General features: G+C 45.5%; 47 protein-coding genes and 1 pseudogene. 26 read left to right on the top strand and 22 right to left on the bottom strand.

Annotated features, from left to right (window positions below; translation table 11 throughout):
• Positions 1-28: 28 nt before the first annotated feature.
• The gene (locus RXX31_RS12120; RefSeq protein WP_317589654.1) at positions 29-958 is read left to right on the top strand and encodes a LysR family transcriptional regulator; all 930 of its coding nucleotides are present in this window, start codon (positions 29-31) and stop codon (positions 956-958) included.
• Positions 951-1,334 carry a VOC family protein gene (locus RXX31_RS12115; RefSeq protein WP_317589652.1) on the top strand — a complete coding sequence of 128 codons (384 nt, stop codon included), beginning with the start codon at positions 951-953 and terminating at the stop codon, positions 1,332-1,334. Before RXX31_RS12120 ends, RXX31_RS12115 begins: the two co-directional genes overlap by 8 nt.
• 81 nt (positions 1,335-1,415) lie before the next feature.
• Here RXX31_RS12115 and RXX31_RS12110 read toward each other — a convergent pair whose 3' ends face one another.
• The 3 genes from RXX31_RS12110 to RXX31_RS12100 form a co-directional block, all read right to left on the bottom strand.
• Positions 1,416-1,769, bottom strand: coding sequence for a hypothetical protein (locus tag RXX31_RS12110; protein ID WP_317589650.1), 354 nt, complete (start codon positions 1,767-1,769; stop codon positions 1,416-1,418).
• Between the two features lie 144 nt (positions 1,770-1,913).
• Entirely contained in the window at positions 1,914-2,303 is a 390-nt protein-coding gene (locus RXX31_RS12105) for a cytochrome b562 (protein ID WP_317589648.1), read from the bottom strand.
• A gap of 141 nt (positions 2,304-2,444) precedes the next feature.
• Positions 2,445-3,197, bottom strand: a complete 753-nt coding sequence (locus RXX31_RS12100; protein ID WP_317589818.1) for a phosphatase — start codon at positions 3,195-3,197, stop codon at positions 2,445-2,447.
• A 214-nt stretch (positions 3,198-3,411) separates the two neighbouring features.
• Here RXX31_RS12100 and RXX31_RS12095 point away from each other — a divergent pair, with 214 nt between their 5' ends.
• Positions 3,412-4,470, top strand: a complete 1,059-nt coding sequence (locus RXX31_RS12095) for a serine protease (RefSeq protein ID WP_317589646.1) — start codon at positions 3,412-3,414, stop codon at positions 4,468-4,470.
• Positions 4,471-4,557: 87 nt separating this feature from the next.
• Here the strand turns inward: RXX31_RS12095 and RXX31_RS12090 are convergent, their stop codons facing one another.
• On the bottom strand, positions 4,558-4,845 hold the full coding sequence (locus RXX31_RS12090; RefSeq protein WP_317589645.1) for a hypothetical protein: 288 nt from the start codon (positions 4,843-4,845) through the stop codon (positions 4,558-4,560).
• 261 nt (positions 4,846-5,106) lie between these two features.
• Between RXX31_RS12090 and RXX31_RS12085 the strand changes: the two genes are divergently transcribed.
• The 8 genes from RXX31_RS12085 to RXX31_RS12050 all read left to right on the top strand — a co-directional run bounded on the left by RXX31_RS12085 (position 5,107) and on the right by RXX31_RS12050 (position 14,038).
• Positions 5,107-5,964 carry a DMT family transporter gene (locus RXX31_RS12085; RefSeq protein WP_317589644.1) on the top strand — a complete coding sequence of 286 codons (858 nt, stop codon included), beginning with the start codon at positions 5,107-5,109 and terminating at the stop codon, positions 5,962-5,964.
• Positions 5,965-6,377: 413 nt separating this feature from the next.
• On the top strand, positions 6,378-8,558 hold the full coding sequence (locus tag RXX31_RS12080) for an FUSC family protein (RefSeq protein ID WP_317589643.1): 2,181 nt from the start codon (positions 6,378-6,380) through the stop codon (positions 8,556-8,558).
• A gap of 10 nt (positions 8,559-8,568) precedes the next feature.
• The gene (locus tag RXX31_RS12075) at positions 8,569-10,209 is read left to right on the top strand and encodes a TolC family protein (RefSeq protein ID WP_317589641.1); all 1,641 of its coding nucleotides are present in this window, start codon (positions 8,569-8,571) and stop codon (positions 10,207-10,209) included.
• On the top strand, positions 10,209-10,412 hold the full coding sequence (locus RXX31_RS12070) for a DUF1656 domain-containing protein (protein WP_317589639.1): 204 nt from the start codon (positions 10,209-10,211) through the stop codon (positions 10,410-10,412). Before RXX31_RS12075 ends, RXX31_RS12070 begins: the two co-directional genes overlap by 1 nt.
• A 12-nt stretch (positions 10,413-10,424) precedes the next feature.
• Positions 10,425-11,312, top strand: a complete 888-nt coding sequence (locus tag RXX31_RS12065; RefSeq protein WP_317589637.1) for an HlyD family secretion protein — start codon at positions 10,425-10,427, stop codon at positions 11,310-11,312.
• 21 nt (positions 11,313-11,333) lie between these two features.
• Positions 11,334-12,020: a potassium channel family protein gene (locus RXX31_RS12060; RefSeq protein ID WP_317589635.1), complete on the top strand. Its 687-nt coding sequence runs from the start codon at positions 11,334-11,336 to the stop codon at positions 12,018-12,020.
• The gene (locus tag RXX31_RS12055; protein ID WP_317589634.1) at positions 12,013-13,161 is read left to right on the top strand and encodes an AI-2E family transporter; all 1,149 of its coding nucleotides are present in this window, start codon (positions 12,013-12,015) and stop codon (positions 13,159-13,161) included. Before RXX31_RS12060 ends, RXX31_RS12055 begins: the two co-directional genes overlap by 8 nt.
• Before the next feature lie 211 nt (positions 13,162-13,372).
• Positions 13,373-14,038 carry a DUF2057 family protein gene (locus RXX31_RS12050; RefSeq protein WP_317589633.1) on the top strand — a complete coding sequence of 222 codons (666 nt, stop codon included), beginning with the start codon at positions 13,373-13,375 and terminating at the stop codon, positions 14,036-14,038.
• Between the two features lie 301 nt (positions 14,039-14,339).
• Here RXX31_RS12050 and RXX31_RS12045 read toward each other — a convergent pair whose 3' ends face one another.
• On the bottom strand, positions 14,340-15,104 hold the full coding sequence (locus tag RXX31_RS12045) for a ferredoxin--NADP reductase (RefSeq protein WP_317589631.1): 765 nt from the start codon (positions 15,102-15,104) through the stop codon (positions 14,340-14,342).
• A gap of 205 nt (positions 15,105-15,309) precedes the next feature.
• On the opposite strand from RXX31_RS12045, the gene RXX31_RS12040 reads away from it, so the two are divergent.
• Positions 15,310-15,762 (top strand): thioesterase family protein, encoded by a 453-nt coding sequence (locus RXX31_RS12040; RefSeq protein WP_317589630.1) that lies wholly within the window; start codon positions 15,310-15,312, stop codon positions 15,760-15,762.
• 68 nt (positions 15,763-15,830) lie between these two features.
• Here RXX31_RS12040 and RXX31_RS12035 read toward each other — a convergent pair whose 3' ends face one another.
• The gene (locus RXX31_RS12035; RefSeq protein ID WP_317589629.1) at positions 15,831-16,049 is read right to left on the bottom strand and encodes a VF530 family protein; all 219 of its coding nucleotides are present in this window, start codon (positions 16,047-16,049) and stop codon (positions 15,831-15,833) included.
• Between the two features lie 150 nt (positions 16,050-16,199).
• A complete protein-coding gene (locus RXX31_RS12030; RefSeq protein WP_317589627.1) occupies positions 16,200-17,357 on the bottom strand; it encodes a D-alanyl-D-alanine carboxypeptidase family protein in 1,158 nt (385 codons plus the stop codon).
• A 245-nt stretch (positions 17,358-17,602) separates the two neighbouring features.
• Here RXX31_RS12030 and RXX31_RS12025 point away from each other — a divergent pair, with 245 nt between their 5' ends.
• Positions 17,603-18,898, top strand: coding sequence for an alpha/beta fold hydrolase (locus RXX31_RS12025; RefSeq protein WP_317589624.1), 1,296 nt, complete (start codon positions 17,603-17,605; stop codon positions 18,896-18,898).
• 83 nt (positions 18,899-18,981) lie between these two features.
• Here RXX31_RS12025 and RXX31_RS12020 read toward each other — a convergent pair whose 3' ends face one another.
• Positions 18,982-19,470, bottom strand: a complete 489-nt coding sequence (locus tag RXX31_RS12020; protein WP_317589622.1) for a GNAT family N-acetyltransferase — start codon at positions 19,468-19,470, stop codon at positions 18,982-18,984.
• A gap of 364 nt (positions 19,471-19,834) precedes the next feature.
• Here RXX31_RS12020 and RXX31_RS12015 point away from each other — a divergent pair, with 364 nt between their 5' ends.
• Together RXX31_RS12015 and RXX31_RS12010 are read left to right on the top strand one after the other, a co-directional pair.
• Positions 19,835-20,815: a rhodanese-related sulfurtransferase gene (locus RXX31_RS12015; protein ID WP_317589621.1), complete on the top strand. Its 981-nt coding sequence runs from the start codon at positions 19,835-19,837 to the stop codon at positions 20,813-20,815.
• 244 nt (positions 20,816-21,059) lie between these two features.
• Entirely contained in the window at positions 21,060-21,560 is a 501-nt protein-coding gene (locus RXX31_RS12010; protein WP_317589620.1) for a fasciclin domain-containing protein, read from the top strand.
• Between the two features lie 84 nt (positions 21,561-21,644).
• On the opposite strand, the gene RXX31_RS12005 is transcribed toward RXX31_RS12010, so the two are convergent.
• On the bottom strand, positions 21,645-22,517 hold the full coding sequence (locus RXX31_RS12005; protein ID WP_317589619.1) for a patatin family protein: 873 nt from the start codon (positions 22,515-22,517) through the stop codon (positions 21,645-21,647).
• Positions 22,518-22,679: 162 nt separating this feature from the next.
• Positions 22,680-23,321: a MarC family protein gene (locus RXX31_RS12000; protein WP_317589617.1), complete on the bottom strand. Its 642-nt coding sequence runs from the start codon at positions 23,319-23,321 to the stop codon at positions 22,680-22,682.
• Positions 23,322-23,519: 198 nt separating this feature from the next.
• Between RXX31_RS12000 and nfsA the strand changes: the two genes are divergently transcribed.
• Both nfsA and RXX31_RS11990 read left to right on the top strand, forming a co-directional pair.
• A complete protein-coding gene (gene nfsA / locus RXX31_RS11995; protein ID WP_317589615.1) occupies positions 23,520-24,242 on the top strand; it encodes an oxygen-insensitive NADPH nitroreductase in 723 nt (240 codons plus the stop codon).
• Positions 24,243-24,828: 586 nt separating this feature from the next.
• A complete protein-coding gene (locus RXX31_RS11990) occupies positions 24,829-26,133 on the top strand; it encodes a dicarboxylate/amino acid:cation symporter (RefSeq protein WP_317589614.1) in 1,305 nt (434 codons plus the stop codon).
• Between the two features lie 125 nt (positions 26,134-26,258).
• Here the strand turns inward: RXX31_RS11990 and RXX31_RS11985 are convergent, their stop codons facing one another.
• The 6 genes from RXX31_RS11985 to RXX31_RS11960 all read right to left on the bottom strand — a co-directional run bounded on the left by RXX31_RS11985 (position 26,259) and on the right by RXX31_RS11960 (position 37,162).
• Entirely contained in the window at positions 26,259-26,636 is a 378-nt protein-coding gene (locus RXX31_RS11985; protein WP_317589612.1) for a YkvA family protein, read from the bottom strand.
• A gap of 188 nt (positions 26,637-26,824) precedes the next feature.
• On the bottom strand, positions 26,825-28,888 hold the full coding sequence (locus RXX31_RS11980) for an alpha-amylase (protein ID WP_317589610.1): 2,064 nt from the start codon (positions 28,886-28,888) through the stop codon (positions 26,825-26,827).
• 207 nt (positions 28,889-29,095) lie between these two features.
• Positions 29,096-29,779, bottom strand: a complete 684-nt coding sequence (mtgA, locus tag RXX31_RS11975) for a monofunctional biosynthetic peptidoglycan transglycosylase (RefSeq protein ID WP_317589609.1) — start codon at positions 29,777-29,779, stop codon at positions 29,096-29,098.
• 148 nt (positions 29,780-29,927) lie between these two features.
• The gene (gene glgB, locus RXX31_RS11970) at positions 29,928-32,132 is read right to left on the bottom strand and encodes a 1,4-alpha-glucan branching protein GlgB (RefSeq protein WP_317589607.1); all 2,205 of its coding nucleotides are present in this window, start codon (positions 32,130-32,132) and stop codon (positions 29,928-29,930) included.
• Between the two features lie 278 nt (positions 32,133-32,410).
• Positions 32,411-34,591: a 4-alpha-glucanotransferase gene (gene malQ / locus RXX31_RS11965; protein ID WP_317589605.1), complete on the bottom strand. Its 2,181-nt coding sequence runs from the start codon at positions 34,589-34,591 to the stop codon at positions 32,411-32,413.
• A gap of 117 nt (positions 34,592-34,708) precedes the next feature.
• Entirely contained in the window at positions 34,709-37,162 is a 2,454-nt protein-coding gene (locus RXX31_RS11960; protein ID WP_317589604.1) for a glycogen/starch/alpha-glucan phosphorylase, read from the bottom strand.
• A gap of 570 nt (positions 37,163-37,732) precedes the next feature.
• On the opposite strand from RXX31_RS11960, the gene malT reads away from it, so the two are divergent.
• The 8 genes and pseudogenes from malT (at position 37,733) to sstT (ending at position 45,754) form a co-directional block, all read left to right on the top strand.
• A complete protein-coding gene (gene malT, locus RXX31_RS11955) occupies positions 37,733-40,441 on the top strand; it encodes an HTH-type transcriptional regulator MalT (protein WP_317589602.1) in 2,709 nt (902 codons plus the stop codon).
• A 525-nt stretch (positions 40,442-40,966) separates the two neighbouring features.
• The gene (locus tag RXX31_RS11950; RefSeq protein ID WP_317589601.1) at positions 40,967-41,884 is read left to right on the top strand and encodes a DUF368 domain-containing protein; all 918 of its coding nucleotides are present in this window, start codon (positions 40,967-40,969) and stop codon (positions 41,882-41,884) included.
• Between the two features lie 143 nt (positions 41,885-42,027).
• Positions 42,028-42,453, top strand: a complete 426-nt coding sequence (locus RXX31_RS11945) for a hypothetical protein (protein ID WP_317589599.1) — start codon at positions 42,028-42,030, stop codon at positions 42,451-42,453.
• 9 nt (positions 42,454-42,462) lie between these two features.
• Positions 42,463-43,068, top strand: coding sequence for an SCO family protein (locus RXX31_RS11940; protein ID WP_317589597.1), 606 nt, complete (start codon positions 42,463-42,465; stop codon positions 43,066-43,068).
• 1 nt (position 43,069) lies between these two features.
• On the top strand, positions 43,070-43,531 hold the full coding sequence (locus tag RXX31_RS11935; RefSeq protein WP_317589595.1) for a copper chaperone PCu(A)C: 462 nt from the start codon (positions 43,070-43,072) through the stop codon (positions 43,529-43,531).
• 164 nt (positions 43,532-43,695) lie between these two features.
• Positions 43,696-43,998 (top strand): PTS glucose/sucrose transporter subunit IIB, encoded by a 303-nt coding sequence (locus RXX31_RS11930; RefSeq protein ID WP_317589594.1) that lies wholly within the window; start codon positions 43,696-43,698, stop codon positions 43,996-43,998.
• A 28-nt stretch (positions 43,999-44,026) separates the two neighbouring features.
• Positions 44,027-44,167 (top strand): annotated as a pseudogene (locus tag RXX31_RS11925) (GTPase RsgA); the annotation flags it as partial.
• 366 nt (positions 44,168-44,533) lie between these two features.
• A complete protein-coding gene (gene sstT, locus RXX31_RS11920; protein WP_317589593.1) occupies positions 44,534-45,754 on the top strand; it encodes a serine/threonine transporter SstT in 1,221 nt (406 codons plus the stop codon).
• Between the two features lie 79 nt (positions 45,755-45,833).
• On the opposite strand, the gene pdxY is transcribed toward sstT, so the two are convergent.
• On the bottom strand, positions 45,834-46,703 hold the full coding sequence (gene pdxY / locus RXX31_RS11915; protein WP_317589592.1) for a pyridoxal kinase PdxY: 870 nt from the start codon (positions 46,701-46,703) through the stop codon (positions 45,834-45,836).
• 365 nt (positions 46,704-47,068) lie between these two features.
• Positions 47,069-48,250 carry a tetratricopeptide repeat protein gene (locus RXX31_RS11910; protein ID WP_317589590.1) on the bottom strand — a complete coding sequence of 394 codons (1,182 nt, stop codon included), beginning with the start codon at positions 48,248-48,250 and terminating at the stop codon, positions 47,069-47,071.
• A gap of 542 nt (positions 48,251-48,792) precedes the next feature.
• Between RXX31_RS11910 and pulA the strand changes: the two genes are divergently transcribed.
• Complete coding sequence (gene pulA / locus RXX31_RS11905) at positions 48,793-52,779, top strand: pullulanase-type alpha-1,6-glucosidase (protein ID WP_317589588.1); 3,987 nt, start codon at positions 48,793-48,795, stop codon at positions 52,777-52,779.
• 73 nt (positions 52,780-52,852) lie between these two features.
• On the opposite strand, the gene RXX31_RS11900 is transcribed toward pulA, so the two are convergent.
• The 4 genes from RXX31_RS11900 to RXX31_RS11885 form a co-directional block, all read right to left on the bottom strand.
• Complete coding sequence (locus RXX31_RS11900; RefSeq protein WP_317589587.1) at positions 52,853-54,451, bottom strand: alpha-amylase family glycosyl hydrolase; 1,599 nt, start codon at positions 54,449-54,451, stop codon at positions 52,853-52,855.
• An 89-nt stretch (positions 54,452-54,540) separates the two neighbouring features.
• Positions 54,541-55,047 carry a glycosidase gene (locus RXX31_RS11895; RefSeq protein WP_317589585.1) on the bottom strand — a complete coding sequence of 169 codons (507 nt, stop codon included), beginning with the start codon at positions 55,045-55,047 and terminating at the stop codon, positions 54,541-54,543.
• Between the two features lie 300 nt (positions 55,048-55,347).
• Positions 55,348-56,157, bottom strand: coding sequence for a MalM family protein (locus tag RXX31_RS11890; RefSeq protein WP_317589584.1), 810 nt, complete (start codon positions 56,155-56,157; stop codon positions 55,348-55,350).
• Positions 56,158-56,257: 100 nt separating this feature from the next.
• Positions 56,258-57,547: a maltoporin gene (locus RXX31_RS11885; protein WP_317589582.1), complete on the bottom strand. Its 1,290-nt coding sequence runs from the start codon at positions 57,545-57,547 to the stop codon at positions 56,258-56,260.
• Between the last annotated feature and the right edge of the window lie 124 nt (positions 57,548-57,671).

Genomic DNA, 57,671 nt, shown 5'->3' with positions numbered 1-57,671 from the left:
GTCATTACGCGCTACAGAACCAAAACCTATGGTTAATACAAAACTTATCGCCCTGCTTCCTGATCTCGCCTCGTTTATCTTGGTAGTGAATGAAGGTAGCTTTACCGCCGCCGCAAAACAGCTTGGTGTCACGCCTTCTGCTTTGAGCAAATTGATCACAAGATTAGAGCATGCGCTTTCGGTGAAATTGTTTGAACGCACGACTCGTAAACTGCTCATCACGCAAGCAGGTCAAAAAGTCTATGATCAAAGCATTGCGATGGTTAATGCAGCACAGCAGGCCGTCGAACTTTCAGCACAAGATCATACTGAGCCAGCAGGTGCCCTCACTGTTGCCGCACCAGAAGCGTTTTTAAATTCAGTACTTCAGCCCTTTGTTTTACCTTTCTTACAGCGATACCCCAAGATCCAATTAAAGCTGCGTGCCGCAGATGGAGAGATCGATCTATTTCGTCAAGGTATCGATGTCGCTTTCAAGTTGACCGATAAACCCGACGAAAACCTGGTATTAAAAGAGATCAGTAAAACCAATCTGGTGTTGTGTGCATCACCAAACTACCTAGCAGAGCACGGAATGCCAGATCACCCAACCCAGCTGGAACAGCACGACTGTATTTATCTCGCAGAGAACGATAAAGACAACATTTGGTCCTTTTTTAAAGAAGAGGCATTCCATTCTGTTGCAGTCAATGGACGCTACGCGGTAAACCACTCACAAATGCGTCTAAATGGCGTTAAAGCAGGGTTAGGTATTGGCATTTTTCATGACTTTGTGGTTAAAAAAGCTCTGGCGCGCGGTGAGGTTGTCGAAGTGCTTGCAGATTGGATGATCAAGAGTAACTATCACGGTGCGGTTGCCATGCAATACCCACAAACGAAATACATGCCAGCGCGCTTGCGTGTATTTCTCGATTTTGTCAATCAACACCTGGTCACAAAGGAACCTAACCATGTTTAATGCGATTCATCATGTCGCCATCATATGCAATGATTACCCAAAGTCTAAGCACTTTTATAGCGAAATATTGGGACTGCCTATTCTTGCAGAAAACTACCGTGAAGCGCGGGATTCTTACAAGCTTGATCTTGAATTACCTGATGGCAGTCAAATTGAGTTATTCAGTTTTCCAGGTGCCCCGGAGCGTCCAAGTTTTCCGGAAGCTCAAGGCTTACGTCATCTGGCGTTTCAAGTTGATGATGTTGAGGAAGTCAAAGCATACCTTGAATCGAAAAATATCGAAGTAGAGCCCATTCGAATTGATGAATTCACCGGTAAAGCCTTTACTTTCTTTCAGGATCCGGATCGGTTGCCTTTGGAGCTATATCAGAAGTAATTATTGAAGACAGAAAGCTGAAGGGTATTGGTGGAGTTCTGGTGGTATTTAAAGCGTATCAGAGTGATACTTGGTTTTTTATCAGGTAATCAACGGGGGCGCTCGTGGAACTGGCGTTTCAAATCGTACACTTAGAGCCAAAAAAGTGTAACGTTCAGAAATAACCGAGCTCAGTCGTAAAAGTAAAGGTGTAGTTGGAAGTGAGTCGTGATGAAAGGGTGAAAAGTAACTGAATGGGCAAGGTTTCCCCTTATGCGTGACAGCACTATCGCCCTCTTCAACCTGTATCAATTCAAAGCCATTAAGCGTACATAGCGTCGCCCATACACCCATGCTGTTACCATGAGCATTGATAACAGGCATCATTGTTACTAGCGCCCAACTCAAGGCACTAATAAGCAGCATGGAGCGATAAAATGGAATTAATCTACGCATAACGGTGACTTAACAAATTTCACACAGCGTAACCAATTCTAAGTACAAGCTCAATAAAGGATTTCAGGCTCAGCGCTATTTTCCGTCACAAATAAAAAGACCCGCAGCGTTGCAGGTCTTGAAATAATGAGACGGTTAGCAAAATCAACCAAACAGCTTGCTCCAGATACTTGGGTTACGCTTGTCGTGGTACTCTTCGCGCAAGCTGTCAATGTCACGCAATTGCTGTTTGGCTTCCGTTAAATTGCCGGCATCCAAATCCGCTTCGATTTTATCAAGCGCGACCGTTAACTTGTTAAAACCTTCCAGATACGTATCAAACTTCTCTGGTGGGTAGTTACCGCGCTTAGATTGCTCTACGATCGCTTGTAGGCTATCAATTGCTGACTTCATGGTTTCAACATCCGACGCTTCAGCCGCTTGTTTGAAATCCATCTTCATCTGTTTCATGTTCTGTTTGAGATCAACCGCTTCCGCCATTACGTTGCTTGAGCCCAACGCAATTGCACACCCCAAAATTAAAGGACGTAACATCTTCACTTCTCCATTTTTAGTGCCGAATTCTATGTCGGCTTTGTTTATCCGAATCATCCAATATTCTGGATGATTCGGATAGTTAAGCTACGCAGTGTAAAGGAAACCCACTAAGGGTGCATTAGCAAAATGTAATCAAGTTTATGCATTACGCATTTCTTCATACTCAGCAATGGGCGCTCGCCCACGAAGTTCTAAGAATGACAAGAACTGTTTCGCCGAGTGCGTAATAACTTTGTCAGTCTGGATGCCAACGCTGTCCAGGAGCTCGCCAACCAAATCAAGATTCCCGACATCATGGCAAAAATGAGCGTCACTGCCCGTGGTAAAAAACACACCGAGTTCTTTACCAATCCGCGCGATTTCATGACAACGGTCGACACTCCCTACGCGGCTATTCCCTTTCAGCGTCGTATTGTTGATCTCAATGGCAACGTTATGTTCTTTGGCGCATTTCAGAACCGTTGCAAAATCAAAGTCAAAGTTAGGGTTACCGAGGTGTCCAAGCGCATCAACACGACCACTTTGGATAACATTGAGTAACGCTTCGGTATGAGTTTCTCGGTTCGACGGATTAAATACCGGCTCATGGAAACTAGCAATCACCCAATCGAGGTTACGGTCAACGCTTAAAGGGATATCAATATCGCCTTCCGTATTCAGGATATTGGCTTCAACGCCACGAATGATCGCGATACCTTCGAGGTGACGAGGCAGAATTTTCTGGTTGGAGAAAAACCAGTAGTGAGGTGCTCCCGGCATCGATTCTGCGTGGTCGGTAGTGCAGAACATCACGAGTCCGTTCTCTTTTGCCGACTGAGCATTTTCAATCAACGTACTGTAAGCGTGGCCGCTGGCATACGTATGTGTATGGGTATCCACCTTAAATTCCATCATTTACTCTCTTAGATTTACAGCTTTTCAGGTATTGTATACCCAAACGAAGTCAAGATGCAGGTTATACAATCTCTAGTCTACAAGCCGCAATCGCTCCCATCGAATAAAACCTCACCAGTATAAATAGTGAGAATGGATGTAAGCAATGTTGTGCTTGTTGGAGTCTTGACTAAAGTAAATGTAATAACAAATCTAACAATAAGGACAGGTTATGAGGTTAAATCATTTTTTGATTAGCGGGGCTTGCCTCATTTTGCCTATGACGACCATCGCAGATACAGACACAACGCTCTCTGAGCAAGGTATATCCGCAGCTATCATTGGTGGTGAACCTACCATGTTGAATCAACTGCCGTTTTTTGCTCGTTTGGTACTCTATAAAACCGGAGCTAACGAATTCGCTAATATTTGCGGCGGTTCTATAGTGAATGACCGCTACATTTTAACTGCCGCACACTGTGTGGAGTCAGAGGTATTCACCGATGGCTGGAGTACTGACGACTTACGTGTTTTAGTCAAAAACCCGACCATGGACGACGTTTATGTCTCCGAGTTTAAAGACGTGCGTAGAATTACCATTCATCCAGACTATGACGCGAGTACGTTGTGGATTAACGATCTGGCCCTGCTGGAACTCTCGCGACCGATTACTGATAACGTACAATCCATCACTCTGCCACAAGATTTCGGTGATTACAGTGACGAGGCCGTTTACCAAATCTTTGGCTTGGGACAGACCTCGACCACTGATACCTCGGGAGCAAACTATTTACGCTGGGCAGAAATTGAACCGTTGACCGACGTAGAATGCGCCGCATTAGTTTCAGGCTTCAACGCTCAAGAAACATTATGTGCCAATGGTTTTGAGGATCGGGAATATACCGGGATTTGCCGAGGTGATTCTGGCGGACCACTAACCTACGTCGACAGCAACGGCAGGTATCAACAGATAGGTATCGTGAGTTATGGCTCGTCCATTTGTGAATCTCCCGCTATACCGAGTGTATTCACCGAAATACTTAACTACACCACTTGGATTGAGCTACATACGAGCGACGGCGTAAAAACCAGTTACGATGCTGAATTAGCCGCAACTGAAGACTACCACAGTGAGGGAGATCCTCAGATCTTTGAAGAAGACGACAATGATGATGCTAACAGTGAAGATGGCGGTAGCAGTGGCTCAGTCGGTGCTGGCTTCTTGTTAATCGGTGGATGGCTCGGTTGGATGCGTCGACGCCACTTTAGTAACAAACAATTAGTGAAATAAAGCCATCAGCGAACCAAGCAAAACGAACAATACTTAACCTATAAAAAGAAAACAGCCTACCCGAGTCATTGGGCGGCTGTTTTTCCTCTAACGACGAATATAAATTGCACTAGTGCCTGTTGCTTTACCTTGCGGAATTCTAAAACCCACTTTTAACATGGTGTTGTGCAGTACTTTGTTAAACAACTCGAACTCAACCGTCTCTTTTAATTGGTTGAGTTGCTGAGTTCTTAACTCGGGGAATTTCATTAGCGCTTCTTTACGTATATTTTTTAATTCTTCGCTATTAATACTTTGTTTACTTAGCAATTTATTCCCGATAAAACTTTCATAAGCACGAGCGCATTTCATCAATCGTAAAACAAATTCATTCATTGTTTGCTTTCTTTTCATTAGGGTCTGACGTTGAGAACACATATTCATATTGTGTTCCAGCCTTGCGAAAAGATAGCAAGAAGTGGTGCAATAAACGTGTAGGAAAACGCCTAATTGATTGAAAGAATTTGCGTTTTCAATTTGTGCAATATGTAGCGAGTTATACCCATAAGTACAGATATAACTAATCACTTAATCAACTAGTTGAGTAGCTCACTTTGCCGCTACACTTAAGCTATGCACCGAAATGAAGGATTGAAAATGTTTACGTTTCTGCTCACTGTGGTTGTTATGCTTGCTTTTGCGGCCAATTCTCTCTTGTGTCGCGCCGCATTAGTCGACGGATTGAGTGATGCAGGCAGCTTTACCATTATCCGCTTAATCTCTGGAGCAGCCACCCTAATCCTTTTTCTTATCGCTACTGGAACCTGGCATTCAGAAAAGCCGACCAGTCGCTTTAAGGTACTCGCAGGTGTGACGCTATTTGGCTATGCGGTATTAATTTCGTACGCGTATCTGAATATGGATGCCGGAACGGGTGCACTACTCTTATTTGGGGCGGTACAGTTGACACTTCTGACTTTACATTGGTGGCAAGGTGAACGATTCAAAACCTTAGAAGTCATTGGCATCGTCATGTCCATTCTCGGTTTCGCGTGGCTAATGCTTCCATCAGCGACTCGTCCGGATGTTTGGTCGACACTACTTATTGTGATATCTGGCGTTTGTTGGGCGCTCTTTACTGCGCTAGGCAAACAGGCACCATCACCCAGTAGTGGTATCACGTGGGGTTTTATCGCCGCCTCAGTGATCAGTCTACTCGTTTCCCCATTTCTTCTCGCTTCGGTTAACCTCAGCACTGAAGGTATCTTACTTGCAGTTACGTCCGGAGTGCTTGCATCAGGGATCGGTTATTTACTCTGGTATCACGTTATACAGAAACTTACCTTGCTTCAGGCAGCAGTCAGCCAGCTCTCGGTGCCCGTTATCGCCTTGCTGCTTGGGTCGGTTCTGCTCGGTGAATCCCTGTCACTGCATTCTATCCTCACCAGCACAATCATTTTGGGTGGTATTGCACTGGTTTTTCTATCTCGTTCCCGGAGCGTAAACGAAGATTGATACGACCTTTACAACTCAATAAAAAATAAAACTTTTCGTCTCAAATCCCTATTCATCATCTATGCTTTTTAAAGGCGGTGGCATAGATGGCAATGACTATCTTCCCTGCTTAATCTCTGGCGATTTATCGATTTAATGAAAAGCCACGGCTAGGAAAGAGCAGAAATCTGTTTCATAAATAAGACTGTGAGCAAATAGCCATTTTGAGCATTTGCCCAATCTCCCTAATAACAACAAGGGATACAGGGGAGTTGACTGATTTATATACATCTCGTTTTGACACAGGATTTACAATCCGCCTCTTTTTGCTCGCTATATTCCGCCAACCCAAATATAGTTGGACTCACAATCCAAGATTGGTTTTATTAATAAAATCATCAATTTAAAATGATAAGCCTGAGCAAACTTTGACTATGAACGACAAAATAAAATTTGCTATAAAAGTATCGCTTAGCCTCACCTTGGCTTATCTGATCCCCTTTGCAATGGGGTGGCCTCAAGCATCGACGGCAGCAACCACAGTGATGCTGATAGCCACAACGGGAAGTCGCCGAGAGTCTCTTGCGAAAGGCACATTGCGAGTTCTCGGCACCCTAGTCGGGGCGGTTGTCGGCTTGTTGCTGGTTGGACTCTTCGCACAAGATCGCCTGCTGTATATGCTTAGCGTGTCGCTTGTCGTTTCATTCATCTTTTATTTTCGTAACGCTTACCAAAAAGACCCTACGCTACTGATGCTTACCGGGGTGATGACGTTAATGATGTCCAACGGTGGTGATGCGGACGGTGCCTTTCTTTATGGTGTCGATCGCGCTTATATGACGGTCTTTGGCGTGGTGGTGTATACATTGGTCGGTACTTTTCTCTTCCCGGTCAAAACCGAACAGAACCTGCGCCAGCTTATTGAACAATTAAATCAAACTCAGCAAGCGTTATTCGCTACGATTGTACATAGCTTTGAACAAAGTCATGAATCACATCCTGAGTCTGTAGATGGTTCAGAACCACCAGAGGAATCAGAACACCGAGCTTCTCAACTCAATATCGACAAGCTCACCGAAGAAATGTTTGCTGCGCAAAATAGTCTGGAGCAACGATTTACCACTGTAAGTGTTGAGTGCAGTGACGTCTCCGCGTATTTAAAAGAGTGGCAGTTGGCGGTTCACCTGAGCAAACAAATTACTCAGCAATTATCGGTTGCCGTGCATAGCCACTTTAGCCTTGAAGAAGATCGTCAGTGCATCACGAACTTTGATGAAACGATCGCGGAAATAGAACAGTTATTCCATACCTGTCAGCAGGTTTGGGAAGACAATGAGCACGTTTATCGCGCCAAAGAATTTAAGGTTGAATACAATCAAGAGTCGTTAGATTCAGCACCACACCTTAGTAAAGGCTCGGCGATCACATTAGGCTTTCTGCTGGAATCAATGCATCAGAACCTGTCGCGCCTGGCTGAAAGTATCAGCTGTATAGATTCGGTGACGAACAACGTCTCATTCCACGTCGAAATGCCCAAACCAAAAAGTAAATTCTTGTGGTGGGATGCAGAAAATTTCAAAACAGGGGTCAAAACCTTTGTCACTTATTGGGTTGCGGGTCTCATCTGGATTTACTTTAACCCTCCGGGCGGCTACTCGTTTGTTATTTTCTCGACTATGTTTATGTCCTTGCTTTCCTTTGTCCCCGTGCACCCGATTTTGTTGCTGGTGCTGTTCACCTTTGGTTTCTTATTTGCGGTGCCTTCTTACCTATTTATCTTGCCGCAACTGGACCTGGGGCTTGAGCTTGGCCTGTTCATCTTTAGCTACACATTTATTGGTTTTTACCTTTTCAACGGGCCGATAACCATCTTTTACATGGTCGGCCTGTTTGTACTCGGGCTGGACAATAATATGTTCTACCACTTCGGCATCCTAATGACGATCATGACACTGTTCTACTTGGTCGTATTCATGATTATTTTTGCTCATTACTTCCCGTTCAGTTCAAGACCCGAGCACCTTTTCTTAACCATAAAAGAACGCTATTTCCGGCATACACGCGCTCTGTTTGTCACCTATCAAAAGCAGTCTGATTCTTTTCTCACGCCACTAAAACGCGCTTTGCACCTGGTGACATTGAATGTGTCGGCAAAGAAACTCAAAGTGTGGGGTTCAAAAATCAACCACAAACATTTTGACCAAACAACGCCAGAAGCGATTGGTGCGTTCAGCAAAGCTTGTGATGTCCTATCCAGCCACATCAATGTGCTCATGGTCGCTGAGAAAAAACTGTTGATGAATCCGTTGATTAACCAACTTCGTCAACAGCATCGTGACTCGATCATTCCATCAATGGCAGGGGCGTTAGCCAGCCATCAGGTAACAGAAGAACTCGACTCCGTTTTTAATCAATACAGTCAGGATTACCAGTCTTTCGAAGATAAATTGGAAGATTTTTTTAATGAGTTAGATTTATCTGACTACGCTTACTCAGAGATAGCGGGTTTTTATATCTTGCTGAATTTAAAACGGAACGTGTTCGAAGCAATTAAACATTGCAAGCAAACCTACGAGGATATCGATTGGGTGAACTTACAACAGAAGCGGTTTTAAAGGTAGGGGTATGATGCTGCAAAAATTAACCAAACCAAGCCTCGCCATAATAACTCTGATTGGACTCAGTGCGTGTACGACTGTGGGGCCGGATTATGTCCATCCACAGCAATCGGCTTTACCAAGCGATTGGTCATTGCAAAAGGCCGCTCAGGATACCGAACAATCGGAGCGAAAAGTACAACAATGGTGGCAACAATTCAATGACCCGACGTTGAATCAACTGGTTGAACTGGCAAGCCAGCAAAACCTTGATTTGGAGGCTGCCGGGTTACGTATTGTCCAAGCCCGAGCCTTAGTCGGCGTTGCATCCGGACTGCAGTATCCACAGGTACAAACCGTATCCGGTAATTTGGCACGTGCTTACGTTAATGATCAGGGGCTCAATAACGCCGCACTCAGCTTTGACGCCGCCTGGGAGATGGATATTTGGGGGAAATACGCACGCGGGATTGAATCGGTAGAGGCTGGATACTATGCAACGATTGCGTCTTACCACGACATCATGGTGACCATCACTTCAGAAGTGGTACGAAATTACATCAACTATCGAACCTACCAAGAACGTATTTTACTCTCTAAACGAAACATCGAGATTCAAGAGCGCGTGGTACACATCACTCAAGTTCAATTTGACTCGGGTAACGTGACGGAACTTGACGTACAACAAGCGCAAAACCAGTTATACACCACCAAAGCGGCTCAGCCGAGCCTTGAAATTGCAATGAAGCAGTCGCGCACTGCCATTGCCCTTCTGCTAGGCGTATTACCAGAAGAAGTCGATGCAATACTCGCATCAGACGGGGTTCCTGAGCGCATCGCAGAATACGAAACGCAATTTAAATCGACAGGCAGAAAAACGGCGTTATCAGGTAATGACGAGAACTCCATTGTTCCACGTCCACCACTTTTAGAGACCCAAATCGACGCAAACCTGGTTATGCGTAGGCCAGACCTGCAAGTCTCTGAGATGCAGGCTCGCGCACAAAGCGCTCAGATTGGTGCAGCGGAAGCGGCTTTATACCCCAGTTTTTCTCTGTTCGGGTCGATTGGTATCGACAGTACCGTCCCGGATGGTAGTAGCTTTAGTTTTAGTGACTCGCTCACCATGGTTGCTGGCCCTGCCTTTAGCTGGAACATTTTCCAATATGGGCGTGTGAAAAATAACATCCGTTTCGAAGATGCCAGCTTTCAGGAAACCTTAACCAGCTACAACAAGAAAGTACTGCAGGCCGTTAATGAGGTCACCAATGCCTTAGAAGCTTATGACCTGTATTTACAACAAAAATCGCTCCGTTTGCAGTCGGTAAACTCATCGATTCGGGCCTTCAACATTTCGATGACGCAATACGAAAACGGCCAAATATCCTTTGAGCGTCTACTGAACTCAGTAGAGAAAATGACGCGAGCAGAAGACAACTATGCCTCCATTAAAGGCAATGTCGCCAATCAGGTCGTCGCTCTGTACAAGTCCCTTGGTGGGGGTTGGCAAGCACAAACCGGTAAGCCGTTCTTATCTGACGAGATTGCGAAGCAGATGGTCGAACGCACCGACTGGGATGGGTATTTAGACAAAGAGAATCGTGTTCTGCCGCCGCTTCCGATTCAACAGACAAACAGCACGGTAGTACCTAAAGGGGAGGAACCATAATGCCTTATGAACTCTCTTGGGGTGATGTGTACTTTTCCCCTTTGCTTCTGGTGCTTTTTCTTGCGGTCACTGCAACCTGGATTACCGTGATCCTGTTAAATAAGGCGCGCTTGTCTCGTTTTATCGCTTTTCCGTCGCTGACTTTCATCGCCATCATGGTCTTTTATGTGGTGGCAATCGACAGCTTTTATATTCAATTTTAGGTGCCAAACAAGATGAAAAAACTATTCGTAATTGCACTCAATCTTGTCATTCTTGGTGGCGCAGCTTGGCTCGGCTATCAAAAATATGAAGAGTATTTTAATAACCCCTGGACACGCGATGGTCAGGTACGCGCCAACGTCATCAAAGTCGCGCCACGAGTATCCGGCCCGATTGTGAACGTTGCAGTTAAAGATAATCAAGAAGTCAAAACTGGCGATTTATTGTTTGAGATCGATCCAACCACCTACGAGGTTGCATTGTCGCAAGCAGAAGTGGGACTGGAAAAGTCCATCGTCAGCTCTCGCGGAAAAAAAATCGAATACGACCGTTTAACGGATATCCGAGCGAAAGATCGCGGTGCTGTATCGCACAAAGATCTTATTCGCCGTGAGATCGCTTATGAAGAGTCTCTATTGCAAATTAAGGCGGCAGAAGAGCAGTTAAAGTCTGCGAAGTTGAACCTTAGCTATACCAAAGTTTATGCAACTGTCGACGGGTTTGTTTCTAACCTTGATATCCGTAACGGTACACAAGCCGTTGCCAACCAGCCTCTGCTCGCGCTTATCGATAAAAACAGCTTTTGGGTGTTTGGTTTCTTCCGTGAAAACCAGTTGCAACAAATAGAGGCTGGCAGCAAAGCTAAAGTAACGTTGATGTCTCATCCAGATACACCTATCGACGCTACTGTTGATTCCATTGGATGGGGTATCGCACCAAGAGACGGCACTGTCGGTTATAACCTACTGCCAAATGTGAACCCTGTCTTCCAGTGGATACGTCTGGCACAGCGTATTCCCGTGCGTATTTCCATTAACGAATTGCCAGAAGACATTGAGCTTCGATTTGGACTTTCAGCCTCCATCATGGTGATGAAAGACTCATCAGAAAATAATGAATAGCGATTAATTGAGAGAACAGCCATGGTCATTGGTAAAAAACTCAAAAATATTAATGAAGAAAACAACTTCTTCTATCTCACACTGTCACTCATCGTTTTGTTGATTGGCAGTGCGTCCGTCCAGATGGTGAATGAAGGGGCCATAGAACATATTTTACAAGCATGTACGGTAATCACATTTATCGTCTGCTTCGCCAGTCTGCGATTTGATAAAACCTGGTCTCGATTTCTTTACACCCTTTTTGCTGTATGGGTGATCGTCATCGTAATAAAAACGATATTTCATATCCAAGAAATGAACGTCGTGATGCTCGCATTAACCTTCGCGTTTTTCTTTGGCACCTTTAAATCGATTGCAAGACAAATCCTGTTTACTGGTCACGTCAACAGTAACAAAGTCATTGGGTCTGTTGCGTTGTTCCTGTTGCTGGGTTTGATGTGGGCCATCGCCTACCTCATTTTACTGGAGTTTTCACCACAGGCTTTCACCGGCATGGAGGCGATATCCTGGGGCCAAAACTTCTCCAATGCGGCATATTTCAGTTTCGTCACCCTGACCACTCTTGGTTATGGCGATATCAGTCCTCTGACTCCGTTGGCTCAAGTCATCGTTTATTTAGAGGCCATTACAGGTGTGTTTTATATGGCTATTGTGGTTTCTAGCCTCGTCAGTTCCAACATTGATCATCAGGTAAATAAAAATGGATAAATCATCGGAAAGAAATGAAAGTAAGATTTTCATCAGTAATATGGTGGAATCGGCAATACGTATTGGCTTGATCTTCGTATTGTTTATGTTTACGTACGACATTATCAAGCCTTTCATCCTTCCCGTTATTTGGGGGGCAATCATTGCAGTGGCACTTTTACCCGTCACTAAAAGGCTGCAACGAGCCTATGGTGGCAGGCGGGGTTTGGCAGCAACCACCATTGCTTTGCTCGGTATCGCTCTATTAGTAACCCCACTCGTTATGGTATCGGGTTCTATTTACGATGGTGCAACCCACGCTCTGCAAGTACTTCAGAGTGGTAATGTCAAAATACCAGGACCTAAACCATCAGTTGCAGACTGGCCACTTGTCGGTGGTAAGCTCTATGACACCTGGACACTTTTCTCAACGAATTTAGAGCAAGCCATTCAAACCTTTATGCCTCAGATTAAGTCAGCATTAACTTCCCTGCTTGGCATGATGGGTGGCGCTCTGGGTAGTGTATTACTTTCTATTTTATCTCTGGCGATTGCCGCTGGTTTTATGACTTACTCAGAGTCATTGGCATCGGGTCTTACCACAATTGCCATTCGTACCGCAGGTGACAATGCCAAAAGCTGGGCAACACTGATTGCGGCAACGATTAAGAGCGTGCTACTTGGCGTTGTCGGTGTCGCGGCCATTCAAGCGTTGCTGATTGGTGCGGGCTTCTTCGTATTTGGCGTGCCTGCCGCAGGCTTACTGACTTTGATACTGATGATTTTATGTATCGCTCAGTTACCAGCTCTTCTTGCCGTGTTGCCTGTGATTGGCTACATGTACATGACCCAAGACAGCACCACAGCGACCTTGTTTACCGTTTGGGCTATCGTTGGTGCGCTTTCTGAAAACTTACTCAAACCAATGCTTATGGGCCGAGGCGTGGACACTCCGATGCCAATTATCCTGATTGGTGCCATCGGCGGTATGCTTTTCTACGGCATCGTCGGTCTCTTCCTTGGCGCGGTTATTCTTTCTATTTGGTATGAGTTATTTGTTTGGTGGCTAAGCATTGAGAAAGCCCAACAGCAAGAGGAAATGGCCGAGCTACTTGATGAGTCAGGAGAACAAAGTGAGTCTGGCAACGGTGCAGGCATTTAAGTTCATCAGAACTTAAATCGGCACTCATGAATATTACAAGCCGTTGCATTGCAGCGGTTTGTTTTTTGAGGTCATATTTTGATCTGACTAACGATCAAAAATGAAACTAATGTTAAATTTTCATACTTATTACACTTGATTGTTGCAATCAAACGCATAACGATGCACTCTCGATGCTCACTACTAAAAAATAGTGCTTAGGATAAAAACAATGAAATTGATCAAGCCTTTAACTTGCGCGCTCGCTCTGGCAATGAGCAGCATGGCATTTGCTGACGTAACCGTTAGTGTTCCTGACGACGTTTCAGTACTCGCTGCAAACGGTGAAAAAGTAAAACTGGATGGCGGCTTTTTTGCTTCTGAAAGAACAATGACACTCCCTGATGGTGTCAACCAGGTCGTATTCCGATTTTCGCCGTTTTTCAACCAGGGCAATGACCGCGTCAGTGTTGAAAGCGACGTTATCGTCACCAGCTTTACGGCTTCAGACTCTGAACTGGCGCTTCAACTTCCAGAGTACCGCAACTTGAATGATGCAGAAGACAACATCAAAGACTTAGACTGGAAACTGGTTGATGCATCTGGCAACGCGATTGCCGTTAAGCAAGACAAGCTTATCAAAGAAGGTATGCAGATTGGTCGTGATTATGTTCGCGAAGTAGAAGATTACAACCGAACTGGCGGCGTGGCAGCAATTGCTGTTGCAGGAGCGATGGTTCAGCCAATGACCTTACCAGCAGAAATCCCTGAGGATATGAAGCGAGCACGAGCGGCGGCAAAAGCAGATTCAACCGCCGAAGAAATGCTGCACTTCTGGTACCAAAAAGCGGACGCAGAAACCAAAGCTCGCTTCAAAGCGTATATCAACCAACAATAACGTTTGGTCTTTCTGAGTTTAAAAGCCACATCTAATGTAAATGCCGTTCGTTTAGCAGCTAACGGCGTCTTTAAGCCTCCAGTCATCCTGAACAACGACGAAGGAGTGTGATTCAGGATCTAATTTCCGCGCACTTTATGGCCGAAATTATTTCCTTAACTGCTCAGCGCGCTGCTATTAGATTCCTAGTCTCGCTAGAGCTCGCTGGAATGACACAGATGAAATCGTTAAGTGATTGGCATCTGGTGTGGCTTTTTCGTTTTGTAATCAACTCTATGGTTGAACCTTACCATTTCCAGCTTTACCAGTAACGTTCGTAAATGATGTTACCGCCAGTCTTAGCTCGAAACTTCTCTAAACCACGCTCTTGTAACACCGGCAGGGTGTCTTTAATCATTTCTGGATTGCCACACAGCATGACAAAACTGCTGTTAGGTGAAAACTCTACATCGGCTTGATTTGAAAGCTCTCCGGATGCAATAAAGTCTGGAATTCGGCCTTGCAGCTTCCCTTCCACCGTTTCTCGGCTAACGACAGGCACATACTTTAAGCGGCCTTCGTAGCGTTGCTCCAGGTGTTCAATTAAGTATTTATACACGAGGTCTTTTTCGTACCGCACACCATGAACCAATACAATCTTCTCGTTGTGCGGGAGCAGATTGATGTCGTCTAATAATGACAAGAATGGCCCAATCCCCGTCCCCGTTGAAAGCAACCAAAGATCATGGGCTTGTTTTGGAATCGTATCATGGATCAAGTCGCCGTGGGCCGTCTCACCCACATAGATACTATCGCCAGTCTTCAACTTTTGCAGTTTCGGCGACAATTGTCCTTGCGGATCCGCGACAATCAAAAACTCTAACCAGTCAAACTGTTCGCTCGGTGCATTCACTACTGAGTAGGCACGGCTGATGAGGTTTCCACTGTCATCTAACAGCGCGAGTTTGGTAAATTGACCAGCTTTAAAGGAAAGTGGAGCGCCAGATACTCGTAAGCTGAACAGATCTTCTGTCCAGTCTATTCGCTTCTCAACTCTGGCGAGATTGAAGTTTTTCAGTTCTGCCATGAGACATCTCCCTTTTTGCTACTCTCAAATAAACTTACGCTTCCAACGACACTATGTAAAGTTCTAACTTTACATAGTGAGCCAATTCATTTCACATTTAGAGAACAATTTTATTACATCTTAAAGAATTACATCTAGAATAAATACTCAGATTAATAAGTAACCTCACAATTTGTGGCAACGTTGATGAAAAGGAACAAAGAAAATGGACACACAACTAAAGGACTTCCCCGTCGTTACAGAAATCAGAGTCGCTTGGGGAGAGATGGATGCCTTGCAACATGTTAACAACGTCGTCTACTTTCGTTACTTCGAGACCGCGCGTTTGGATTATTTTGAAGCGATTAATTTGCTCGTTGATCTACAAACCTCGCAAATTAGCCCTGTTTTGAGTGAAACTCAGTGTCGCTACAAGTTACCTGTAACTTACCCGGACACTCTGCTGGTTGGCTCACGAGTAATCGATATGCAGGGAGACCGCATGACGATGGAGTATCAGGTATTTAGTAAGAAGTGGGGAAAAGTGGTCACCGTGGCTACCGCAACAGGCGTGATGTTCGATTTTAAAAATAATACTAAGACCGAGATTCCAGACAAGGTCCGTAAGTCGATTCTGGAACTGGAGGCAACGGTAGGAAGTACTCACCACCTGGAGTGATCTTGATGTTAAGGTTCCCGATTGCGCTCATTCGTCGCGTTCGGGAATCATTGCCTTATGTTGGCCTCTTAACAAAACGTCTCGATGTAGAGTGCTTCAACTTTATCTCTGGCCCATTGCGTCTTACGCAGAAACTTTAACGACGACTTAATAGACGGATCTTTTTTAAAGCAGTTAACACGAATACGTTCATACATGCCGTTCCACCCAAAGTGCTCAACCAAACGGGTAACAATTTTTTCTAAACTCAACCCGTGTAGTGGGTTATTCGGTTGTTCGTTGCTCATGATTTCAATCCAACAAGTTATAAGCGATTTGGCGGGCTAATCTAACTGAAACCAACGTGAACCCCAACTGTTATTTGTCTCAGACTAAAAACAGCCCGACTAAAAGCGGGCTGCAGTCTATACTTCCTGAACAATTAACCTGGACCCGAGTTACTTAAAGAACGATTTCACCCACAAAACAATGCTGTCCCAAATTTGACCAAACCACGAGGCGGGTTCAACCGCTTGGTTACTGACTAATGGATAGCTGGCGACGGTTTCATCGTTATTTTTCCATACGACTTTACCAACCACTTGGCCTTGCTCAATTGGCGCCACTAAAGGGTCGTTCATCTCAACACTCTTGTCCAAACCGGCCGTCATTGTTCGAGGTAAGGTCAAATAGGCATCTTCCGGAAAGCTCGCTTCTATTTCACTCACCTTGCCTTTCCAAACTTTAACCTTCGATTCCACCTGTCCTTGTGTGGCCACCTTCTTGGTGTCATAAAAGCGGAAGCCATAACTCAGCAAGTTTTTAGACTGACTGATGCGTGCTTGTGGACTAGGTGTTCCCATCACAACCGAGATCAGACGCATTTTACCTTCAGTGGCTGAGCTGACCAGACTATAACCTGCATTACTGGTGTAACCTGTTTTACCACCATCCACTCTTATCGAATTATCCCACAACAGCTTATTGCGGTTGTATTGGGTAATATCGTTCCACTTGAACACCTTTTCATTGTAAAGCGCATAGACATCAGGAACATCATTGATGATCGATTTCATCAAGGTTGCCATATCGATAGGAGAGGTTTGGATCCCTTCACTATCAAGCCCGTGAGAATTCACAAAATACGTGTCTTGAAGTCCGAGCTTTTCTGCCCAGCCATTCATCAGTGCCACAAATCCGCGCTCGCTGCCTGCCACGTGTTCAGCAAGCGCAACACATGCGTCATTTCCCGATTGAATAATGACACCGCGCATTAAATTCGCAACGCTGATTTCGTCTTTCGGTTGGATAAACATTTTTGATGAGCCGGGGAATTTTTCTGACCACGCATTTTCGCTGACGGTCACTAAATCATCCCAATTGAGCCGACCTTCTTTGATTTCCTGACCCACAACATACGCAGTCATGAGTTTGGTTAAACTTGCAGGTGCTAATCCAGCTCTCCCGTTCTGTTCCGCGATAATGGCCCCCGACTGAAAGTCCATTAACACATACCCTTTTGCCTGTAACTGAGGTGGGTTTGGCGTAACCACTGCAAAGGCAGGCACGCTCACTAAACAAGTCACGATAATCCATCGAGCCAGTGACACTTTCATTCAACATCCTCCACGATTTGCACTGCACTTTATAGCAACTCTAATTAGCATAGCTCACTCAACCAGTTGCACCAGTCGCTAATCGTTTCATTTTCTTGAACTTACGCTGATTTTACAAAAGAGGCTTAATGGCTCAGGTTTGACCGACTCAGCGGCGGATTCTTGGTTAATCACCCATTTCCAAGTAAAGTAACGAGCGTAAGGTCTACTAGATGCTGAACCCAACAAGGATATAAAAAATAACAATGAATGCTCAATCATTTATCGACGCAGGATTGCACTACACTCCCCATATATTTCATGTCCCACTGGATTATCAAGATGAGAGTAAAGGCAGCATAGAAGTCTTCGCTCGCTCGGTTTGCCTGGTGGGAGACGAGGATTCAACAAAGCCATGGCTGGTGTATCTACAAGGTGGTCCGGGCTTTCCTTCTCCCCGTCAAAATGGCCACAACGGCTGGATAAAAAGAGCGCTTCAAGAGTACCGAGTATTACTGCTTGATCAGCGTGGTACTGGCAACAGCTCGGTAATCAATCATCAAACGCTGGCACATCTGACACCACAACAGCAGGCGGAATACCTAACTCTGTTTCGTGCCGATAATATTGTGCGTGATGCTGAATTTATACGTCAGCAATTTGGTGTAGCTAAATGGGCGATTTTAGGTCAAAGCTTCGGTGGCTTTTGTTCTTTAACCTATTTATCAATGTTCCCTGAAAGTCTGACCCGAAGCTACATTACTGGTGGCGTGCCATCTGTTTCGCGTCACCCTGACGATGTCTATCAAGCCACGTTTAAACGTACGATGGATAAAAACCAGGCGTTCTTTCAGCAATTTCCTAAAGCACAACAGCTTTGCCAGACCATTGCCGAACACCTGCTAGAGAATGAGGAATTCCTGCCAAACGGGCAACGATTTACGGTTGAGCAGTTCCAACAAATTGGTATTAATTTTGGCGTCAGCGATACCTTCCTGCCAACCTATTACTGGTTGGAGAGCGCACTAATCGAGGTAAATGGAAAAACACAGCTACGTTACGAATTTTTGAGTGACATGCTGGCGCAGCAAAACTTCCAAACCAACCCTATTTACGCCATTTTGCACGAGTCTATATACTGCCAGGGCTTTGCTTCAAATTGGAGTGCACACCGAGTACGTCAGTCAAACCCGGCGTTTAACTATAAAAAAGGCCAACCTTTCTACTTTACCGGGGAAATGGTTTTCCCATGGATGTTTGACCAATACACCAACCTAAAGCCACTGAAAGAAGCTGCTGAAATACTGGCAAGCAAAGAGAATTGGTCACCACTTTATGATCAGAACCTGCTGGCAATGAACAAGGTCCCGGTAAGCTGCGCGGTATACGCCGATGATATGTTTGTGGAAATGGATATCAGCCGAGAAACACTCGCTTCTATACCGAATGCAAAAGCATGGATCACCAACGAATATGAACACAACGGCCTTCGTGCGGACGGTGAACGCATTCTGGATACGTTAATAGCCATGGGTAACCAGACCGCTGCGACTTTGGTTTAATAAGCTGGCCGCGACAAAGTATCAACGCCTTTTCCCAATCAAAAGGCGTTTTTCTGTTTTGTGACGGGGAGTCGATAAGTCCGCTAATCTTTTATCCGTTTTGTCATCGACTTAGTCATCACTCGATAACCCATTTTGTGATAAAAATCTTCACCTTCGTAGTTAAACGAGGCGACAGACAACCCAATCTCCTCAACCCCCTGACTGGAAAGCGCACTTTCCATTTTATCCATCAAAGACAAGCCAATGCCCAAGTTTCGATGGCTTTCTGATACCACGAGCTCATTAATAAAGCCTACGTATTTTTCGGGTGAAATGATGGAATTAAGTTCACGAGTGGTTCCAGAAATAAACCCCACCACTTTACGGTGTGAACAAGCAACAAATGCAGTGATACTGCCATCGAAATATTTTTCAAAGATGTTGCGGCTACGCCTAATCTCTGCCATTTCTTGTGGAGAACGATAAAAATCAGGCTCAGCTTGATAGTGCGAAGTATCGAGCTCAACCAAAAGAAGTTTGAGAAGTGGAATATCCTCTTCTCGAAGTCGCCGGATATGAAACTGCTGCATGTCTGTGCCCTGCCAACCATTTAGTTGAAACTTGTGTTTATTATTTTACGGTAATGCTCTGAATGCCCTTTGTAGTAACCAGGACTCAACCAATTAAACGTACAAATTTCGCTCAACTCTGTCGAGCCCAAGCTCGCCAGTAGTGAGAAGTTTTTGTCGATAGTTTGAAGGGTTACAAGGTTTGCAGGGAATCAGCAACCGCTCTGCATCCACAAATTCCAACTCGCCTATTATCATGCTTGTTTGATATCCGATGGGTTTAACTGTATACCCGACCGTTTTAGTCAGGTATACTCCGGGCCGTTATAATTTTATGGTCATCGACCACCTGTTTTATTAAAGCCTGTTTTATTAAGGAAACCTCATGAGTCAGTATGTTGTCTGCGCGCTGTACAAGTTTGTAGAACTGGGTAACTATCAAGAGCTACGCGAACCATTGCTTGCGCTGATGGAAAAGCACCAGATTCGTGGCACCCTTCTGCTGGCAAGTGAAGGAATCAACGGTACTGTTGCTTCGGACCGCGCGGGTATTGATACCCTGCTTGAATGGCTAAATGCAGAACCACGTCTCGCCGGTACCGTTTATAAAGAGTCACTTGCAGAGTCACAGCCTTTCAACCGCACTAAAGTGAAACTCAAGAAAGAGATCGTAACTTTGGGTGTAGAAGGCATCGATCCTCGCCATGTGGTTGGCACTTATGTGAAACCACAAGACTGGAACGACCTGATTGCTGATCCAGAAGTGTTTGTGGTCGATACACGCAATGATTACGAAATTGAGATCGGTACATTTAAAGGTGCAATTAACCCAAATACTGACACTTTCCGCGAATTTCCAGACTACGTGAAAGAAAACATGGATCCGGCTAAGCATAAGAAAGTAGCGATGTTCTGTACCGGTGGTATCCGTTGTGAAAAATCGACGGCGTATATGAAAGAGCAAGGCTTTGACGAAGTTTATCACCTTGAAGGCGGCATCCTGAAGTACCTGGAAGACGTCCCACAAGAAGAAAGTCTATGGGAAGGCGATTGCTATGTATTTGACGGACGTGTTGCTGTCAATCATCAGCTAGAAAAAGCAGACTACGACTTATGTAATGCTTGCCGTCTGCCCATTACTCAAGAAGACAAAGAGTCAGAGCTCTATGAACAAGGCGTAAGCTGCCCTAAATGTCATGGTTCCCACTCCGAAGAGCAAATTGCTCGATTCCGCGAGCGTGAAAAGCAGATTTCTTTGGCGGATCAACGTGGTGAACAGCACGTTGGCGGCGAAAGTGCGAAGCAACGTGAAGAGCGACGTGCGGCTAAGCTTGCGCAAAAAGAGGCACAGCGTAACAAGGCATAAAAGCGATTCATTTCTGCTTAAAGCGAGCTACATTTGAGTGGCTCGCTTCTTCTATTCTCTCCTCAAAGAACAATACCGTTCAATCCAATCTAAGCCCTTCATTAACACCACACATGCTTCATCGATCAAATAATCCGTCAGTTGAAACAACATCAATCCGTTGATCGTCTATCGATAGCAGCGCGTACAAGCAAAGAACATCTCCAGGGAGTTTGTCGTACCCTCAACACAAAAGGAACACATTATGTTGAAACGTACATTTGCTATCGCCGCAACGCTAATCGCGACCCTGTCTTTCCTACTTCCAGTAAAAGCGCATGAACATGGAATGATGAAAGCCGATATTGTTGATGTCGCTGCTGACAATGGATCATTCAATACACTTGTCGCTGCCGTTAAAGCCGCTGACTTGGTAGAAACGCTCAAAGGGGAAGGGCCTTTTACTGTGTTTGCCCCTACAGACGATGCCTTCGCAAAACTTCCTGAAGGAACCTTGGATATGCTCCTGATGCCAGAGAACAAAGACAAGTTAGTCGCTATTTTGACCTATCATGTGGTACCAGGAAAAGTAATGGCAGCCGACGTTGTAACGCTTGATAAAGCCACCACCGTTCAGGGGCAGGACGTTATGATAAAAACCATGGGTGATAAAGTCATGGTCAACAACGCCAATGTGACCGCCACCGATGTTAAAGCCAAAAACGGTGTGATACATGTGATTGATACGGTAATTATGCCGAAATAATTTCATTGGCAATATACAGATATAAAGGGCGGAGAGAGTCCGCCCCTACAAATGGCCCTGGGTCTGTAAACCGATCTTAAGATATCAGGTGCAAAAGTGACAATTCTCTCGATCTAAGTCATGAGCATCTGCTAACTTTTTCAAGTGCGCTCTGCCCTCTTCAAGTCCCATCTCATAACCTTCAAGCAACACAGACTGGCGCATCGATAATCGCTGAACGTGAAAATTATCAGGCGGAGCAATAACGCGGATACGCGCATCTTGCGGCGGATTACGAATAAATTCCAGCGACTCATTGTAGTTCTCAGCACGGCGCAACATGGCGTCGACCATTTTAGGATGTTCTGCAAAAAGCTTCTTGGTAAGCCAGGTGGTTTTTGCTGGCTTCTTGGCGTAGTTCAGCGGCTGAGATAGCACGACAGTAATGTCTCGAGCCCCTCTTCGGTAAGCTTCGCGAACTGGTATTGAATCAGCAACGCCTCCGTCGGTGTAACAGCCACCAGAAAAACAAGGCGTATGTTTGTATGCGATGGGCAAAGCCGTCGTCGCCTCTAGTGCGTGATGAAAATTGTCCCGGTTGACTCGGTAGTAATCCGCTTTTCCCGTATCGACATTGGTAGTGGTTGCATAAAACGGAATGCCATCAAACAGCTTCTTCTCATCAACCGGGTACAAACGATTAGACTCTTCAAATAACCACTTAACGTCAATGAGATCGCCGCCCTTAATAAAGCGGGCCGGATCGAAAAAACGTTTACAGGTTGCAAGCTTAGTGATGATATTAATGCTGCGATGTGGGTAATCAGTTAAGTAACCAATCAGATTCGATGCACCTGCTGAAACACCAATTGCAAAATCAAAGGGTTTGTAATTTTGCTCCATAAATGCGTCTAGCACACCACTAGCGAAGACGCCTCGCATCGCTCCACCTTCAACCACAATTGCTTTTTTGACCATGTTTCCTCCCCAATACTGTGCTTCAAAATAGTATTGAAAGTAAGGCAATAGAAACAATTGGTTATTCTTATTATTTAGATAGGTGATTCCTATTCCAACGCCAAATCTGGCGGCGAATTATAACCAGTCACAATGCCCAAACCTCAAATAAGAATAGTTGGATTACAAGAAGACGCTCTTATAGGCTTCCGCAGCGCCATCAATCAGCATTTGAGTGCCAATAACCGCTAATATCAGGCCCATCATTTTGGTCACTACATTAAGCGCACTAGGGCCAACGGCTTTTACTAACTTATCGCCAAATAGGAACAAGATGTAGGTGATAATACAAAGCACAGCAAATGAAACAATAGTAATGATGGTTTGATCAAACCCACCTGCGGTAGCAAAGTTCATCGCTGTTGCAATGGTTCCAGGGCCAGCTAGTATCGGCATCGCAAGCGGTGATACCGCAATACTTAACGCCGCTTGTTGCTGAGCGGGAGAGTAAGCCTTTTCTTTGGTTTTTTGGTGAGTAGTGTCACCTTGCAGCATGTTGTAACCAATCAAAAAGACCAGAATTCCGCCAGTAATACGCAGCGCATACAGCGTAATACCAAATAAATCGAAGATCAGCTTTCCTGCCATTGAAAACACCGCCACGATGATAAAGGCAATGAATACGGAACGCAGTGCTATGGAGCGAACCGTCTCTTTATCTTCATCTGCGGTTAAGCTCAAGAAGATTGGAATATTCGCAATAGGGTTCATGATGGCAAAGAAACCCATAAACACCGTTACTGTGTGAACGATTAACTCTTGCATCTTTTTACCGGATGTAATGCATTGATTTTAAGTCAGTATATACCTATCTATTCCGACTTGCCTGATTCCCCTTCCTCGCTCGTAAAACTTATAGTTTAAGGCTCACTTTTTCTTTTGAGAGAGTTTACCCAGCCATCAAATGCCGATAAGGTAAAGTTCACGAATTAAGACAACAATAACAAAGGATGTTAAATCATCATGAACAGCACGATTCAAACCATACTCAGCCACCGTTCAATTAGAAAATTCAGCCCACAACCTATCGATAAAACCCAGCTAGACACCATTATTCAAGCAGGTCTGGCTGCATCATCTTCAAGCATGCTGCAAGTCGTTTCTATTATCCGAGTCACTGATCCAGAGAAGCGCGCACAGTTGGCGCAATACGCTGGTAACCAAGCTTACGTTGCGAGTGCGGCAGAATTTTTGGTGTTCTGCATTGATTATCAGCGTCACGCGGATATCAACTCTCAAGTTCAAGCCGACTTTACCGAATTAACGCTTATCGGGGCGGTTGATTCCGGCATTATGGCGCAAAATTGTCTGTTGGCGGCAGAGTCGATGGGGTTGGGTGGCGTATACATTGGTGGTTTGAGAAATAATGCTCAGGGTGTTGATGAGTTACTCGGCTTACCTGCCAATACTGCGATTTTATTTGGTATGTGTCTTGGCCATCCAGAGCAAGACCCTGAAGTTAAACCTCGCTTACCTGCGAAGGTTATCGTGCACGAAAATCAGTACCAACCTCTAAACCTTGAAGACATAAAGGATTACGACCAAACTATGCACGATTACTACGCCACACGTTCAAGTAATCAGAAGCAAAGCACCTGGTCTGAGGAAGTGACAACAAAATTAGCCGGAGAGTCTCGCCCGCACATTTTGCCGTATTTAAATAGCAAAGGGCTAGCGAAGCGGTAAATTGAACGGACCAATGCCCTGACAATCACTGAACGTCCATAGCGGGTCATTCCAGCGAGCCATATCGAGACTAGGAATCTATATTGGGTTGGTGGCATTCAAAACAACCTGAAAAGCCGCTGGGAGTGGGATCATATACGGCTATCAAGTCTCTCCAATGCACAATGCTGATAGGGTCCTTATTCCAATGTAGTAACGATCCATCAGAGAACAATGCTATTGATTAGACTTTTGTATTGCTCTCATTGCTACTGATTAATGAACATTATACATAGGCTTTAGTTGCATATTTAGTCCTGAGTTATTTAGAAGGGAGTAATAGCCAGCTCAATATGCAACCAAAACACAAAATATCGAAGTGTAACAATAGATGAATATTAGTTTTATACTCGATAAATATGTTAAAAAGTAGCCTTTACCACCAGCAAATACGTTAATTAACTGTTAATGTGACATTTTTTATGGTGACCTTGGTCACATCTACTGACCATGAATCGGTTTTTTCTTTCGCGTTTTTTCACTCCGCTGCTAACCTGCACGCCACTTTGAAGTGAACTCAGAGTGCATAACTATAAGGAGTGTTCTCATGAATACCAAGAAACCGATGTCGCTTACCAGCCGTGTTATTTTCGGTATGGTGGCGGGTATCTTGACAGGATTTGCAATTCGCACACTTTTTGCCGACAACGGATTTGTCGACGCATACATTGTTAATGGATTATTTGAAGTTGGCGGACAGATCTTTGTCGCCAGCTTGAAGATGCTAGTAGTACCTTTGGTATTTGTATCACTCGTTTGTGGTACTAGCTCTCTAAAAGACCTATCTACTTTAGGTCGCATGGGTGGTAAAACCCTAGCTTTATACATTGCAACAACAGCGGTCGCTATCACGCTTGCTCTGACAATGGGCACCGTGTTCCAGCCAGGCGCTGGCGCTGATCTTACTGCGGTAAGTTCATTTAAGTCAGCCGAAGCACCATCTTTGGGTCAGGTGATCATCGATATGTTCCCGACTAACCCAATCAGTGCAATGGCTGAAGGTAAAACGCTTCAAGTTATCGTGTTTGCCGTTTTATTTGGTATCGCGATCAGCGCTGCTGGTAAACCAGGTGAGCGCATCGCTGCATTCTTCTCAGACTTGAATGAAGTGATCATGAAGCTGGTTGCTATTTTGATGAACCTTGCACCATTTGGTGTGTTCTTCCTGATGGCGAAGCTGTTTACTGGTCTTGGACTGGGTGCAATCCTAAACCTGGCCGAGTACTTCATCGTTCTGGCTGGCACACTGTTGTTACACGGTCTGGTTACCTACAGCGTGATGTTAAAAGGATTTACGGGCCTTAGCCCAATCACCTTCCTGCGTAAGATGGAAGATGCTGTGATGTTTGCATTCTCTACTGCATCATCAAACGCAACCATTCCTGTTACGATGGAAACAGCAAAACACCGCATGGGCGTTGAAAACCGTGTGTCGTCATTCACAGTGCCACTTGGCGCAACCGTGAATATGGACGGAACGGCAATCATGCAAGGCGTTGCAACCGCGTTTATCGCGCAAGCATTCAACATTGATTTAACCATGGGTGACTACCTGATGGTTATCATGACAGCGACTCTGGCGTCTATCGGTACCGCTGGTGTTCCTGGTGTTGGCCTTGTAATGCTGGCTATGGTACTAAACCAAGTAGGCTTACCTCTGGAAGGTATTGCGCTAATTATGGGTGTTGACCGTCTACTGGATATGATTCGTACCGCCGTAAACATTACTGGTGATAGTGCTGTAACGGTTATTGTTGCTAAATCAGAAGGCGCATTGGATGAAGCTCGCTTCAACGACCCAATGGCCGGCGTAGCCGAAGAAGAAGTGCATCTTAAACGTGCTGACGCTTAAACCGTTTTACGGTGATCCTGTCTAAAACAAAGCCCCGATGGAAACATCGGGGCTTTGTTTATCGAGCCCAGCTTCCTGACCAGTTAATCTTTCGGATTGGGGTTACTGCACCAGCAGGAAGGAATTTAGTCGTTAGCCATTGAATTCAGCTTCGCTCTGGCTTGTTCTTCATGTTCTGGCGTAATAGCGTTACCAACCGTGTTCGCAGCCAATGTGAGCGCTGCCATATCATCAGTAAATCCGACACCGGCTAACACATCTGGCACCATATCAGTGGGAAGAACGAAATACGCTAACGCTCCGCCAAGAATCGCTTTATGGCGCACGGAGGTATTGGCGTCTGTCATTGCGAGCCAGGATTTAATTCCCATCACAGCAAGCTCTTCACCCGCTTTCTTGACCGATCGTTTCATCTTGTGCCAAAACGTTTTTTCATCTGGCACTTTTAGCGTGTCATCAACGGTGTCATTAGGCGCCGATTTTAAAGACATAGCTGTAGTCATCATTGCCTCCAGTAGTTATGACGATTGCAATAATAGTAATGATGCGAGTCTGAACGTAACATTAATGGGTCCGTCTTTACTGAAATGAAAAGTACGACGAACAAAAACAGCCCCCAAACCTGAGTTTGAGGGCTCTGACGTTTTGCAATCTGGATTCAAACCCAAAATTAGCTTTTTGAACTAGTGACTTACGGTTTCTCTCTGCCTACAAAAGCAACCACTACTTTGTCACCATCAAGAGTACGTGAGAAGACGTATGCTCCGTCTTGAGCGATCACTTCATGCTTACCTGCACCAACTGCAGGATGGGCCTTACGGAACTGCCCTAGCGTTTGCCAATGTTTCAGTAGTGCTTGCTTCTCGTCAGTCAGCTTCCAGACCATGTCAGAGCGGGTCCCTTGATGGAAATCATCTGCATACGGGCCAATGTTACGCCCGACTTCATCGCCATAATAGACCTGTACAGCGCCAGGGCTTAACAACAGTGCATTCGCTGCGTTACGCTGCATGGCGTAGTCTTTGAAGCGTGAGAAGAACAACTCGGTATCGTGAGAGGACATATAACTGACCGGGTTAAAACCTTTCTCGTTGGCGATAGTGTCGGCATAGCTTTGGTAAGTTTCGGCCATTTGACTAAAACAGGCTGCGCCTTTATCCAGCTTCTTCTGCATATCAAAGTTGATCAGTGCATCGAAACCATCGTCAAAATAAGGGCTGCGATAAGCCGTATGTCCCCAAACTTCACCCATCATCCAAAATGGTTGGCCCGATTTTCCGTTCTCTTTACGCCACTGCTCTAAGCTCTGAGACGCTTCTTTCTTCAGGCGTTTCCACACTTCGCCTTCGACATGTTTTACGGTATCTACGCGATAACCATCAATTCCAAAGCGTTTGACCCAATCGGTTTGCCACTCAATTAAGTAGTCCGACACGGTATAATTATCACGCGCCTTAACACGCGTCCCCGGGTTATCAAGCAGCCACTGTGGTGGTGTGACTGTTTGCTCTGCTTCCGTAATAAAGTCCGGCAGCCCGGCAAGCGACATGGTTATGTCACTGCTGCCCGGCTCAGAGTATCCCGGCAGACCAGCTCGGACCCAATCACCGCCCCACCAGTGAACCCAGTTAGGGCTTTGGTAATCTACGAATTGATGGTAGCTGTGCCAGTTCTCTCCGTTCTTCGGTTGCCAGTCTCCCCACTTTTCAGGTAAATCAGCGCCCGGCTTTAGAACTTCAATGCCATCAAACTGTAAATCCGCTAATGTAGAGTAACCGGTGTGGTTGATAACGGCGTCCATTAGCACTTTCAGTCCACGTTTATGAGCTTCTTCCACCAGCGTTTTTAAGTCTTCTTCACTACCGAAGTTTTCGTCAATCTTAGTGAAATCACGCGTCCAGTAACCGTGATAGGCATAGAATGGAAACGAGCCGCTATCACCACCGCCAACAAAACCGTGTACCTGTTCGACAATCGGTGAGAGCCAAATGGCATCCGTCCCCAAACTCTTAATGTAGTCGAGCTTTTCAATCACCCCTTTGAGATCACCGCCGTGGAAGGTGCCGATTTCTTCCTTACCGTCTTTTTTACGCCCATAACTGTTGTCATTACTGCTATCGGCGTTATTGAATCTATCGACCATCACAAAGTAGATGTTGGTATTTCGGTAATCAAACGGAATTGCTTGTTTGGTTTTCTTAATCGGCTCGAGTAATACGATACCGCCTGAGGCGCTGTCAGGCATCAGAGAGACTTGTTGATTTTTCACTTCGACGATCTGTCCAGAGTAGGCATCCCGCAAGTTGGTTCCATCGGGGAAACTATCCCCCAATGCAATGGAGACTTCGCCGCCTTGGTAAACTTCACATTGGACGGTTGGAATAGGACGTTTAAACTCAGTTTTTGCTGCCTTCTTGGGTTCTCGCTTGAAGAGAAGCGTGTTTGCCTGCTCATCATAGGCAAATAAGTAATCTCCGGTAAAACGTATTTTCAGCGGCAGTTCGGTCGGCTCACCACAGTTTAACGAAATGGGGGTATTGAACTTTATTTTTTGCTCTTCCGGAGCAGTACAGTTTCCCTCAATACCGGTTATTTTTAACGTGTAACCATCTTTAGTCAGCGGCACAACTAAAGGCTGCTCAGCGCTGAGCGGAAAGTCGCGGCTATTAGTTGTGGTTGAAATGGTGATATTGGGTTCGGCAATGACGCTTGCCGACGCAAGTAATAATGTCGTCGTGATCAGATTCAGTTTCATCGTTCCGTCCATTGGTTGCGCATGTGATCCACGCAAACTTATTAGTTTTATTCAAGCTAATAGTAAATGGACGAAATTCTGAGCACATCATTCTAACCCCCTACGCCCCAAAGCTTGGATTAACTCACATTTTGGCGCTATTAAGGCGTAGTTCAATTTTTCTCCAACTGAACGATACCAGCCCTCTGTTAACCTTTCGTGGTTCGCTTAGCTCGAAAGGTCAACAGGCCCTAAGTTACTCATTTGACTTACCGCCCATCGGGTACGGCGCTGAGTATAGTCGCTTTGCGGGTAAACTTTTATGCGATAAGGATTAGGCAGCACTACGGCTAGTTGCGCCGCTTGCCACTTTGACAGTTTATCTGAACTCAGCCCAAAATAGGTTTGAGCGGCGGCTTCTGCACCATAGATGCCCGGGCCAAATTCAACCACATTGAGATAGACCTCCAGAATACGCTCTTTACTCCACATCGCTTCCATAAGCAGTGCAAAGTAAAGCTCATAAGCCTTGCGCACATAAGAATGAGCAGGAAACAAAAACACATTCTTAGCGGTTTGTTGGGTAATCGTGCTTGCTCCGCGGGATGGGCCATTTTCGTCCGCATTCGCTATCACATTAAACAGAGACTCAAAATCGACACCATTGTGAGTCGGGAATTTCTGGTCTTCTGTTGCAATCACAGCAAGCTGCATATTTTTAGAGATTTGTGATAAAGGCACCCATTCATGCTGACTGTGGTCAGGATAATTTGTTGGAGGTGAGATGAGGCGACTGAGCTTCCAGCCCCAAATTGGAGGATCGACAAACTTTACCGCTCCGACTAATACAACTGGAGCAATTAATAGCACCAACACCACTTTAATTAGAAATGACTTTAGCCTTTTGAACATTCACAGTATCCCGACAACTCACAGCTTTGAAAGCAAGCGAGCAAGATTGCCGTATTCTGAAAAGAACAACAAGTTTCTGAGGTTAAAATTTGGTCAAAAAAAGCCCGATTTACAATGTAAAGCGGGCTTGAAGATTTAGAAAAGCGGCTTACTTAGCAAGCTTGTAGAACACGGTTGATAAAGGTGGAATACGCAAACCAAGAGATTGTGGAAGCGACTCGCTTTCGATCGACTCAGTCGCAACACTCTTGAGAACCTTGAAGCCACTGCCACCGTATTTGCTGTCATCCGTATTAAGCAGAAGTTCGTATGTCCCTTCATTCGGAACACCTAAGCGGAACTTCTCGTGCGGAACCGGCGTAAAGTTGGTGATCACCAAAATACGCTCACCGTCCTGGCTAATTCGCTCATGAGCCAAAATACTCGCATCCGCTTCATCTTGAAGACGCCATTCGAAGCCAGCTGGAACACAATCCTGATCGTGCATAGCAGGTTCAGTTCGGTAAAGGTGATTCAGATCACGCGTCAGATCTTGAACCCCTTTATGGCGTTCGAACTCCAGCAAGAACCATTGAAGTTGATCATCATGGTTCCATTCTGCAGTTTGACCTAACTCTGCGCCCATAAAGTTGAGCTTTTTACCTGGTTGCCCATACATATGACCGTAATAGGCACGCAAGTTCGCAGTCTGTTGCCACTCATCACCTGGCATTTTGTTGTGAATAGATCCTTTACCATATACTACTTCGTCGTGCGATAACGACAATACGTAGTTCTCGCTGTGAGCGTAAATAAGCGGGAATGTGATGGTATTGTGATGGTATTTGCGGTGAACAGGATCTTCTTTCATGTAAGAAAGGCTATCGTGCATCCAGCCCATATTCCACTTAAACCCAAAGCCTAAGCCCCCCATGAAGGTTGGCGCTGACACTCCAGGGAATGCCGTAGACTCTTCGGCAATCGTCATGGCGTTCGGGAAATGTTTGTACACTTCCTCGTTCATCCATTTTAGCGTCGCAATCGCTTCATAGTTTTCGTTACCGCCATCGATATTCGGAATCCACTGATCGTGACTGCGCGAGTAATCGAGGTAGATCATCGAAGCAACCGCATCGACCCGGATACCATCGATATGGAATTGTTCGAACCAGTACAGCGCATTAGCCACCAGAAAACGACGAACATGCTCATGGCCTACATCATAGATATAGGAGTTCCAATCCTGGTGCCAGCCGCGACGCGGGTCAGGATCGTGATACAAAGGTGTACCATCAAAGTTGGCCAAACCATGATCGTCGGATGGGAAGTGCGCAGGCACCCAATCGAGAACAACACCAATCCCCGCCTGGTGGCAAGCATCAACGAAGTATTTGAAGTCATCTGGCGAGCCATAACGACTGGTTGGCGCAAATAGCCCCACAGGTTGATAACCCCAAGAGCCATAGAATGGATGCTCAGAAACTGGCATCAGCTCGACGTGGGTATACTCCATGTCGACTAAGTAAGGCACTAATTGTTCTGCCAGCTCACGGTAGTTAAGAAACTCTCCCTGCTCATTGCGTTTCCAGGAGCCCGCGTGTAGCTCATAGAAAGACAACGCTTCATGACGCTTTTCCGTCACAGGGCGGCTTTGCCATTGAGTATCCTGCCATTGGTAACGATTGTGGTCGTAAGTAACTGATGCGAATGAAGGGTACTGCTCAGAATAAAAGCCCCAAGGGTCTTGCTTGTGAGGTAAGCCTTCACCATGCGGACCTTTAAGTTCATATTTGTATTGTACACCCTCTTCTAAATCAGGAACGAACAAGCCCCAAATACCGTAATCGAGACGCTGCATTGGCTGACGACGGCCATCCCACTGGTTAAATCCGCCGATCAAACTCACGGCTGAAGCATGTGGTGCATAAACTAGGAAACGAACGCCAGAGATATGTTTACCTCCACGTTCTAGAGTGACAAAGTGCGAACCCATGTAGTGATACATGTCTTTCGGTGTGTGCAGGTGTTCGTACTCTTGGTAAATATTGTGGTATTGGTACGGGTCGTCAATGATTTGTTCTACGCCATTCCAATCTACAGCTAGGCGGTAATGTGTAAGGTGTAAATCGCGTTTTTCTTTAAGAATAAATCCGCTTTCACCTTCTCGTTCAAGGGCAACTCTTGGCTCCCCTTCAACCAATAATTCAACTTTATCAGCACCTGGCATCCAGACTCTTAGAGAGCCTTCACCATCATCAATAAACGGCCCAAGCGTTGCAAATGGATCAGAGTAAGAGGCCTGAGCTAGCAGTTCATAGGCACGTTCATACTTTTTCTTTGTTCTCTTTATTTTATTTGTTTTCGTATCTTTCAAACCTTTCTCCCTAGAGCCAATATCCACCTTAAACAGACCGATTTAGGTAATATTGGTTTGCACAGCCAACATTATAAACTTACTAAAATGCACTGCTTCGAACGTCTATGTTTGCAAGCAGCATCAAAAAACGAAAATGCCCGCTATTATCGCGGGCATAATAACAGTACTCCATCCTAACGGATTGTTTTTATAGAATGAGTGACCTATATGGAAATTTCTTACCTCAAACAAACAAATTTATAATCATTTTACTTGTCTAGCCCACTCAATTGGTCTTACTTGCTTGCCTGAGCACGTACTTCTGTTAGGCGTTTCGCAATTCGATTTACATCTTCACGACTAAAGATTTCATCAAGGTTCATCGACAACTTACGACGCCAGTTTGGATACTCATCGACGGTACCCGGGATATTGACCGGTTGATCCATCTCTAACCAGTCCTCCAGCTGAACGCTAAGCAGAGCAGAGTCACCAGCAGCAACATGCAATTGAAGCGCTTCGCTTAAGTACGAATCCATTGGAACGTATTGTGCATCGTGACCAATACCCTCTGGCAGGTAACCATGCCAGCGAACACTATCCAGAATGCCTTGTTTACATTTCAGACGATCAGCAAATAGCTCTTCTAGCTGTTCTTCATCTGGGTATAGACCGATCTCACGACCCATCTTCAAGTCATCACAGTGCCAGAAGCCGCGTAACGTTGGCATATCGTGCGTACATAAAGCGGCCATAGATTGCTCAGCGTAATGCTTAGGAGAAATGAAGCCGCCGTCGTTTTTAGATGTTTCGAAGAAAAATACCTTGTATGAGTGCACGCCTGCATCACGCAGAATATCGACAATTTCATCTGGCACTGTACCCAAGTCTTCACCGATAACTGAACATTGGTGACGGTGTGATTCAAGCGCCAAGATTGCCAACATGTCTTCTACTGGGTAGTACAGGTAAGCTCCTTCCGTTGCTTTTTCGCCTTTTGGAATCCACCACAGACGCAACAAACCAAGCACATGGTCAATACGCAGTGAGCCACAGTGCTTCATATTGGCACGCAGTAGCTGGATGAAAGCATCGTAACCCGTCGCTTCTAGAGCTTGCGGGTTCAACGGTGGCAACCCCCAGTTTTGACCAAGTGGGCCTAGTACATCTGGTGGCGCACCAATGCTTGCGTCCAGCACTAAGTTGCCTTCGTCAGCCCAGGTTTCGCTACCAGAATCTGCTACGCCAACGGCAAGGTCACGGTACAGACCTACAGACATGCCTTTTTCTTCAGCCAGTACTTGAGCTTCTTTAATTTGATCGTCTGCGATCCACTGCAAGTACATGTAAAGATGAACACGGTCTTTTTGATCTTTAATGTATTTCTGCGTTCCCGCTGACTCGAATGTACGGTACTTCTCAGGGAATACAGGCCAACCCCACATATTTTCGTCTTCTGCATGTAGATCGGCATGAAGTGCGTCAAATGCTGCTTGATGTAATAAGCTGTCACCACCTTTCTCAACAAAGTCTAAGAACGCGCGAGCACGGTCGGTATTTTTATCTAAATGACGAGCTTTGAACTCACTAAATAGAAGCGGTAACACACTCATCTTAAGCGCAGAAACTTCGGTGTAATTCACCCAGTGAGACTCACGCACTTTTTGCAGACGTTGCTGGAATTCCGCACTACCGACTTGTTGCTGTGCTTCTACACTGAGGGCGAACTCAGGTACTGATACCACATCAATGTACATGATGTTCAACCAGCGGCGCGAAGATGGGCTGTACGGGCTCGCACCTTCCGGATTCGCTGGGAACAGAGAGTGAATTGGGTTCAAGCCAATGAAGTCACCACCACGAGAAGCAATGTCACTAACTAATTGCTTGAGGTCGCCGAAGTCACCGATACCCCAGTTATGCTGAGTACGCAGTGTATAAAGCTGGATACTCGGGCCCCAAAGTTTTTTGTGTTGGTTAAGCGCATCTTGTTTGTAACAAGCTTTTGGCGTAATGATCAATGACATTTCGTAAGGTGTTTTACGACGCTTACGATTGATGATCAGTTTGTGGTAACCCCATGCCAGATTCTTTGGCAATGCAAACACTAGAGGGCCACCCTCAGCACGTTCGTCACGAACAATTTGAGACTGAAGATAGCCTTCAAGTACCTCTCCTTGCTCTGTTTCTAAACGCCAGCTGAATTCACTCTCACGAGCACTCGTACCTAGGTTTAGTTCCACTTCGACAGGGTCACCATCGCGTAAAACAAGAACAGGGGCTAGTACGTCTTTTTTATGCTTTTTCTCAGCAGAAGCTAATAGTTTTTCATCACTGCTAGTGTCATAGCCAAGTGAAGCGAGCAAACGGCGTAGCGTCTCATCAGACACCTTAGCCTCATCGCCCCATGCGCTAACGTAACTGTCAGCCAGTCTCGCCAATGACGCGACTTTCTTTAATGCTGTTTGTTCTTTCATCGCTTTCTCCGAAGGTAATGCAAACACCTTCCATGTAGGGTTTTATTGTTTTATTGATAACTTTAATTTGGAAATGACCAAGGTAGCGCTTGGCTACCTTGGTCATTAGAACGCTTATTAACGGTGAACCGCTTCTAGTTTCCAGATGTTATTCACATAGTCTCGAATTGAGCGGTCTGATGTGAACTTGCCGACAAGGGCTGTGTTTAGGATTGCTTTCTTAGCCCAACCCGCCTGATCTTTGTACTGCTCACTCATATCTTCATGCGCTTTCACGTAAGAGGCGAAGTCTGCAAGACATAGGTATGGGTCACCGCCATCAAGTAGGCTGTCGTAAGTTGCACGCAATAGGCCTGGTTGACCTGGCGTGAACTCTTCACCCACGAGTAAATCCATAGAGGCTTTTAGCAAGTGATCTGCGTTGTAGTAGTCAAATGGGTTGTAGCCTTGAGCTTTAGTCGCTTTCACTCCTTCAACATCCAAACCGAAGATATAGATGTTTTCGTCACCCACTTCTTCACGAATCTCAACGTTTGCACCATCCATTGTACCGATAGTAAGAGCACCATTTAGCGCCATCTTCATGTTACCAGTACCAGATGCTTCTTTACCTGCTAGCGAGATTTGTTGTGATACGTCCGCCGCAGGAATAATGATTTCTGCCATGCTCACGCGGTAGTCAGGAATGAATACCACTTTAAGCTTGTTACCGATGCGAGGGTCGCTGTTGATCTTCTCTGCAATCTTGTTGATTGCGAAAATGATTTCTTTCGCCAGGTGGTAACCCGGTGCTGCTTTCGCTGCGAAGAACACAACACGTGGTACACACTCAAAACCAGGCTCGTTAAGGATGCGATGGTAAAGTGACAATACGTGTAGAAGATCTAAGTGTTGGCGCTTGTATTCATGTAGACGCTTGATTTGAACATCGAAGATCGCATTAGTATCCAGCTCGATACCCATGTTCTCTTTCACCCAGTTAGCCAGGCGCTCTTTGTTCTCTTTCTTCACTGCCATGAATTCTTTTTGGAATTTCTCGTCAGTGGCGTATTTAGCGATACCTTCTAGTAGCTCTAGCTTCGCTGGCCACTCGTTACCAATCTTGTCAGTAATTAACTGCGACAGACCTGGGTTACAGAACTTCAACCAACGACGCGGAGTGATACCATTCGTTACATTGTGTAGACGAGTTGGGTACAGCTCATGGAACTCTGGGAACAGGTCTTTCTTAACCAATTCAGAGTGAAGGGCTGCGACACCATTAACCGCGTATGAACCGATTACACTCAGGTTAGCCATACGTACCATGCGGTGGAAACCGTCTTCGATGATTGACAGTTTTTGCTGTTTCGCAACATCACCAGGCCACTTAGCACGAACTTCTTGTAGGAAGCGATGGTTGATCTCGTAGATGATCTCCATGTGACGTGGAAGCAGGTGCTGAATGAGCGACTCTGGCCATGTCTCTAGTGCTTCTGGAAGTAATGTGTGGTTTGTGTACGCGAATGTGTGCGAACAGATTTCCCACGCCGCTTCCCAAGACAGACCTTTCTCATCAACCAGGATGCGCATTAGCTCAGGAATAGCGATAGTTGGGTGCGTATCGTTAAGCTGGATAGTCTCTTGCTTTGGCAGTTCTTCTAGTGAGTAGCCTGCTGCTTCGTGGCGGCGCAGAATATCGCGTACTGACGCCGCAGAGTGGAAGTACTGCTGCATTAGACGAAGTGTTTTACCTTTCTCATGGTTGTCATTCGGGTAAAGCACTTTGGTAATGTTACCTGCGTCGATCAGCGCATGCTGAGCTTCGAAGTAGTTACCATTGTTAAAGCTAGCCAATGAGAATGGTGCAATTGCCTGACATTCCCAAAGACGCAGCGGGTAAACCGTTTCTGATTCGTAACCTACGATTGGCAGATCCCAAGGCATCGCTTTTACTGTCATGCCAGGAACCCATTTACGAACTTCTTTACCGTTCTCGTTCACTACTTCAACGTGACCGTAGAAGCCGATTTCCTGTGCAAGTTCTGGACGAGCCACTTCCCACGGGTAACCTTCTACACCACACCATGCATCTGGTGCTTCTTGTTGACGGCCATCTTTGAAAGATTGCTTAAATAGACCGTATTCGTAGTGTAGGCCGTAACCCACTGTTGGGTATTCTTGCGCGGCACATGAATCCATGAAACATGCAGCCAGACGGCCAAGACCGCCGTTACCTAGTGATGGGTCGCGTTCTTCTTCAAGCAGGTCAGTGACGCTATGACCCAATTCAGCCATTGCTTCTGATACTTGATCGTACAGACCCATGCTGATTAAGTTATTGCCCGTTAAACGGCCAATTAGGAATTCTAGAGAAAGGTAGTTAACGCTCTTAGCACCTTTGATGCGTGGATCTTCTTCAGTAGCAAGCAAATCAAAAGTAGTGATTTCCGCTAGTGCACGACCCATTGCTAGGTACCATGCGCGGCTATCTGCGTTTTCAACAGTATGTGCGTAAGTCACTGATAAGTGCTTTTTAACGCTATCTTGGAACGATTTTTTGTCAAACTTTTTTTGTTGTGTAGGTTTCATTACGAAATTCTCACGTCTTTTAGTAATTCATCTGCCATACATCGTGCATTTACCGGTGTGAATAAACATCCTCCTGTTTATCCTCCTTTGAAGGAGGAGGAATGAGGGCGTAGAGGGGGGGATCACCAAGCAGTTAGTGATCTCAATCGCAACAAAACTTCATTCGCTCCACTTCTTAGTGATTCCGATCACAGGTGAATATGAGAAAAGGCTAAAATTCACTCATAATGTTTTTTGAGGCGCTGACGATCTAAGATGTGAATTTTGTCTTAGCGATCACATTCCCCTCGTTAATAAAAGTAAAATTCACCAAGTGTTCGTGCAGAAAATAATATCCCTCACCACAAACTAGAACAAAAAAGTGATTTATATCACAAATAAAGGGCGTAGTTGGTGTCATTTACGCCATCTCGCGAGAATTAGGAAGTTGATCAAAGTAACGTGTCTTCCCGATATCGTAACATCCCACTCGATTTGCATTTCTGTTCACTTTTCAAACAAATTAAATTTAGGTGACGCAAACCGTTTTCAGATATCGCTGGCTTACACAAATGAAGGACATAACGATTTATGTGGATTCCATCTAAGCTCACTCGCCCAGGTCGGTTACACAACGCCATTGTGCGTCCAAGAGTGCTGGACTTACTACAACAAGCGCCTTACTACAAATTGGTTTTGTTTCGCTCACCTGCCGGTTACGGTAAAACGACGATGGCAGCCCAATGGTTATCCGATAAACCGAATGTTGGCTGGTATAGTATTGATGACAGCGATAATGACGGCTTCCGCTTTGTCAATTACCTGTTACAGGCACTAAATAAAGCAACAAACTTCAGTTGCTCTAACGCGCAGAAACTGGCGGAAAAGCGCCAAATCTCATCATTGCGCTCCCTTTATAGTGAACTGTTTGCAGAAATGGCTGACTTTCATCAGGAATGTTACGTGGTACTCGATGACTATCACTTAATCACCAATGATGAGATTCATGAGTCGATGCGCTTCTTCTTAAAGCACATGCCAGACAATCTAACCGTGGTCGTCACAAGCCGTGCAACACCACCACTGGGTACCGCAAACCTGCGGGTGCGCGACTTGATGATCGAAATTGGCAACGACATGTTAGCCTTTGACACGGAAGAAACCACTCGCTTCTTTAACCAGCGCATTGCTGACGGTATAGATGAAGACATGGCCAATAGCCTCAGAACGTATGTTGAGGGCTGGCCGTCTGCACTGCAACTCATCGCACTGCAGGCACAGCATCAAAACCGTACCTTGGCGCAAACGGTGGAGTCTGTCTCTCAATTTAACCACGCGCATTTATGGGATTACCTTGTAGAAGAAGTATTCGATTTGCTTGATCAGGAAACCCGTAAATTCCTGATGCAGGTATCGGTTTTGGATCATTTCAACGACGAGTTAGTCTTTGCCTTGACTCAACGTGAAGATGCCCTCGGTATGATCGAATCTCTGAATCGTTACGGTCTGTTTATTTATCCTTTGGAAGGCGGACACAACTGGTTCCGATTCCACAACTTGTTTGGTGAGTTTTTGTCTCATGAACGTCAGGCTCGCATTCCTCAGCAAGAGAAAGATCTGCACCGCAATGCCGCTTTGGCATGGTTGCAGCAGAAATCGCCTCACCAAGCTATTCACCACGCTCAGAAGTCAGATGACAAAGATTTAGTGATTGAAATCCTAAATGAATTTGGTTGGAAAATGTTTAACCAAGGCGAACTCAGCACGCTGGAAAATGCCATTCGTCAGCTTGATTCAGACTTGCTGTTTAGTCATCCAAAACTGACAATGTTGCGTGCCTGGCTGGCGCAAAGTCAGCACCGTTACAATCAGGTTGGTCAGTTACTTGAAGAAGCAGAAGCCGAGCACCAAAAGCGTAACATTGAGTTGGATGAGCACTATCAAGGGCAGGCCAACGCTCTGCTTGCGCAGGTTGCCATTAACAGTAACCAGCCAGAAAAAGCACTTGAGCTAGCAGAGCTCGCACTCAGTAAGCTCGATCACACGATCTATCGTAGCCGAATCGTTGCAACCTCTGTCGTTGGAGAAGTAAACCACGTACTGGGTAAACTGGATCGCGCATTACCAATGATGCAGCAAACAGAAAAACTGGCTCGCCAATATCAGGTTTATCATCAGGCGTTATGGGCGATTTTACAACAAAGTGAAATTTTGATTGCTCAGGGTTATGTTCAGGCTGCTTTTGAGTTGCAGGATTCTGCTTTCCGTCTGATTGAAGAGCATCAGCTTCAGCATGTTCCGCTGCATGAATTCTTACTCCGTATTCGAGCACAGGTATTTTGGTGCTGGAATCGTCTGGATGAAGCAGAAGAGTGTGCTTATAAGGGACTGCAGATCTTAGAAAACCACTCACCAAGTAAGCACTTACATAGCTATTCTATGTTAGCACGTATTGCTGTCGGGCGAGGAGAGCTCGACAAAGCGGGTAAGTTTATTGAGCATATTCAACACTTGATGAAACAAGCAACCTACCACGTTGACTGGACAGCAAACGCCTCATTGTCCCTGATTCTATTTTGGCAAGCGCGTGGGAACATGGAAGCGATACAAGAGTGGCTCAGCACGGCAGTTCGTCCGGATTCAGCATGCAACCATTTCTGTCAATTGCAATGGCGTAATATTGCTCGTGCTCACATTAATCTGGGCCAGTATGACGAAGCTCGTCAAGCGTTGGACTTCCTGCAAAGTGAAGCACATCGCAGCAACCTAGTCACCGATACTAACCGAAACTTAGTCGTCGAAGCGGTGCTCGCAGCACGTCAGAAAGATGAAGAGCAAGCGAAATCCTTACTGAAAGAAGCGCTAGTAATGACCAACCAGACAGGCATGGTTGGAAACTTCCTGACTGATGGCGCAACCATAGGTGGTTTATTAGAGAAGCTCAGCCTGCGTCATGAATTGGGTGATTTAGAGCGCCATCGTGCTCAACAACTGATGAAAGACATTTCATCGAATCAGCGCAGCCGTTCTATTCACTTCGACGAAGACTTTATTGAGAAACTGGTGAACCACCCGAACGTACCTGAGTTAGTACGCACTAGCCCGCTAACTCAGCGTGAATGGCAGGTGCTGGGTTTGATTTACTCTGGCTTTAGTAATGAACAAATTGCTCAAGAGCTCGATGTGGCAGGGACAACGATTAAAACTCATATTCGTAACTTGTATCAAAAGCTAAACATTGCCAATCGTAAAGAAGCCATTATCACGGCAGAAAACCTACTGCAGTTAATGGGATACTAAAGAGTCTACTCAATATTGAGAAACACAGGGTTGGCGTGAAAGCGTCAGCCCTTTTTTATTGAGCGGACTTAAGGCTGTGTAGCAAGTCATTTTATTCACACAAAAAAATAGCCAACCGCAATAATCGCGATTGGCTCATATTTATTGTGAACAAATTGCATTCACTAACAACGTCAGTTGGCTAGGTGACCCTCGGCTTAATAAGGGTCGTTGCGCATTATGCATAATATATGCCAACATTTAAAGCATTATTTTTGGAGTCGAGATCCCACATTATAAATATCGACATTATTATCTGTAGCAAAACGAAAAGTCACATTGCAATTAGCAAATGCAAATTGCGAAAACACATCATCAATCGCAGTTATTGAGTTATATCTTGATAGCTACCTAAAACGGCCAAAGTTTGAACTGTAATCAACCGGTTAGAGATGAAGTTATGTTGTCATAACAATACTATTTCATACTTTTTTACCGGCAATGTTTGTATACTCTGTCCCATCAACAGACATGAACAGTACAACAATGAACTATCTAATTACTTTCTTTAAAGGAATGGCAATGGGTGCAGCCGATGTGGTTCCCGGCGTCTCTGGCGGTACTATCGCTTTTATCACTGGCATTTACGATACATTGCTAGAGAGTATTCGACGCATCAACCCAGCCCTTTTATCGGTTTGGAAAAGAGAAGGAACAAAAGCCGCATTTAACCATATCAATGGTTTTTTCCTTATCACGCTGTTTTCCGGTATTTTCGTTAGCATTGCGACACTCGCTAAGCTGATCACCTGGTTGTTAGATACCCACCCTATTCCAATTTGGTCATTCTTTTTTGGGCTAATTCTGGTTTCGGTTTACCACATCGTGCGTCAGGTAGAAAAGCGGGACGCGATTCGTTTTGTTACGTTATTGGCAGGCGTTGCATTTGCTTACAGCATTACCGTGCTTAAGCCTCTGCATATGGAGCCGACGATGCTGAATACACTGCTCGCTGGCTCTATCGCTATTTGTGCCATGATCCTACCTGGTATTTCCGGTAGCTTTATTTTGCTACTCATTGGCATGTACACACCAGTGCTAGCAGCCGTTAAAGGGTTCCAGGTCGACATCTTAGCGCTATTTTTATCGGGCTGCGTTATTGGACTACTGACGTTTTCACACTTGTTATCTTGGTTGTTACGCAAGTTTCGAGACGCAACATTAATGTTCCTGACCGGGTTAATGCTTGGCACACTGCCTAAAATATGGCCGTGGAAAGAAACGCTGACTTGGCGTACAAACTCAAAAGGTGAGCAAGTGCCGTTACTTCAGCATAACTTGACACCATTTGAATATGAGCACATAACCTCTCAGCCGTCACAGCTCGTTATTGCCATTGTCATGATGCTGGCTGCCATCGCTCTGGTATTGAGCCTGGAAAAGTTCGCTGATTCAGATCAGTAAACATTATTCTATGAACGGAGCCACTGGCTCCGTTTTTTTATTCAATCTCATAAACATGCACAATTTCTTGGAACTGGTCTCGTTGAGCATTGTACAGGTGTGCTACGATGCGGTTCTTATTAAGTGATAAATACTGAGCCTTAATGAAACTGTTAAACATAACAGGCGTCGCTGTGGCACTGGTCGCAGGATTTTACGCCCCAACCCTAATCAAAAACTTGTCGACTTCCTCAGAGCTCAAACCGCTTGATGAATATTGCTTTTTATCTACCACAGCTTGCGTCCAACAAGATGTCGCTATGACGCTTAATGTCGATAACACCCAGCCCTTAATCCCTGCTCAGCTCACAGTAGAGTGGTCAGACAGCAAAGCTGAACAACTCGTCCTGAGCCTGTCTGGGCTAGAAATGGAAATGGGTGAACCTAAGTTTTTATTAAACAAAGTGTCTCCAGGAAAATACATGGGTGAAGTGGTCTTGCCAGTCTGTACTCAAGAGTCGATGACTTGGGTAGGTGAGCTCACTGACGGACAAAACACTATTTATCCAGCCATCAAAATGCATAGGTAAGGAATCTTTATGAGCCGCAACTGGTCCCTATTTCTAGTGGTCGCTTTCGTACTCGGATTTGGCGCGAAAAGCTATTTGGACAACCAAGAAAACGTCCCAACTGAACAAACGGAATCGGCCAAATCAGAACAAACTGTATTATTTGGTGAAAACGGCCAACCCGTCGACATCTTCGATGTGAATGATCCTCGTATTCGCATCGTGTACTTTGGGTTCACCCGCTGTCCTGACGTTTGCCCAACGTCGCTCGCCATGTTAGCTGGTGCATTGAACCAAATTGAAGATGGCCAAAAAGCCCAACTACGCCCAATGTTTATCTCTCTCGATCCTGAGCGCGATGAAGCAGATGCATCGGCAAAATACGCACACTACTTCCATCCGATGATTGAAGGTTTATCAGCACCGCTAGACATCACAACTCCGCTGGCGCACAGCTACGGCGTTATTTTCCGCAAAACAGAACTAGAAGGCTCTGAGCTGGAATACACACTGGACCATAGTTCTTACTTCTACTTCTTAAAACCTGACGGAACTTTGATCACCAAAGTGCCTCATACGCTAACACCAGCACCAATCGTCGAGGCAATTTCACAACTCACTACAGAGGAAGGTTAGAATGAAAGCCAGACAATTCATCAAAGCACTGGCAATGAGTGCTCTGCTTCTTAGTCCCCTTGCTCAAGCTAAGCTGGATGTAATGGCGCACGAACCTTATGCACGTGCAATGGCACCTGGGGCCACCACCAGCGCGGTGTTCGTTACGTTTGCAAACCGCAGTCAGGAAGACATTAAAATTGTCTCTGCAGAAACGCCGGCGGCAGGAAAAGTTGAACTGCATGATGTCATCACGGAAGGTGATGTTATGAAGATGCGTCAAATCGATCACATCACACTCAACGCAAAATCGACCACTGAGCTCAAGCCGGGAAGCTTACATATTATGTTGTTCAATCTCACACAGCCGCTGCAAGAAGGCGATGAGATTACCGTCACCGTAACGTTCGACAACGGTCTGAAACAGAGCTTCAATGCGCCAGTGAAAAAAGTGATGGCAATGATGAAACACTCAGCACATTAATGCCTTCTGGGGCTTCTGGATGAATTCATTCGCGAGCCCTGCTTTTCCCTTCTTCAGCGATCCTCCCTGCCATTTATTTCAAAGTTCAATTCTGTGCTTTGTCCCTCACCTGTGTAAGCTCATTTGAGATATAACTTAATTTCCACATTCAAGAGATAGACAGTATGTTGCAAGGGCTAAAACGCATCTTTAAATTCCTTACTCAGGTCAACCCAAATATGGATCAGGATGTCGACACGATCATTGCGGCGATCGGAGGCATTGACAATGTTTTAGAGACTGGCGCGTGTGCCACTCGTCTAAGGCTGACTCTCAAATCCACTTCCATCGTAGACAAAGAAGCGCTGAAACAGCATGGGGCTCATGGTGTCGTCGTGTTAGATGATAGTCATATCCAGATCATCTATGGTCTAAAAGCCAACACCTACTCGCAAATAATGGAAGAGAAAAGAGTTAACCGCACATAGCACTTTTAAGACGAAACTCTCTACCGGAATACATACTTTTTTTGCAACACTGACCTCAACGGAAAATCCACTCAAGCGATTAGGTTGGAAACCGTTTTTCCAACAGCCGCTGACACTAGATGATTATGAAAACACGCAGTTTGCACGAGTGAGAAGCGGCAACGCCATCAAGATTAATAACGTTTCGGCTCTGGTTGGTCAATTAAATTTAAGGAGACATTAGTCTCCTTTTTAATAACTTTATTAAAAGCATCATTCATAATCACTAATTTTTTGCAACACAAACAACTTAAATTAATAACATTAAGCAAACATTTAATCCAAAAACAAACTAAAACTAGACACAAAATATTACCAAGCTAAGATATGGGCTGTTCAGTCAGAGAGTGGCTGAATAGATAAAAACAGGATAATTGATAATCATATGTTTTAGTGACCAGAACCAATGCTCATCTCTTGTTTATCAAGGACATTAACGCCGTGTAATGGGTAGTTATTATTCAATCACTTAGACATAACATTGCAGGAATGATGTATGCAACATAACAGCCTCGTTGCCCGATATGCTCGTGGTAACCTCGTTCTCCAGATCCTTGTCGGCATTGTCTTTGGTGTCTTACTGGCGACAGTTTCACCAAGTCACGCTGAAAGCGCTGGATTGATTGGTAGCCTTTTTGTTGGAGCGCTTAAAGCGATTGCTCCGATCCTTGTATTTGTTTTGGTCGCAGCGTCTATCGCAAACCAAAAGAAAAACCAACACACTTATATGCGTCCAATCGTGATGCTCTACCTGATGGGCACATTCTTCGCTGCACTATCAGCCGTGGTTCTAAGCTTCCTTTTCCCAACCACTTTAACGCTTGTAACCGGCGCTGAAGGCGCGAATCCACCACAAGGTATTGCAGAAGTTCTACACACACTACTGTTCAAAATCGTTGATAACCCAGTAAACGCACTAGTAGAAGCAAACTACATCGGTATTCTTGCTTGGGGTGTTGGTCTTGGTCTGGCACTGCATCACGCGTCAGCAACAACCAAAGCGCTATTTGAAGATCTAAGCCACAGTGTGTCACAGATCGTACGCTTTATTATTCGTCTTGCGCCATTTGGTATCTTCGGTTTGGTCGCTTCTACGTTCGCAACAACTGGTTTCAGCGCGATAGCGAGCTATGCTCACCTACTAGCAGTACTGCTAGGTGCAATGTTTATCATCGCATTGGTAGTAAACCCAGCGATCGTTTACTTCAAAACCAAACAAAACCCGTACCCATTGGTTTTCCAATGTCTGCGTGAAAGTGGTGTAACTGCATTCTTCACTCGTTCAAGTGCGGCAAACATCCCAGTGAACATGGCGTTGTGTGAGAAGCTAAAATTAGACGAAGACACTTACTCAGTGTCTATCCCTCTAGGCGCAACCATCAACATGGCGGGTGCTGCAATCACTATTACAACGCTAACGTTGGCTGCCGTTCATACTATGGGTATTGAAGTTGACCTATTAACAGCATTGCTTCTGAGTATCGTTGCAGCCGTTTCTGCATGTGGTGCTTCAGGCGTTGCAGGTGGCTCTCTACTACTGATCCCTCTTGCTTGTGGCCTATTCGGTATCTCAAATGACGTTGCAATGCAGGTTGTTGCGGTCGGCTTTATCATCGGCGTTATTCAAGACTCAGCAGAAACTGCACTAAACAGCTCTACAGACGTTGTCTTCACTGCTGCAGTTTGCCGTTCAGAGCACCAAAAAGAACAGCAATAATCGAATTACGATTCAATAGACAAATAAAATGGGGAGCCGATGTGGCTCCCCATTTTTTATATCCGGCTTATTAAGCTATTTACGCTTCAGCTAAAGTCACTTCTTCAATTGGGAAATGTTTACCTGGCTCGACAAACTCTTGCTGAGCGGCGATAGTTTGTAATTCCCACTCGCCAGCATGGAAAGTTGCACTTAATACGCCATAACAAGCATCATGACAGTGCTGGAACGCCTGTTTCGGACTCCAGCCCTTGAGTAGCCCAGCAGTAAAAATCGCTGAGATAAGATCACCCACGCCAACAGGTTGTTTGTCAAATTCAAAATGCGGGCGTTGCGCAAGATAAATGCCCTCTTGTGTCGCGAGTAACATGTTGAAGCTGCCATTTTCCAGACAGTAAAGATGTTTGACCAACACCACTTTCGGGCCCTTCGCTAACGCTTTCTGACAAGCGGTGATCGCATCGTCCAGTGTATGGATTTCCATTTCTGCAAACTGACTCAGTTCGAACTGATTTGGCACAATCACATCCGCCATTGGCATCAGACGCGTTAACAGGTTTTCAGCAATCCCAGGGGCAACAATACAGCCTTTATCCGGCGCGCCCATCACTGGGTCACAGACATAAAGCGCGTCAGGGTTGTTACTCTTAACTTGCCTGACCGTTTCTTCTACTGCAAGACACTGCTCCGCACTTCCTTGGTAGCCGGTTAATACCGCCTGGCACTTTCCCAGTGCACCAATATTCCCCAAACCACGAACAAGCTCACTGATGTCGTCCGCAGAAAAAGCTCGCCCTGTCCACCCCTCTTGGTATTGGGTATGGTTAGAAAATTGCACAGTATGAATAGGCCACACTTCGAAACCCATACGCTGCATAGGGAAAACAGCACTGCTGTTACCAGCATGGCCAAAAGAAACATGAGATTGAATTGAGAGGATACCTTGCATGATACCTGTCCTCTTATTTTTGTTATCGATAATGCAAAGAATGCGGCAAGCGCGAGTTTGCGAAACCGCTAGTGTATCCGACTAGCAGAGATTGTTTAACTCAATTCTGCCCACCTCACCGGAGTTGACCGGAGCCAATATCGACCGGTGAACAGAGAGAAGAGTACGCCAGTTAACCGTTATACGTAACCGAGACAAAAGAACGTGATTCAGGCATTTCTATCCAAATTCTTTGTTGTCAAAGGTATTTCTCTGCATTCACAGCACATTGATATTAGATGTCTAGTCTCGCGAAGGCTCACTGGAATGGCGCGATAGAGCGTCTGAAGTGACAGCCATAACTCAATAGTGACGGATAATGAGAATTACGTTTTCAGAAAATTCTGACTGAAGTCGAGAGCTTCTTTTGAGAGGCTGGATGACGTTGACCACTTAGGCTCACACTCTACGACCAAATCATCCTGGAAGTTAAAACATTCCTCTTCTAACACTTTTTGTTTGGAGCCGTTTTTGTTTGTGAACACTTGTCCCACAGCATCTTCATCAGGGAAGTACGCCTCACGCTTATAAACCTTGTTTAACGCTCGAATGATGGCGTGTTTTTTCACCATACCTGATGTCAGCATTTTTTGCAGAGGTTTGGCAATCACTTGTAGGCCCACCACCACATCAACACCGATATTGCCCGCGACTTTATCCCGTAAGGCTCGTGCGGGTTCGTAGCCCATACTGGCAGCAAGAAACAGCCAGATATACGCAATGGCGTTGCCCGTTTTGCTAGAATCTTTCCAGGCTTCTCCAGCATAATACATGCCTTCCGCACTGCCGAGCTCCGCGGCACTTTCCAGCCAGTAACGGCCTTTCAGCATGCTCTTTTCAGTGCCAATGCCCTTGGTGTAACACAGTCCTACCTGAATTTTCCCAGCAATACTGTCTTTCTCTGCAGCCTTCATAAACCAATAGAGTGCGTCGGCACTGTGGCCCGATGTATTTTCCGGGGATAATAGCCATTCCCCCATATGCAGCATCGCATCAATACAGCCCTCATTGGCCGCTTCTTCGATCAGTTCATGCCCTTTGGCAATGTTCTGTTCCACACCTCGACCAAAAACCAGCGCTTTTCCGGTGATAAATTTCGCTTCCAGATCACCTTCTACGCCAGCGATCGCAGTGCGCCAAAAGTTTGCCTGCTCTTTTAGAACCACATCTTCACGCATACGCTCACTCATGCGAACAATGCCGTACATGCCACTGATGTTGTCCAGCTTCGCCGCTTTGTCGTACCAATACAAAGCCTGCTTGGTATTGTTTCTTTCCGCTTCTTTCGCCAGAAATAAAATTGTTGGTATATGCCCGGTTTCAGCCTTAAATTCCCGCTCTTTAAGCTCTTGCTCACGGGCTTTTTTCATTGCCTTGCGATATGCCGCCTCACGAGCCTGCCGCTCAAGTTCCAGGCGTTGCTTTCGCATCGACAGCGAGATCATCCACACAAATATCAGGACAAGTGAAAGGCCAGTTGCCGCAATGGCAATACCCATGCTACTCATAAACCGCCTCTTGTTCTCCATGATATAAATTGACGTTCCCCCATAGGGAAACCCTTAAATTGCTTTTGTCTGAATAGTTTCAGCACTTTGACTTTATATCGGCTACCCGATGAAAATCTGAAGTTGAGAAATAAAGAATGACGTGATTAAAACTCAGACGCCTTAACTTATTTTTTATCGAAAATTATTAGTTAGCTTTTTATAGAAGGTAGTCACGCTTTTGGGGCTGAGACACTCTCCTCCCCTGTCATCCCCCCTTCCTACTCCTATCAAAATTAACATTTTGAGTGTGTGTCGCTCCTCTCACTATGCGTTCATTTTATTAGTTAATTTGTGAACCAAATCCACTGTGTAAGAAAATTTTCATTTGTAAAAAACTAAGCAGTCCGTTCTCACATTTTGCTGATGAGTCAGTGTATTAGCATTTCTTTGAACATTTCCTTTCGGCATTTGCACCAGATAGGACGTAGCGTTCTTCCGTTCTTTGAGCCGAAGAACTGACGCGTTCTTTATATCAATTCAATAAAAATGGATTTGTAAACGTGGACAAAAAAACATTTAAATTATCAATAATTGCCAAAACCGTACTGCCTTTGATCTCCGTCGCGGTGATCAGCGGTTGTGGTAGTGACAGCACCGACGACAATACCACCAGCCCGAGTGCAGGACTGTACCCTGCGGGAGAGAATGAAGTTGTTGTTTACTATAAACGTGACGTTGCCTCAGCATCGACAGCAAACGGCTACGATGGCTGGGGTCTGCATCTATGGAACGGTGAAGGCTGTACCAGTACTGATTTAGATGCCATGGGCATTACGAGCAGTGGTACGGATTGGGCATCACCTCGCCCATTTGATGGTATCAGCGAAACTTACGGTGCGTACTACGTACTTAAAGTCGATCCTGATGCATCTGACCCTTACGAATGTATGAACTTCATCTTACACAATGGCGACGACAAAGCATTCGGTAGTTCAAACTCTAAGGTTGAACTGACTAAGATCGGCGAATCTAAAGGCGTATTTGGCTTCCACGGCAGTAGCGAACTTTTCTACGAGCCAATAGAAGAGCGCCCTGTTGACGTTGACGGTCAAAAAGCTCATTGGTTAGATGCCACCACAATTGCGTGGGAAGCAGCAGCAAACGCTGACTCAATGAAGCTTTACTACAGCCTGACTAACGACATCCAAATGGATGAAGACAAACAGATCACTGGTGGCACAGCGATAGAACTAAGCAAAGCAGGTGATTTGTCTGACGAGCTGAAATCTCGCTTCCGTCACCTGTCCAGCCTGCAAGCTGCTGGTATTGATGTGGATGACGCAACACTACGTACCATTCTGAAATCACAAATCGTGATGGTAGCCTACAATGCCGATGGCGATGTTATTTCCGCAACAGAGGTGCAAAAACCAGGCGTACTGGATGCGGTATTCGCTGATGCCGATGCTGGTAACGCGATCGGTCAGGAACTGGGCGCGATTGTTGAAGGCGGCGCTGCAACCTTCAAGCTATGGGCACCTACGGCTCAAGATGTTTCTCTGATCATCTACGATGAGAACCTGCAAGAAGAGTCAACCGTTACCATGACGGAAGACAGCGTCACTGGTATTTGGGCTTCAGAGCCACAAAGTAACGTAGTGAACAAATTCTACCGCTACCAAGTGAAGGTTTACCATCCAACTACAGGTGTTGTGGAAACGCGTATGGTCACTGACCCATACTCACTAAGCTTGTCGCTAAACTCTCTTTACTCACAAGTTGTCGACCTCGACGATGCTAGCTTAATGCCACAAGACTGGAACAATTACGAACGTCCAACCGTTGAGAAAGACGAAGATCACGTATTGTACGAATCACATCTGCGTGATTTCAGTTTTAGTGACAGCCAAGGCACTGCTGCATACAACGGCAAATACCTTGCTCTGACAGAACCTGAACGTGAGTCTGTTTCTCACCTACAAGCACTGAAAGATGCTGGTTTAACAACCCTACACATCCTGCCTGCATTTGATATCGCTACCGTCGATGAGAATGTGGATAACCGCGTCGACATTAACGACACCGTTGGCAAGCTATGTGGCATTAAACCAGATGCGGCAGTTTGTGAATCAGAAGATGAGGCGAAAGTCATTGAAGATGTCCTGAACGGTTACGATCCTGCAAGCGGTTCGGCACAGACACTAATGAATGATCTGCGTATGCTCGACAGCTTCAACTGGGGGTACGATCCATTCCATTACACCGTACCGGAAGGCAGCTACGCGACGAACCCGAATGGCACACAGCGTATTCTGGAGTTCCGTGAGATGGTTCAGGCAACGCATAAGATGGATCTGAAACTGGTGATGGACGTGGTGTACAACCATACCAACGCATCAGGCATCAATGAAAAATCTGTTCTGGATAAAATCGTTCCGGGGTACTACCACCGTCTAAACGTGAATACCGGTGGCGTAGAAAACTCCACCTGCTGTGATAACACCGCAACTGAAAACCTGATGATGGGCAAACTGATGGTTGACTCACTGAAGGTGTGGGCAGAAGACTACAAAGTCGATGGTTTCCGCTTTGACTTGATGGGCCACCAACCAAAAGATGTGATGGTTTACGCGTTAGAGCAAATCCGTCAGATCGACCCGAACACGCTATTCTACGGCGAAGGTTGGGACTTTGGTGAAGTGGCTAACGATGCGCGCTTTGACCAGGCGACGCAGCTAAACATGGCTGGCACAGAGATTGGTACCTTCTCTGACCGTCTACGTGATGCTGTTCGTGGTGGTGGTCCATTCGATGGTGGTGTTGATTCAGATGGTAACCACTCACTTCGCTATAACCAAGGTTTTGGTAACGCTGCATACGCAAATGAAGAAACCAGAACCGATGCGGATTCAGTGAATGGCCGTCTGCATAACCAAGATATCGTTCGTCTGGGTATGGCTGGTAACTTGGCAGACTACATCCTTGTCGATTACACCGGTGAGACCAAGCTTGGTAAAAACGTAGACTACAATGGTGCGCCAGCAGGCTACACTAAGATACCTTCAGAGAACATCGCTTACGTTTCTAAGCACGATAACCAAACACTGTGGGATAACAACGCCTACAAGATCGCAACAGGTATCAGCTCTGCTGAACGTGCTCGTATGCAAAGCGTATCGCTCTCAACCGTAATGCTAGGCCAGGGTATTCCGTTCATTCACATGGGTTCAGAGCTACTTCGTTCTAAATCAATGCAGCGCGACTCTTACGATTCTGGCGACTGGTTCAACCGTGTCTTCTTTGACGGTAGCGACAACAACTGGAATGTCGGTTTACCTCGCGAAGACAAAGATGGCGATAACTGGGATCTTATCAAAACGATCATCAGCGACAGCACAGCCAAGCCTGATACAACCGACATTGAGCTAACCAAGCAGCAATTCCTCGAGCTACTAAAAATCCGTAGTTCAAGCGAACTGTTCCGTCTGGATACCGCTCAAGAAGTGATGAATCGTGTCGACTTCCGCAACGTGGGTCAAGATCAAGTTGCTGGTCTGATTGTCATGTCTATTGATGATGGTGTATCGGCCGGTCAGGATCTGGATCCAGCAAACGACGCGATTGTCGCAGTAGTTAACTCATCATCTGAGGCACAATCGTTTACCATAGCTGGCGCGAGCGGCTTTGAACTTCATACCGTACAGCAAAACTCTGCGGATCCTGTTGTTCAAGGAGCAAGCTTCTCTGAAGAAACCTTCACAGTACCAGCGCTAACAACAGCGGTATTTGTACAGCCTCAAGCTGGCGCGCAAGGTGCGGGTCTGCCTGTGAATACGTCAAACAAAGACGTATCGAGCATTCCTCCTTACGGTGAAACTGTGGTTTATGTGAAAGGCACAATGAACGGTTGGGCAGACAGCTCAGACTGGGCAATGACCTTCATTGGCAACGGCATGTACTCTGTCACTGGCGTATTGGAAGCAGGTGTTCATGAGTTCAAATTTGCAGATGCTGGTTGGTCAAATCCAAACATTGGTTGTAGCGCAGCGGATCAGGGCGGTGACTCTCTAGATTTGGGAACGGGTGACAACTGTTCATTAACGGTAACTGAAACGGGTAAGTACAACTTCATTCTTAACGCACTTAATGTTCAAGATGAAAGCGTAGAAAAGCCTGTCGTTTCGGTAACGAAGTCAGCAGATGCACCAACGTTTGGCGAAACTGCACTTTACCTACGCGGTGATGTCACAGACGTTAACTGGGGAGCAATAGAAAGCGCGAAGTTCAGCTACGTGGCAAACGATGTATACTCATTAGACATCAACCTGACTGCGGGCACGTTCGACATGAAGGTCGCCAGCTCAGATTGGGCTGACGAAACTAACTTCGGTGGTCAGGGCGCAATTGAGTTCGGTACGCCATTAACCATGGAAGCGGGCGGCGCAAGCGGTAACATCAGTATCACGGTGCCAGCAGACGGAAGCTATAACTTCCACTTTAATGCCGCTGATACAACAGCACCAATCGTAACAGTGACTCAAAACTAATTGATTCAACGATACCAAAAGGGGAAGCAATCGCTTCCCCCTTTTTTTTAACTTCTACAAGCTTAAATTTTACTTATTGGCGTATTGCAAAAAAGCGCGCTTGTAAAGGCGACATTGGGATTAGATACTGGCCATTACTTGGCGTGATCGTCTCATTCGTCAGCAAGTCAACCAGATCTTGATTGCTGCCAACAGACTCCTCACTTAGTATCACGTTTCTCGCGCTTTCTAACGTATTCAACGTGAACAACACTCGGTCTGCACCTGCTGTTTTTAAGTCAACATAACTGCCGTTGTCCGCCATCAAATTAGTGCGTGAACCTTCATATAATGCAGGATGTGCAGCACGCATAGTCATCAGAGATTGAACATAACTTTTAAGGTCAGCCTGATTAGCATCTAAAGTTGCGGTAATCCCTTCAATTTTCGCGCTGCTTCTGGCAACGTGGTCATCACATAATCCCGCAAGAGCACAAGTGTTGATGTCCTCTTTTGCTGCAAAGCCGTCAACTTGGTCGCCAATTTCGTCTCCGTAATACAAAGTTATCGGTCCCGAGTAAGCCGCTTGGAAAGCGAATGCCGCTTTATGGCGCAACCAGTATTCTGCTTCGTTGACATCCGCCAGCCCACCTCGTTGCAATAGATCACCAAACCGCACTAAGTCGTGGTTACCTATCATCAAGTTTGGTTGTGCATGGCTTGGATATTGTTGGTGAGTAAGGTAGCCATTATCTAGCCAATCAACCCCTCTTCCACCAACACCGCTTTCATTTACTGCTAAGGTTTCGACAATTCGGTAGCGCATCGGGAAATCAAAAGCGGAACACAAGGCAGGATCACTTTCAGCGCCATAAGCCTCATCTGCAATGTCTGATTCCCCTTTCCAGATTTCCGCCACCATGTAACCAAGAGGGTTCACCTGCTCACCTTCGCTATTGGTGTAAGTCACATTTTGCGAGGCTTGATCGACCGCTTTGCGCAGTTGTGTCCAGGCTTCTGTGGGCACCTGATACGCCTGATCTAAACGCCAGCCATCTATTTTGAGCTCGTTAATCCAATAGGTCGCCACTTCTTTATAAAACTCAAGGCTCTGTGGATAATCAACAGGGTTATTTGATCCCGAAGGTAATAAACCGGAAGGTGATGGTTTAATTAACCCCGCTTTATGGTGTCCGAACACACCATCAAAAAAGACGTACAAGCCTCGTCTGTGTGCTTCTTCCACCAGCGTTCTTGCGGTTTCTAAATCACCAAAGTTCGGATCTATCGTAAAATAATCCGTCGCATAGTACCCCGTGGCATCCAAACGATCAGCCCAGTCATCTTGCCCATCAATGGCTTCAGACTCAAAAATAGGCGTTAGCCAAATTGCATTCATCCCCAAGCTTTGGATGTAGTCCAGTGAATCAATAATACCTTGCAGGTCACCATTGTGATGACTGGTGCCATATCCCGTGGAATAACCAATACTCGTATCGCCATCGACAAAGCTTTCAACCATGATCTGATAAGTCCGAAGCTGATTACTTTGCTCCAATACACTTGTCTGGCAAGCATAGTTACTGACTTCGGGTAACGTTGCTCCGCCATTATCACCATCAGATGAATTACAGCCCGCTAGAGCGCCTGTTACGGCTAAGGCCAGTAAAGATCGATATAGTCGTTTATTCACGTATAATCTCCCCAAAAAATAGCCCCAGCATTTTTCACATGCAGGGGCTAATTAAATAAAAATCAAAATTAAACTAACTTAACAGAATATTACTGGCACTTATTTACCATGACATTAAGAGGTTTACCTTCCCCTTCAAACTGAAGGCTCCAGACATATTCCCCGCCTTCTTTAATATCAACTGAAGTGTCTGTACCGTAACCACCAAAGGTTAATGGCGTTAATTCGCCAACATTCATTCGATTACCTTTAGCCGTGAACTGAGGGAACCATAACTCTGTTGCATATTGCATTTTAAATGAGCCTGATTTTTCTTGAGTCACCGCTTGATAGATATTATTTCCTTTGTAATTATATTGGCGCTGAGGCACATGTTTCCAGTCAGAATCTGCAAATGTACCAACGACAAATAACGGTTTCTTAATTGGTCCTTTGTCTGCACTATCTGGGTTATCACAAGTCTGCATGAATGCAATCGCTTCCGCATCAGACATATTCATAACGGGCTGTGCAGCCGTTTCAGTCTCAGAGGTAGATTGACAACCAACTAAAGCAACAAGTAAGGCAGCAGCAAGAGAAGTCTTCATCATCTTCATATTCACGTTATTCCTTTTTAATTAGTAAAGCTCGTTAAAACAGACAAAGCTTAATATTGAAATTTCCTCATGTATGAGGTAATAAAAACTTTATCCTGCTGAGCTTAATTACTTGGATAGATATATTCACCCGAACATAAAATTCAGGTTAGGAATATTGTTTAATTATTACTCTAGCCAGTACTAAAAACAAAGGGATAAAAATAAATATGTGAATGAGATAACTGTATGTAGGGGTGAATATTTAAAGGTTTATTTATTATTTAAAAGGCCAGCATTGCACTGGCCTTTTTTATTCTATTATTTGCTATTTACCGCTTTAACAAATACTTCTTGTGCACCTTCGATGCCTAACTCTTTCGCTTCATCGAGTAAGGTTAAGGCTTTAGGAATATTCTCTTCGGCTACTGCTCTTTCAATTGCACGATGGTAGTAACCGGTTAATTCCGCACCTTCTGGAATATTATCGTTTTTCGCAACAATCTTAGTCGAAACAATATCATTCGCAGTTACCGATAGACGGAACTGACCGAGAGGGCTGTGCTGTGCATATGGATCAGCAATATCTGGCGGCTGAGTATGACGTGCTTTAGCATAGGCTTTTGCCGGATGCAGAATCTGAGTACTTCCTTTCAAGTCTTCGGAAGTGGTGTAAATTAACACATGAAGGTCATTGCCACTCATGTCAGGAATAACATTGAGATCAAGTACGAATTTGTCGTTGTCCAACATTTTTGCCGGTACGTACTCAAACTTTGAGAAATCTGCGGAGTAAACCGTTTTTCCGTCCGCATTAACCACGATGACATTTGGCGCATAAAATCGAAGGTCTGTGCTGACGAATGTCTCTAGTTTCAAATCGAGACTGCCACGGTTTCCTGGAAGTGCAAATGCTGCGATAGCGCCTGCGCTGTTACCATCCAGTAGCATTTGGCTTTTATCAGTCAAAGCAAAATCAGTAACCACAGGTACATCGAGCGGTACCCATTGAATATCACCAGACTGGGTGATCACTTGTTGCTGGTCATTAGATGTCATCTCTACTTGTTCTACAGACGCACAGCCAGACGCCAACATGCCCAGCAGTACGGGAGCAAGCCATTTTCTCATTACTGTCTACCTCGACTTTTTATTGTTTTTGAAATAAATACAGCCAGATAGGTTCTGGCTGTATCATTCTAGGACAATTTAGGACTTAGTGGCTAGATGATTACCACCAAGCTTCAGCTTGTACACCAAATTGGAATGTATCGTCTGAACGACCGCCGTCAAATTTTTGCGAATCGTTATCGTCGTCAGCGGTTAGGTAAGTCGCGTATAGACGGATTTCTGGACGTGCCCAGAAGCTAGAGCCAGCAGACCACGCTTGAGCAACAGTCATCTTACCGTAAGTGCTTTCGAAACCATCGTCGTCGTCAATTGCGTAACCCGCTTCGAAGATAGTCTTGTTGTTTTCATCCCATTTGAATACTGGGCGAGCAACTACAGAGAATGTTTCCCACTTGTCTTGACCGTCCCACATGTCGTTACCAACACCGTAAACTAACTGGTGACCAAGTTCCCAGTTATCACCCAGGCCGATTACACCCCAGTTGATGATACGGTAGCCGTCTGCACCGTCGTTAGCTTCTGCACCGTACCAGCTACCGTCGCCGTAGAATGCGAATGCTTTAGAGTAACCTTCTGTACCGTACTGGAATACAGTTTTGTTAAAGCCAGAGTCTAGACCTTGAGTCAGCTCAGCAGTAACCATAACGCCATCTTTCGCGTCTTTAGTGCTGTTAGGAGCATCGTCAGTTTCGTTTACGATTGCGTAGTCCAGACCCATTTCTAGAGTTGCGTTTGACCACAGAGAAAGACCTGCATAGCGAAGGTCTAGAGTATTAACGTTCGCATCGCCGCCGTCGTTACCTGGGTCAGCAATATCACCGCGGTCGTTACGAACCCATGCGAAAGATAGTTTACCAGGGCCAGCTTCGATACCTTCAATACCCGCGCCTGCACCAGAGATGTTCCAGTAGTAGAAGTCAGAGATATGAACGTCGTGACGTTGGTAGAAGCGCTTACCTGCCCAAAGTGTTGCTTCAGGAGCGAAGTTTAGCAGGCCATTCGCTTGAACATTGAACTGACGTAGAGCGAATTGTGCGTCATCAACACAATCAACGCCGTCTATAGCATCGTTGTCATCGTAGCTTAGACCACAGTTAGCAGAAGTACTTTCCCAGTCGTTAGAACCGTTAGAAGTCATCGCAACCATAGAGTCTACATAGAACGTTTTACCGTTGTTGTTGTAAACTTCCTGGCCTAGTTGTACTTCACCGTAGATATCGCCTTCGTTACCAAGACGACCAATTTTGTTCTTTTCAAATGTTACTTGTTGGCCACCGTCACCACTCACGCCAACGCCAGCACGCATGTAACCATGAAAATCCACTGCGAATGCAGAGCCAGCAGCTAAAGAAGCAGCCACTGCTGCAGCAATTACACTTACTTTTTTCATTCTTAACTCCATTAAGGGTATTTATAATTCTGTCTTTCCTGCTCGCTCTATAGATGAATAAAAGGCAGTTTAACTTCACCTAGAGAATGAGAGGTAAGATGGGAACAAGTCCCCGTTTGTTTCA

The sequence above is a fragment of the Vibrio sp. EA2 genome (assembly GCF_033042495.1).
In the GTDB taxonomy this organism is placed as follows: Bacteria; Pseudomonadota; Gammaproteobacteria; order Enterobacterales; family Vibrionaceae; genus Vibrio.
The sequence above is the reverse complement of the archived record's forward strand: the minus strand, read 5'-3'. Positions and strand labels throughout refer to the sequence as shown.

What these genes read in the sequence shown, in the direction of transcription:
- RXX31_RS12120 (WP_317589654.1), top strand. Translation starts at nt 29, where the DNA reads ATGGTTAATACAAAACTTATCGCCCTGCTTCCTGATCTCGCCTCGTTT.
- RXX31_RS12115 (WP_317589652.1), top strand. Translation starts at nt 951, where the DNA reads ATGTTTAATGCGATTCATCATGTCGCCATCATATGCAATGATTACCCA.
- RXX31_RS12110 (WP_317589650.1), bottom strand. Translation starts at nt 1,769, where the DNA reads ATGCGTAGATTAATTCCATTTTATCGCTCCATGCTGCTTATTAGTGCC.
- RXX31_RS12105 (WP_317589648.1), bottom strand. Translation starts at nt 2,303, where the DNA reads ATGTTACGTCCTTTAATTTTGGGGTGTGCAATTGCGTTGGGCTCAAGC.
- RXX31_RS12100 (WP_317589818.1), bottom strand. Translation starts at nt 3,197, where the DNA reads ATGGAATTTAAGGTGGATACCCATACACATACGTATGCCAGCGGCCAC.
- RXX31_RS12095 (WP_317589646.1), top strand. Translation starts at nt 3,412, where the DNA reads ATGAGGTTAAATCATTTTTTGATTAGCGGGGCTTGCCTCATTTTGCCT.
- RXX31_RS12090 (WP_317589645.1), bottom strand. Translation starts at nt 4,845, where the DNA reads ATGAATGAATTTGTTTTACGATTGATGAAATGCGCTCGTGCTTATGAA.
- RXX31_RS12085 (WP_317589644.1), top strand. Translation starts at nt 5,107, where the DNA reads ATGTTTACGTTTCTGCTCACTGTGGTTGTTATGCTTGCTTTTGCGGCC.
- RXX31_RS12080 (WP_317589643.1), top strand. Translation starts at nt 6,378, where the DNA reads ATGAACGACAAAATAAAATTTGCTATAAAAGTATCGCTTAGCCTCACC.
- RXX31_RS12075 (WP_317589641.1), top strand. Translation starts at nt 8,569, where the DNA reads ATGATGCTGCAAAAATTAACCAAACCAAGCCTCGCCATAATAACTCTG.
- RXX31_RS12070 (WP_317589639.1), top strand. Translation starts at nt 10,209, where the DNA reads ATGCCTTATGAACTCTCTTGGGGTGATGTGTACTTTTCCCCTTTGCTT.
- RXX31_RS12065 (WP_317589637.1), top strand. Translation starts at nt 10,425, where the DNA reads ATGAAAAAACTATTCGTAATTGCACTCAATCTTGTCATTCTTGGTGGC.
- RXX31_RS12060 (WP_317589635.1), top strand. Translation starts at nt 11,334, where the DNA reads ATGGTCATTGGTAAAAAACTCAAAAATATTAATGAAGAAAACAACTTC.
- RXX31_RS12055 (WP_317589634.1), top strand. Translation starts at nt 12,013, where the DNA reads ATGGATAAATCATCGGAAAGAAATGAAAGTAAGATTTTCATCAGTAAT.
- RXX31_RS12050 (WP_317589633.1), top strand. Translation starts at nt 13,373, where the DNA reads ATGAAATTGATCAAGCCTTTAACTTGCGCGCTCGCTCTGGCAATGAGC.
- RXX31_RS12045 (WP_317589631.1), bottom strand. Translation starts at nt 15,104, where the DNA reads ATGGCAGAACTGAAAAACTTCAATCTCGCCAGAGTTGAGAAGCGAATA.
- RXX31_RS12040 (WP_317589630.1), top strand. Translation starts at nt 15,310, where the DNA reads ATGGACACACAACTAAAGGACTTCCCCGTCGTTACAGAAATCAGAGTC.
- RXX31_RS12035 (WP_317589629.1), bottom strand. Translation starts at nt 16,049, where the DNA reads ATGAGCAACGAACAACCGAATAACCCACTACACGGGTTGAGTTTAGAA.
- RXX31_RS12030 (WP_317589627.1), bottom strand. Translation starts at nt 17,357, where the DNA reads ATGAAAGTGTCACTGGCTCGATGGATTATCGTGACTTGTTTAGTGAGC.
- RXX31_RS12025 (WP_317589624.1), top strand. Translation starts at nt 17,603, where the DNA reads ATGAATGCTCAATCATTTATCGACGCAGGATTGCACTACACTCCCCAT.
- RXX31_RS12020 (WP_317589622.1), bottom strand. Translation starts at nt 19,470, where the DNA reads ATGCAGCAGTTTCATATCCGGCGACTTCGAGAAGAGGATATTCCACTT.
- RXX31_RS12015 (WP_317589621.1), top strand. Translation starts at nt 19,835, where the DNA reads ATGAGTCAGTATGTTGTCTGCGCGCTGTACAAGTTTGTAGAACTGGGT.
- RXX31_RS12010 (WP_317589620.1), top strand. Translation starts at nt 21,060, where the DNA reads ATGTTGAAACGTACATTTGCTATCGCCGCAACGCTAATCGCGACCCTG.
- RXX31_RS12005 (WP_317589619.1), bottom strand. Translation starts at nt 22,517, where the DNA reads ATGGTCAAAAAAGCAATTGTGGTTGAAGGTGGAGCGATGCGAGGCGTC.
- RXX31_RS12000 (WP_317589617.1), bottom strand. Translation starts at nt 23,321, where the DNA reads ATGCAAGAGTTAATCGTTCACACAGTAACGGTGTTTATGGGTTTCTTT.
- nfsA (WP_317589615.1), top strand. Translation starts at nt 23,520, where the DNA reads ATGAACAGCACGATTCAAACCATACTCAGCCACCGTTCAATTAGAAAA.
- RXX31_RS11990 (WP_317589614.1), top strand. Translation starts at nt 24,829, where the DNA reads ATGAATACCAAGAAACCGATGTCGCTTACCAGCCGTGTTATTTTCGGT.
- RXX31_RS11985 (WP_317589612.1), bottom strand. Translation starts at nt 26,636, where the DNA reads ATGACTACAGCTATGTCTTTAAAATCGGCGCCTAATGACACCGTTGAT.
- RXX31_RS11980 (WP_317589610.1), bottom strand. Translation starts at nt 28,888, where the DNA reads ATGAAACTGAATCTGATCACGACGACATTATTACTTGCGTCGGCAAGC.
- mtgA (WP_317589609.1), bottom strand. Translation starts at nt 29,779, where the DNA reads ATGTTCAAAAGGCTAAAGTCATTTCTAATTAAAGTGGTGTTGGTGCTA.
- malQ (WP_317589605.1), bottom strand. Translation starts at nt 34,591, where the DNA reads ATGAAAGAACAAACAGCATTAAAGAAAGTCGCGTCATTGGCGAGACTG.
- RXX31_RS11960 (WP_317589604.1), bottom strand. Translation starts at nt 37,162, where the DNA reads ATGAAACCTACACAACAAAAAAAGTTTGACAAAAAATCGTTCCAAGAT.
- malT (WP_317589602.1), top strand. Translation starts at nt 37,733, where the DNA reads ATGTGGATTCCATCTAAGCTCACTCGCCCAGGTCGGTTACACAACGCC.
- RXX31_RS11950 (WP_317589601.1), top strand. Translation starts at nt 40,967, where the DNA reads ATGAACTATCTAATTACTTTCTTTAAAGGAATGGCAATGGGTGCAGCC.
- RXX31_RS11945 (WP_317589599.1), top strand. Translation starts at nt 42,028, where the DNA reads ATGAAACTGTTAAACATAACAGGCGTCGCTGTGGCACTGGTCGCAGGA.
- RXX31_RS11940 (WP_317589597.1), top strand. Translation starts at nt 42,463, where the DNA reads ATGAGCCGCAACTGGTCCCTATTTCTAGTGGTCGCTTTCGTACTCGGA.
- RXX31_RS11935 (WP_317589595.1), top strand. Translation starts at nt 43,070, where the DNA reads ATGAAAGCCAGACAATTCATCAAAGCACTGGCAATGAGTGCTCTGCTT.
- RXX31_RS11930 (WP_317589594.1), top strand. Translation starts at nt 43,696, where the DNA reads ATGTTGCAAGGGCTAAAACGCATCTTTAAATTCCTTACTCAGGTCAAC.
- sstT (WP_317589593.1), top strand. Translation starts at nt 44,534, where the DNA reads ATGCAACATAACAGCCTCGTTGCCCGATATGCTCGTGGTAACCTCGTT.
- pdxY (WP_317589592.1), bottom strand. Translation starts at nt 46,703, where the DNA reads ATGCAAGGTATCCTCTCAATTCAATCTCATGTTTCTTTTGGCCATGCT.
- RXX31_RS11910 (WP_317589590.1), bottom strand. Translation starts at nt 48,250, where the DNA reads ATGAGTAGCATGGGTATTGCCATTGCGGCAACTGGCCTTTCACTTGTC.
- RXX31_RS11895 (WP_317589585.1), bottom strand. Translation starts at nt 55,047, where the DNA reads ATGAAGATGATGAAGACTTCTCTTGCTGCTGCCTTACTTGTTGCTTTA.
- RXX31_RS11890 (WP_317589584.1), bottom strand. Translation starts at nt 56,157, where the DNA reads ATGAGAAAATGGCTTGCTCCCGTACTGCTGGGCATGTTGGCGTCTGGC.
- RXX31_RS11885 (WP_317589582.1), bottom strand. Translation starts at nt 57,547, where the DNA reads ATGAAAAAAGTAAGTGTAATTGCTGCAGCAGTGGCTGCTTCTTTAGCT.